The sequence below is a fragment of the Cohaesibacter marisflavi genome, assembly GCF_900115225.1.
Taxonomy (GTDB): Bacteria; Pseudomonadota; Alphaproteobacteria; order Rhizobiales; family Cohaesibacteraceae; genus Cohaesibacter; species Cohaesibacter marisflavi.
Window position 1 is genome coordinate 57,672 of the sequence record NZ_FOVR01000016.1, and the last position, 51,016, is coordinate 108,687.

47 protein-coding genes (1 of these 47 running past the window's edge) are annotated in these 51,016 nt (G+C 53.8%); 15 read left to right on the top strand and 32 right to left on the bottom strand.

The window, feature by feature from the left end; genetic code table 11:
• From BM258_RS21175 to BM258_RS21190, 4 genes are all read right to left on the bottom strand, one after another.
• Positions 1-391: the start of a diaminopropionate ammonia-lyase gene (locus BM258_RS21175; protein WP_090075233.1), read on the bottom strand. Its footprint begins 806 nt before the window's first position; 391 of the gene's 1,197 nt are visible here — the first part of the coding sequence; the start codon lies at positions 389-391; its stop codon lies beyond the left edge, outside the window.
• Between the two features lie 148 nt (positions 392-539).
• Entirely contained in the window at positions 540-1,580 is a 1,041-nt protein-coding gene (locus tag BM258_RS21180; protein WP_090075234.1) for a TRAP transporter substrate-binding protein, read from the bottom strand.
• 36 nt (positions 1,581-1,616) lie between these two features.
• On the bottom strand, positions 1,617-2,897 hold the full coding sequence (locus BM258_RS21185; protein ID WP_175528195.1) for a TRAP transporter large permease: 1,281 nt from the start codon (positions 2,895-2,897) through the stop codon (positions 1,617-1,619).
• A gap of 2 nt (positions 2,898-2,899) precedes the next feature.
• On the bottom strand, positions 2,900-3,388 hold the full coding sequence (locus BM258_RS21190) for a TRAP transporter small permease (protein WP_210186836.1): 489 nt from the start codon (positions 3,386-3,388) through the stop codon (positions 2,900-2,902).
• 150 nt (positions 3,389-3,538) lie between these two features.
• On the opposite strand from BM258_RS21190, the gene BM258_RS21195 reads away from it, so the two are divergent.
• The 7 genes from BM258_RS21195 to hydA all read left to right on the top strand — a co-directional run bounded on the left by BM258_RS21195 (position 3,539) and on the right by hydA (position 10,866).
• The gene (locus BM258_RS21195) at positions 3,539-4,387 is read left to right on the top strand and encodes a MurR/RpiR family transcriptional regulator (RefSeq protein WP_090075235.1); all 849 of its coding nucleotides are present in this window, start codon (positions 3,539-3,541) and stop codon (positions 4,385-4,387) included.
• A gap of 157 nt (positions 4,388-4,544) precedes the next feature.
• On the top strand, positions 4,545-5,435 hold the full coding sequence (locus BM258_RS21200) for a MurR/RpiR family transcriptional regulator (protein WP_090075236.1): 891 nt from the start codon (positions 4,545-4,547) through the stop codon (positions 5,433-5,435).
• 151 nt (positions 5,436-5,586) lie between these two features.
• A complete protein-coding gene (locus tag BM258_RS21205) occupies positions 5,587-6,669 on the top strand; it encodes an extracellular solute-binding protein (protein WP_210186837.1) in 1,083 nt (360 codons plus the stop codon).
• Positions 6,670-6,704: 35 nt separating this feature from the next.
• Positions 6,705-7,781: an ABC transporter ATP-binding protein gene (locus BM258_RS21210; RefSeq protein WP_090075237.1), complete on the top strand. Its 1,077-nt coding sequence runs from the start codon at positions 6,705-6,707 to the stop codon at positions 7,779-7,781.
• A gap of 2 nt (positions 7,782-7,783) precedes the next feature.
• Positions 7,784-8,653: an ABC transporter permease gene (locus BM258_RS21215; RefSeq protein ID WP_090075238.1), complete on the top strand. Its 870-nt coding sequence runs from the start codon at positions 7,784-7,786 to the stop codon at positions 8,651-8,653.
• Positions 8,650-9,432, top strand: coding sequence for an ABC transporter permease (locus tag BM258_RS21220; protein ID WP_090075239.1), 783 nt, complete (start codon positions 8,650-8,652; stop codon positions 9,430-9,432). Before BM258_RS21215 ends, BM258_RS21220 begins: the two co-directional genes overlap by 4 nt.
• A gap of 18 nt (positions 9,433-9,450) precedes the next feature.
• Complete coding sequence (gene hydA / locus BM258_RS21225; protein ID WP_090075240.1) at positions 9,451-10,866, top strand: dihydropyrimidinase; 1,416 nt, start codon at positions 9,451-9,453, stop codon at positions 10,864-10,866.
• A gap of 52 nt (positions 10,867-10,918) precedes the next feature.
• On the opposite strand, the gene BM258_RS24565 is transcribed toward hydA, so the two are convergent.
• Entirely contained in the window at positions 10,919-11,083 is a 165-nt protein-coding gene (locus BM258_RS24565) for a hypothetical protein (protein ID WP_175528197.1), read from the bottom strand.
• Between the two features lie 510 nt (positions 11,084-11,593).
• Here BM258_RS24565 and BM258_RS21230 point away from each other — a divergent pair.
• The gene (locus BM258_RS21230; protein WP_090075283.1) at positions 11,594-12,526 is read left to right on the top strand and encodes a cyclase family protein; all 933 of its coding nucleotides are present in this window, start codon (positions 11,594-11,596) and stop codon (positions 12,524-12,526) included.
• A 353-nt stretch (positions 12,527-12,879) separates the two neighbouring features.
• On the opposite strand, the gene BM258_RS21235 is transcribed toward BM258_RS21230, so the two are convergent.
• A complete protein-coding gene (locus tag BM258_RS21235; protein ID WP_175528198.1) occupies positions 12,880-13,944 on the bottom strand; it encodes an Ldh family oxidoreductase in 1,065 nt (354 codons plus the stop codon).
• Between the two features lie 713 nt (positions 13,945-14,657).
• On the opposite strand from BM258_RS21235, the gene BM258_RS21240 reads away from it, so the two are divergent.
• The 4 genes from BM258_RS21240 to BM258_RS21255 all read left to right on the top strand — a co-directional run bounded on the left by BM258_RS21240 (position 14,658) and on the right by BM258_RS21255 (position 20,021).
• A complete protein-coding gene (locus tag BM258_RS21240; RefSeq protein ID WP_090075242.1) occupies positions 14,658-15,929 on the top strand; it encodes an HAD family hydrolase in 1,272 nt (423 codons plus the stop codon).
• A 266-nt stretch (positions 15,930-16,195) separates the two neighbouring features.
• Complete coding sequence (locus BM258_RS21245; RefSeq protein ID WP_090075243.1) at positions 16,196-16,966, top strand: IclR family transcriptional regulator; 771 nt, start codon at positions 16,196-16,198, stop codon at positions 16,964-16,966.
• A 322-nt stretch (positions 16,967-17,288) separates the two neighbouring features.
• On the top strand, positions 17,289-18,464 hold the full coding sequence (locus BM258_RS21250; protein ID WP_090075244.1) for an acetyl-CoA C-acetyltransferase: 1,176 nt from the start codon (positions 17,289-17,291) through the stop codon (positions 18,462-18,464).
• Between the two features lie 159 nt (positions 18,465-18,623).
• Positions 18,624-20,021: a bifunctional enoyl-CoA hydratase/phosphate acetyltransferase gene (locus tag BM258_RS21255; RefSeq protein WP_090075245.1), complete on the top strand. Its 1,398-nt coding sequence runs from the start codon at positions 18,624-18,626 to the stop codon at positions 20,019-20,021.
• A 193-nt stretch (positions 20,022-20,214) separates the two neighbouring features.
• Here the strand turns inward: BM258_RS21255 and BM258_RS21260 are convergent, their stop codons facing one another.
• The 14 genes from BM258_RS21260 to galE all read right to left on the bottom strand — a co-directional run bounded on the left by BM258_RS21260 (position 20,215) and on the right by galE (position 34,029).
• The gene (locus tag BM258_RS21260) at positions 20,215-21,147 is read right to left on the bottom strand and encodes a 3,5-dioxohexanoate:acetyl-CoA acetone transferase (protein WP_090075246.1); all 933 of its coding nucleotides are present in this window, start codon (positions 21,145-21,147) and stop codon (positions 20,215-20,217) included.
• Positions 21,148-21,535: 388 nt separating this feature from the next.
• The gene (locus BM258_RS24980) at positions 21,536-21,667 is read right to left on the bottom strand and encodes a hypothetical protein (protein WP_280141797.1); all 132 of its coding nucleotides are present in this window, start codon (positions 21,665-21,667) and stop codon (positions 21,536-21,538) included.
• Between the two features lie 17 nt (positions 21,668-21,684).
• Positions 21,685-23,166, bottom strand: a complete 1,482-nt coding sequence (locus BM258_RS21270; RefSeq protein WP_090075248.1) for a sodium:solute symporter family protein — start codon at positions 23,164-23,166, stop codon at positions 21,685-21,687.
• A 162-nt stretch (positions 23,167-23,328) separates the two neighbouring features.
• Positions 23,329-24,261 (bottom strand): 3-hydroxyacyl-CoA dehydrogenase family protein, encoded by a 933-nt coding sequence (locus tag BM258_RS21275; protein ID WP_090075249.1) that lies wholly within the window; start codon positions 24,259-24,261, stop codon positions 23,329-23,331.
• A complete protein-coding gene (locus tag BM258_RS21280) occupies positions 24,262-25,059 on the bottom strand; it encodes an SDR family NAD(P)-dependent oxidoreductase (RefSeq protein WP_090075250.1) in 798 nt (265 codons plus the stop codon).
• A gap of 3 nt (positions 25,060-25,062) precedes the next feature.
• Positions 25,063-25,407: a cupin domain-containing protein gene (locus tag BM258_RS21285; protein WP_090075251.1), complete on the bottom strand. Its 345-nt coding sequence runs from the start codon at positions 25,405-25,407 to the stop codon at positions 25,063-25,065.
• Positions 25,408-26,079: 672 nt separating this feature from the next.
• Positions 26,080-26,730 (bottom strand): 3-oxoacid CoA-transferase subunit B, encoded by a 651-nt coding sequence (locus BM258_RS21290; protein ID WP_090075252.1) that lies wholly within the window; start codon positions 26,728-26,730, stop codon positions 26,080-26,082.
• A gap of 1 nt (position 26,731) precedes the next feature.
• Positions 26,732-27,385, bottom strand: coding sequence for a CoA transferase subunit A (locus BM258_RS21295; protein ID WP_090075253.1), 654 nt, complete (start codon positions 27,383-27,385; stop codon positions 26,732-26,734).
• Between the two features lie 450 nt (positions 27,386-27,835).
• Entirely contained in the window at positions 27,836-28,348 is a 513-nt protein-coding gene (locus BM258_RS21300) for a CYTH domain-containing protein (protein ID WP_090075254.1), read from the bottom strand.
• Positions 28,348-29,097 (bottom strand): ParA family protein, encoded by a 750-nt coding sequence (locus BM258_RS21305; protein WP_090075255.1) that lies wholly within the window; start codon positions 29,095-29,097, stop codon positions 28,348-28,350. The genes BM258_RS21300 and BM258_RS21305 overlap by 1 nt, the downstream gene beginning before the upstream one ends.
• Positions 29,094-30,623 (bottom strand): CHAD domain-containing protein, encoded by a 1,530-nt coding sequence (locus tag BM258_RS21310; RefSeq protein WP_175528199.1) that lies wholly within the window; start codon positions 30,621-30,623, stop codon positions 29,094-29,096. Before BM258_RS21310 ends, BM258_RS21305 begins: the two co-directional genes overlap by 4 nt.
• A 223-nt stretch (positions 30,624-30,846) precedes the next feature.
• Positions 30,847-31,956, bottom strand: coding sequence for a galactokinase (galK, locus tag BM258_RS21315; RefSeq protein ID WP_090075257.1), 1,110 nt, complete (start codon positions 31,954-31,956; stop codon positions 30,847-30,849).
• Between the two features lie 13 nt (positions 31,957-31,969).
• Positions 31,970-33,016, bottom strand: a complete 1,047-nt coding sequence (locus tag BM258_RS21320) for a UDP-glucose--hexose-1-phosphate uridylyltransferase (RefSeq protein ID WP_090075258.1) — start codon at positions 33,014-33,016, stop codon at positions 31,970-31,972.
• A 14-nt stretch (positions 33,017-33,030) separates the two neighbouring features.
• The gene (gene galE / locus BM258_RS21325; protein ID WP_090075259.1) at positions 33,031-34,029 is read right to left on the bottom strand and encodes a UDP-glucose 4-epimerase GalE; all 999 of its coding nucleotides are present in this window, start codon (positions 34,027-34,029) and stop codon (positions 33,031-33,033) included.
• A 256-nt stretch (positions 34,030-34,285) separates the two neighbouring features.
• Here galE and BM258_RS21330 point away from each other — a divergent pair, with 256 nt between their 5' ends.
• Positions 34,286-35,296, top strand: a complete 1,011-nt coding sequence (locus BM258_RS21330; RefSeq protein ID WP_090075260.1) for a LacI family DNA-binding transcriptional regulator — start codon at positions 34,286-34,288, stop codon at positions 35,294-35,296.
• Positions 35,297-35,384: 88 nt separating this feature from the next.
• On the opposite strand, the gene BM258_RS21335 is transcribed toward BM258_RS21330, so the two are convergent.
• From BM258_RS21335 to BM258_RS21345, 3 genes are all read right to left on the bottom strand, one after another.
• Positions 35,385-36,095: an orotate phosphoribosyltransferase gene (locus BM258_RS21335; RefSeq protein WP_090075284.1), complete on the bottom strand. Its 711-nt coding sequence runs from the start codon at positions 36,093-36,095 to the stop codon at positions 35,385-35,387.
• Between the two features lie 38 nt (positions 36,096-36,133).
• Positions 36,134-37,201, bottom strand: coding sequence for a dihydroorotase (gene pyrC, locus BM258_RS21340; protein WP_090075261.1), 1,068 nt, complete (start codon positions 37,199-37,201; stop codon positions 36,134-36,136).
• Positions 37,202-37,413: 212 nt separating this feature from the next.
• Positions 37,414-39,042: a ribulokinase gene (locus tag BM258_RS21345; RefSeq protein ID WP_090075262.1), complete on the bottom strand. Its 1,629-nt coding sequence runs from the start codon at positions 39,040-39,042 to the stop codon at positions 37,414-37,416.
• Positions 39,043-39,204: 162 nt separating this feature from the next.
• Between BM258_RS21345 and araC the strand changes: the two genes are divergently transcribed.
• A complete protein-coding gene (gene araC / locus BM258_RS21350) occupies positions 39,205-40,242 on the top strand; it encodes an arabinose operon transcriptional regulator AraC (protein ID WP_175528200.1) in 1,038 nt (345 codons plus the stop codon).
• A 123-nt stretch (positions 40,243-40,365) separates the two neighbouring features.
• On the opposite strand, the gene araA is transcribed toward araC, so the two are convergent.
• Complete coding sequence (gene araA, locus BM258_RS21355) at positions 40,366-41,877, bottom strand: L-arabinose isomerase (RefSeq protein WP_090075285.1); 1,512 nt, start codon at positions 41,875-41,877, stop codon at positions 40,366-40,368.
• A gap of 153 nt (positions 41,878-42,030) precedes the next feature.
• Positions 42,031-42,720 (bottom strand): L-ribulose-5-phosphate 4-epimerase AraD, encoded by a 690-nt coding sequence (araD, locus tag BM258_RS21360; RefSeq protein ID WP_090075264.1) that lies wholly within the window; start codon positions 42,718-42,720, stop codon positions 42,031-42,033.
• A gap of 185 nt (positions 42,721-42,905) precedes the next feature.
• On the opposite strand from araD, the gene BM258_RS24985 reads away from it, so the two are divergent.
• Entirely contained in the window at positions 42,906-43,028 is a 123-nt protein-coding gene (locus tag BM258_RS24985) for a hypothetical protein (protein WP_280141799.1), read from the top strand.
• Between the two features lie 83 nt (positions 43,029-43,111).
• On the opposite strand, the gene mmsB is transcribed toward BM258_RS24985, so the two are convergent.
• The 7 genes from mmsB to BM258_RS21395 form a co-directional block, all read right to left on the bottom strand.
• Positions 43,112-44,323, bottom strand: a complete 1,212-nt coding sequence (gene mmsB / locus BM258_RS21365; protein ID WP_090075265.1) for a multiple monosaccharide ABC transporter permease — start codon at positions 44,321-44,323, stop codon at positions 43,112-43,114.
• A 4-nt stretch (positions 44,324-44,327) separates the two neighbouring features.
• The gene (mmsA, locus tag BM258_RS21370; RefSeq protein WP_090075266.1) at positions 44,328-45,854 is read right to left on the bottom strand and encodes a multiple monosaccharide ABC transporter ATP-binding protein; all 1,527 of its coding nucleotides are present in this window, start codon (positions 45,852-45,854) and stop codon (positions 44,328-44,330) included.
• 88 nt (positions 45,855-45,942) lie between these two features.
• Entirely contained in the window at positions 45,943-46,995 is a 1,053-nt protein-coding gene (chvE, locus tag BM258_RS21375; protein WP_090075286.1) for a multiple monosaccharide ABC transporter substrate-binding protein, read from the bottom strand.
• A gap of 911 nt (positions 46,996-47,906) precedes the next feature.
• Positions 47,907-48,539: a bifunctional 4-hydroxy-2-oxoglutarate aldolase/2-dehydro-3-deoxy-phosphogluconate aldolase gene (eda, locus tag BM258_RS21380; protein ID WP_090075267.1), complete on the bottom strand. Its 633-nt coding sequence runs from the start codon at positions 48,537-48,539 to the stop codon at positions 47,907-47,909.
• Between the two features lie 10 nt (positions 48,540-48,549).
• A complete protein-coding gene (locus tag BM258_RS21385; RefSeq protein WP_280141800.1) occupies positions 48,550-49,533 on the bottom strand; it encodes a sugar kinase in 984 nt (327 codons plus the stop codon).
• Positions 49,534-49,739: 206 nt separating this feature from the next.
• Positions 49,740-50,498 carry a 2-dehydro-3-deoxy-D-gluconate 5-dehydrogenase KduD gene (kduD, locus tag BM258_RS21390; protein ID WP_280141801.1) on the bottom strand — a complete coding sequence of 253 codons (759 nt, stop codon included), beginning with the start codon at positions 50,496-50,498 and terminating at the stop codon, positions 49,740-49,742.
• Between the two features lie 24 nt (positions 50,499-50,522).
• Positions 50,523-51,016, bottom strand: a 494-nt coding sequence (locus BM258_RS21395; RefSeq protein ID WP_455423309.1) for a mannitol dehydrogenase family protein, incomplete at its 5' end; no start/stop codon positions are given.

Consider the following 51,016-nt stretch of genomic DNA (forward strand, 5'->3'; position numbering starts at 1 on the left):
CCACCGAGCGGCCGTGATTGCCATCTGTCGCGGCGGTAACCGTCAGCCCTGCAACCCGCGCCTTCATGTCTGGAGAAGTAAGATCGGGAGCCACCTCGCCCGCTTCTTCGGTCAGATGGCGGCTCAAGGCACGACTGACGGCAAAGGCACCTCCCAAAGGCTTGAAGCTGCCCAACCCGAAGCGGACGGATTCATCCTTGAAATAGATTTTGCCAACATTGAGCTCTGAGGCCAGATCGGACAGTTCGCGGATTGGCGACGGCGAATAGCCCGGCCAGCAGCCAATCGTGCGGCGTGCGATATCCATGCCATCCTTTTCGAAAGGAAGAGAAGGAAGCGTCCGGGACGCAAGAGGATTCCGCGCCGCTCGTTCAAGAGAAATCTTCATCATTGTCTTTTCTTATTCTGGTTTGATCGGCTCTTTTGATCCTCGCCGTGCCATTGATGCGCATCATCCAAGGCAAGGAACAGAAAAACCGCTCACAAGGACGGAAAGGGCGGCGAACATGAATGCCCGCCGCCAAGGTGTAATCGTGCCATTATTTATATTTGTCGATATCGGCCATCAGGGCATTGAGCATGTCCGTGCCTTCGGCACCGAATTTCTCTTCAATCAACTTGCGAACAGCTGGCTGCGCAATGGCTGCGAACTTCTCGGCTTCTGCCGGGCTAACCGCATTGATTTCCATTTTCTCAGCCAATTTCGGCAGACCCTTGTCAGATGCTTCGATGATACGGGAAATACCGCGACCGGCATTGGTGGCCACTTCAGACGCCCAATCAACAATAGCTTTATGCTCAGGCTTGAGGCCCTCATAGAACTCGCCATTCATGAACCAGACATATGGGGTGATGACATGGTTGGTGATGGAGAGATATTTTTGCACTTCGTCGAATTTGGCAAAGGCGATGATGGGGATCGGGTTCATTTCGCCATCGGCAACACCGGTCTGGAGCGCAGTGTAAACCTCGGCCCAAGGCAGAGGCGTTGCCTGTGCACCAAGCGAATTGACCATGGCTTGATGTGTCGGCAGGGTCATGGTGCGGATGCGCAAGCCATCCATGTCTTCCACGGTCTTGATCGGACGCTTGGAGTTGGTGAAGGCAAAGAAGCCACCACTATCCAGAATCGCAAGCGTATGTAGACCGGTTTTGGCATCCATATCGGCTGCGAATTTCTTGCCGAAATCGCTCTCCAGCGACATCACCTTGTCGGAAACATAGATATTGGGGAAGGCGAACGGAATATCGAACACACCAACCAGCGGATAATGCTGGGCAACACCACCAGCAGACGAAATGCTGGATTCCACGATGCCATCACGCACCTGCTGGATCACTTCGTTATCCTTGCCAAGCTGGCCATTGGGGAAGAGTTTCACTTCGATTTCGCCGTTTGACGCGGTTTCAACCAACGACTTGAAGACAGCCGTCATCGCACCAGAATGGCTTTCGGTCGGGTCTGCCGGGTTCAGATGCCCTATGCGAATCGTCACATCAGCGGCCAAGGCCGTTCCAGCCAAAACAGTTGCTGCGATGGTTCCCAACACCACAGACTTAACGGAATTCATGAGTTTCATGTTATTGCTCCATTTGAATTGTATCAGTGCTCTGGATTACAGCCCCAATAGCCTTGGCACGAACAGGGTCATGTCCTCCCAAAATGCGACCAACATCAGGATCGCAATCTCTGCCAGGAGAAAAGGCCAAAGGGATTTGGTGATATTTTCTATTTTTTCTTTGGTAACCGATGCGAGCACAAACAGGCACGCACCGACTGGAGGCGTCATGAGTGAGATATTCAGAGCCAAAATGATCATGATCCCTGCATGAACCGGGTTCATCCCGATGCTCTGAGTAAGAGGCACCAAAACCGGCGCCAGGATAATGAGTGTTGCGTTGATGTCCATGAACAGGCCGATGAACAGCAGCAACAGAAGGATCATGCCGACAATCACCTGCGGATTATCGCTGACCGAAAGGAAGAAAGTGGCGATTGCCTGCGGAATCTGGTTGAAGGTGAGCCACCACCCCAGAATGGAGGCCGACGCGATGATCAGAAAGATAATCCCTGTGATACGGGTCGTTCTGACGATCATCTCGTAAAGATCTTTAAAGGTAAGAGCCCGATAGATCACCCCGCCAACGAACAAGGCATAGGCAACCGCAATGGAGGCTGCCTCGGTCGGCGTGGCGATGCCTCCCAGAATGGAGCCAAGAATGAAAACCGGCAGCACCAGAGCCAGAATGCTCTCGCGGAAGGCGCTGAAGATCGCCAGAAGGCTGGGGCGCTTCTTCGACTTGGGCAGATTGAGCTTCTCGCCCATGGCCGCAATCACCGCCATGCAGATCAGGCAAATGAGCAGTCCCGGCAAAATGCCTGCCGCAAACAGCCCTGCGATGGAAACGCCCATTATCGAGCCATAGATCACCGCAAGCGTCGAAGGCGGAATCGTCGGGCCAATGATGGACCCTGCCGCCGTAACCGCACAGGCAAAGGGTTTGGAATAGCCCTGCTTGACCATGGCAGGCACCAGCGTATTGCCAAAGGCGGCAGCGTCAGCCGTGGCAGCGCCCGTCAAACCGGCAAACATCACCGAGGCCACCATATTGGAATGAGCCATACCGCCGCGCATCCAGCCCACCAGCGCATCAGCGAACTTGACCAGATTGTTGGTAATGCCCGAACGGTTCATGATCTCACCGGCCAGAATAAAGAAAGGCATGGCCAGAAACGGAAACAGATCCAGCCCGGCGAACATCCGGTCTGGCGCCATGGAGAGGAACTTGCCGCCCCCCATATCCATGATGCCAACCATACCGGCCACACCCAGCACAAAGCCGACCGGCATGCCAATCGCCAACAGCCCGAAGAAGGTAACAGCAACCCAAATCATGCTTAAATCTCCACTCGGTCGGCAGCGGCGACACCGTCACCGGCAAAAAAGTCATGGACAGCCACCAGAGCCAACTGGCAACAGGCAAAAACAGCAGCAATCGGCACGCCCATGAAGGGCCAGCCCTTCGGGATTTGCGCAATCATCGTGTATCGACCGAAACCACGCTCGACAAAGCCGATGCCATAAAAGAAAATCAGCGCGAAGAAAGCGAAGGCAATGACATCAAACAGCACCGCAAGCCATTTCCGCATGGAAGGCGGGAAGCGCTCGAAAAAGACCAGCACCCCGATATGCTCACGGTGCGCCACACCGCAGGAAACCGCCAAAAGCGCCATCCAGATCATCAGATAGCGCGCCAGCTCCTCGGTAAAGGTCCAATCCAGCGGAAGCACATAGCGAACAAGCACACCCAGCCACACATCGAGCACCAGCAAAACCATCAAGGCAACACAAAGGCGCTCAACAAACCAGTTAATACGCCTACTCATCAGAGATGCTCGTTTAGCGAGAAGGTCCATGCATCCACTCCAGATAGCCTGCCAACAGACCGAGACTGAAACAGATGTAACAGAAAGTCAATATTGATTGATACTCAAGTTTCAAATATTGTAGGCAGAAGCAAAAAAGCCGAGGCAAAAATGAACGACAGCAGAGCCAAATCGATCGAAGTCCGCATTCACGCGGAATATGATCAACTCCCCGAATCCGAGCGCAAACTCGCAGACGTCATCCTCGACTCTCCGGGTGACCTTAGCTCCTATACGGCAACAGAGTTGACCTCCCTTGCTGGCGTCTCGAAAGCCGCAGGAACCCGCCTGTTTCGTCGCCTCGGCTTTGCCAATTTCGAAGAAGCCAAACTGCTCGCCCGCGACCGCACCCATTGGGGGTCGCCGCTCTATCTGGAGCGCAAGAGTCGGAAGAATGTCATTCCGCTTTCCGACTACCTGAAGGAGGAGGTCAGCGTTCTGGAGAAAAGCCTCATGCGCCTCAACCCGGAAGACATTGATGCGGTCTGTGAAAAAATCCTCGCAGCGCGGCGCATTTATCTGCTCGGCTACAGAAACAGCAACATGCTCGCCAACTATCTGCGATGGCAGCTGTTGCAATTCCGTGGCGACGTGCAGCTGATGCCCACGGGCGGGGAAACGGTTGGCGAATATATCGGTGATTTCCTGCCCGATGATCTGCTCATCGTATTTGCCCTGCGACGCCGACCGGTCCGCTTGGAAGCCATCATGAAGGCCAGCAAGGAAAAGCAGATCCCCATCCTGCTGTTCATCGACCCCACCGCACGCGGCCAACCCGGATTGGCCGACTGGACATTCACAACCCATGTGGAAACCAGCACCACATTCGACAGCCTGTCAGCGGCCCTCTCGGTTGCCCGTTACATTGCAATATCTTCGCTCAACCGGGCAGGAACGCGCGGACGGGCTCATCTGGAGCGCATCGAACGCGAGCATGAAGCATTGGGAGAATTCGAATAGCCAAACCATAACCAGTGCTTCCTCGCCAGCCTGCCCTTTTCAGTCCCTCCGATATTCCCGAAATTGGCGCTTTCATTACCAACCCAAAAAGTGGTAGAAATGAAGCGTTAAAATGAAATTTTGAAAATTAATTTTCATTATCGGGTGATGATGCCATATGAGCGAGCAAGATAAGCCAAAAGCAATTGACGTCAGAATTTCGGAAATCTACGACCAGCTAACCAGCTCGGAGCGTCGATTGGCTGACGTTGTAATCGAGTCGCAAAGCAATCTGGCAAGCTTCACCGCCGGCGAATTGGCCGATCGGGCACGCATATCCAAGGCCACCGCAGCGCGATTCTTCAAACGCCTTGGCTACGCCAATTACAACGAAGCCCGCGTTATGAATCGCCAAGCGGAGGACTGGGGTTCCCCTCTCTATGAGCTCACGGGCATCGGCACCAAACGCCTCTCTCAGGGCGACTTCGGCCTGCATATTGCGCAGGATTTGCAAAACCTTACCCGAACTGCCGAGATGCTTGACACAGACGCCCTGGCACAAGCCATCAGCATGCTGACCAACGCCAAACGCATCTGGTCTCTTGGCTTCCGCAACTCCATGGCTTTGGCCACTTATGCCCGGGCTTTGCTTATCAACATCAAACCCGACGTGCGCCTCATTCCCAGTGCGGGCATGTCCTTTGGTGAAGAACTGGCTGGCATGAACAAGGCGGAGGACACCTTCCTCATTTTCGGTTTTCGCCGCCGTCCGGCGCAACTGCGCGACGTGATGGAAGCGATTCATGATGCAGGAGCACCAAGCATTCTGATCACCGACATGACCGCCGGTCGCACCTCGCAACTGGCCACCCTCACCTTGCGCTGTCACTGCCGCGGGCACACCATGTTTGACAGCTACGCCACCCCCATGAGCCTGATCAATTATATCTGCTCAGGTGTCAGCCAATCCCTTGGTGAAGAGTCTGTTGAGCGCCTCACTGAAATTGAAGCCCTGCATAGCAAATTGGATCAGCTAGGCGCGCCGCTGATCGGAAAAGACAGTGCATAAAAGTTAGTCAATTGCTCAAAAATGAAACAATATTTTCATATTGATCTTTTTATGAAAAAGTATTTTAATCAGAGCGATCGCAAACAACGACGATCGACCTCACCAGAGCAAGCAACGCTCCCTCATGGAGCGACTTGAAAGGGAACATTTTATGGCTTTTCACATCAATCGCCGCGATCTGTTGAAGACCGTGGCAGCGGGCGCTGCATTGGGTGCGCTGTCTCCAATCAATCGCGCCATGGCTGCAACCGAAGTTTCATGGATGACCTGGGAAAATCTGGCCAAGCCGGAATATCTCCAGGCCTTCCTCGACGCCAACGCAGGCATCGACATTGCAAAAACCTTCATTGGCACCGACGATGAACAATTCGCCAAGCTGCGCGCTGGCGGTGCAGATTCCGTTGACCTGATCACTCCAGGCCTCGACAAGGTCGAATATTACGTTGAATCCGACCTGCTGCAGCCGATCGATTTCGACAAGGTCACCAACGGCAAGCTTCTTTATGACGCCTTCAAATCTTCTCCGCTGGGCAAGAAAGATGGCAAAACCTACGGCATTCCATTCTACTGGGGCATCAACCCGGTGGTTTACCGCGCCGACCTGATGGATGAAGAACCCGATTGGTCCGTCTTCTTTGAAGGCGACAAATACAAAGGCAAGCTGGCCATGCGCGACTATGCGCTGGAAGGCATCATGATTGCCGCCATGTATCTAGGCATTCCGCGCGAAGAAATGTTCGTCATGGACGACAAGCAGCTGGCTGAAATCAAGAAAGCTCTGATGGCGCAGAAGAAACTGCTTCGCACCTACTGGAATTCCATTTCCGATCTGACCAACCTGTTTGCTTCCGGCGAAGTCGTCTGCGCTTTCTCCTGGGTACCGCCTTACTATGACCTGAAGGCCCGTGGCCTCGACATGGGCATGGCTAAGCCGAAACAGGGTGTCATTGGCTGGTGCGATACGCTGGCAGTTCCTGCTGGTGTTGAGGGCGAAAAACTTGACGCTGTCTTCAAGCTGGTCAACTATCTGCTCGGCCCGGATTATGGTAAGGAATTGGCCGTTGGCGGTCCTTACGCACAGAGCACATCCTCTGCCCGTGACCTGATCTCTGATGAGCAGAAAGACAAGATCTTCATCAGCGATCTCAGCATCATGGACTCTTTCGTCTGGAAGCAGAATCCACCTCGTTACAATGAGTGGGTTGCCCTTTGGAACGAAGTCAAAGCCAGCTAAAACTCTCTCTGTCCGCATCCTGCAAGGCATCTGAAATGAATAAGAAAACCCCTCCTCTTTTAACGGGGATCGCGGTTCACAAGGAATATGGTTCCGTAAACGCTGTTCGCGGCGTAGATTTCACTATTGAATCAAACACCTACGTGACACTTCTAGGGCCTTCGGGATGCGGAAAGACATCCCTTCTGCGCATGATCGGAGGATTTGAAGACATCTCCTCCGGCGTCATCGAACTGGATGGGCAATCGCTGGCCGGAACCCCGGCCAACCAACGGCCCATCAACACCGTTTTTCAAAGTTACGCTCTCTTCCCGCACCTTTCGGTCAAGGAAAATGTCGCCTTCGGCCTTGCCTATCGCGCCATGCCAAAGAGCGAGATGAATGAGAAAGCTGAAGCGGCGCTCGCCATGGTCCAGATGGGCGAAATGGCAGACCGTCGCCCGCGCCAGCTCTCCGGCGGTCAGCAGCAACGCGTGGCACTGGCACGCGCGATCGCCAATGAACCGCGTATCCTGTTGTTGGACGAACCTCTCTCGGCCCTTGACCGGCGTATGCGCAAGGACATGCAGATCGAACTGAAGGACCTGCAGCGGCGACTGGGCACCACCTTCCTGCATGTAACACACGATCAGGAAGAAGCCTTTGCGCTCTCCGATCATATCATCGTCATGAATGATGGCGCCATTGAGCAGCAGGGCACGCCAACGGAAATCTATCGTCATCCTGCAAGCGCCTATGTGGCTGACTTCATCGGCGGCGCCAATCTGATCGAAGGCAAGATCACCGCCATCAAGCCGGGCCAGACAGCAACCATAGAAACCGCCGTCGGCTCCTTTATCGCTCCGGCCGCCCCGCATTTGAAGGCGGGCGACAAAGCCGCCCTCGTGTTGCGTCCCGAGCTCATGACGCTTTCCTCTGGCGACGGCATTCCGGCAAAGGTGACCCACACCGTATTCCGTGGCGCTGAATGGCTGGTGGAAACCCGCCTTGCCGATGGCACAGCGTTGGACATGATGCTTCAGGATATCACTCCGCCGGAAACCGGCAGTGATGTTGCCCTCGCCTTTGATCTCGACCGCGCATGGATCACCGCTTCAAAAGGAACGGAATAGCCATGAAACGCATCACTATCGGCAACGCGCTCTCGGTTCCGGTATTTGCCGCAGTTGCAGCGCTATGCATCGCACCGTTGGCGATCCTCTTTGCCTATTCCTTCTTTTCTGTCAGCTTTGTGGCCATCATAAAGGATCCGACCTTCAAGAATTACGCCCGCATCGCTGGCAGCAGCACCTATCGCTGGCTGATCTTCAAGGCATTCCTCTCCGGCGCTGGCATTGCCGCCATCACCGCCATCATCGGATATCCGGTGGCATGGTTCATCGCCAAGCGCGTCACCATCTACAAGTCCGCCCTGCTGACGCTGTTGCTGGTTCCGCTTTATACCGGAGATCTGGTGCGCATCTTTGCCTGGCGCGTTCTGCTCGGGGCAGAAGGCGTGCTCAACAGCCTCCTGATGTGGATTGGGCTGGTCGACAAACCGATTGACGCCCTGCTCTTCTCGCCACTCGCCACCCATATTGTCTTGGCCTACAATTATCTGCCCTTCATGGTCATCGGCCTCTGGCTTGCCTTTGAAGCGCTGGATGACCGCCTGCTGGAGGCGGCTCAGGATCTGGGTGCCGGATCGCGCAGCGCCTTTGTACGGGTCACCTTGCCGCTCACCATGCCCGGCCTCATCGCTGGCGCGCTCATGGTTTTTGTCATGGTGGTGGGCGATTATCTGACGCCTCAGCTGGTTGGCGGCGCCTCCGGCATTACCATCATCAGCGCCATCAACGATCTGTTCGGCACCGCCTTTGACTGGCCGCTTGGCTCGGCCATCGCATGGACCATGCTGGCGATTCTGGCTCTCTTCTTTGCACTCGCCGCCATCGTGATCAGCCGCTCCACCCTGGGCAAGGCAATGGCAGGAGGAGAAGCATGATCTCTCGACAACAAAATATTCTCGCCTATAGCTGGATCTGGATTGTCTATATCCTGATGTATCTGCCCATCGCCGTAATCGCGATTTTCTCTTTCAACTCATCGGAGATCATCGCCTTTCCGCTGCAAGGCTTCACCACCGATTGGTATGCACAGGCCCTCACAGACGGACGCCTGCTCGGCGGCTTGAAACTGACATTCCTCGTAGCCATCCCTACGGCCCTCTTTTCCACTATCCTTGGTGCCATGGCAGCCCTTGCGCTGACCCGCTACCCGATGCGCTATCGCTTCTTGCTGCTCGTCTTCGTGTTGATGCCCTTCCTCATCCCGAAGGTCATTCTTGCGGTCGCGCAATTGATCCTGCTGGCAGACCTTGGCATCGGGCGCAGCCTCTGGACGATCATCGCAGGCCAGACCATCGTTATCCTGCCCTTTACCACGCTGGTCAATGCGTCGGTTCTGATGCGCATCGACAACCGACTGGAAGAAGCCGCTTTTGACCTTGGTGCGAGCCATTTCTCGGCCTTCAAGCGGGTAACCCTGCCGCTGATGAAAAACGGCCTAATGGCCTCATGGTTCATCGCCTTCGTGCTATCGTCGGCGGAATATGTGCTCACCTCCTTCCTCAGCGGACGCGAGCAGCCGCTGTCCATTCTGGTGGCATCGGATTTTCGCTTCAATGTCTCTCCAGCGCTGGATTCCATCGCGCTGATGCTGGTGCTTGCCAACATCGCACTCATCGGGTTTGGCGAATTCATCCGCCGGAGATCTCAGAAATAACCTGGAAAGGACACGCTCATGGCTGATTTTGACCTGCTGATCCGTGGCGGCACATGCGTTACGGCGGCAGACACCTTTTCCTCCGATATCGCCATCAAGGATGGTGTGATCGTTGCAACCGGCAAGGATCTTGGCTCCGCCGACAAGGAAATCGACGCCTCCGGTCTGCTGGTCATGCCCGGCGGCATCGACAGCCATGTTCACCTCGCCCAGCCCTCTGCGCCCGGCACCCCGCAAATGGTGGATGGTTTTGAAACCGGCACCCGCTCTGCCATCGCTGGCGGCACCACCACCGTCATTCCGTTTGCCCAACAGCCACGCGGTGCGGGCCTGAGAGAAACCGTAGAGGACTATCATTCCCGCGCCCGAGGGCAGGCCTATTGCGATTACGGCTTCCACCTGATCATCACCGATCCGACCGCGCAAGTTCTGGGTCAGGAACTGCCCGCCCTCGTGGCTGACGGTTACACCTCCTTCAAGGTCTTCATGACCTATGATGACATGGTGCTCAATGACCGCGAATTGCTGGAAGTCTTCGACTGCGCCAAGGATTGCAAGGCGCTGGTCATGGTCCATGCCGAAGGCTACGACGCCATCCGCTACATGACCGAAAAGCTGGAACGCGAAGGCAAGACAGCACCCTACTATCACGGAGTCTCCCGCCCGCAGATCGTTGAGCGGGAAGCGGCCCATCGGGCCATCAGCCACGCCCAGCTTCTCGATGTTCCCATCATGATCGTGCATGTTTCCGGTCGCGAAGCCATGGAACAAATCAGATGGGCGCAGCAAAAGGGCATCAAGATCTATGGTGAAACCTGCACCCAATATATCGCTCTCACGCAAGACGATATGAAGGGTTTCAACATGGATGACAGCGGCAGCAAATATGTTTGCTCGCCACCACCGCGTGATCACGACAGCTGGGACGCCATCTGGGAAGGCATCCGCGGCGGCGTCTTCCAGACTTTCTCGTCCGATCACTGCCCCTTCTTCTATGAAGGACCGCAAGGCAAGATGACCGGCAAGGCCAAGACATCCTTCCGCTGGGTGCCAAACGGTTTGCCGGGCGTGGAAAACCGCATGCAGATCTTCTATTCCGAAGGCGTTGGCAAGGGCCGTATCACGCTCAATGAGTTCGTCGCCCTCACCTCGACCAACCACGCCAAGATGTATGGCCTCTACCCCAAGAAGGGCTCCATCGCTCCGGGCTTTGATGCTGACATCATTTTGTGGGACCCGAACCGTGAGGAAACCATTACGCAAGCTGGCATGCACCACGCCGCCGACTATACCCCCTACGAGGGCCACAAGGTCAAGGGCTGGCCGGTCATGACACTGGTGCGCGGCAAAGTCGCTTGTGAAGAGGGCAAGATCACCGGCTCGGTCGGTGATGGCCAGTTCCTCAAGCGCGACTACTCCGCCTTTGTTGATTGACAAATCTTGAGAGGCGACATCCAATCCGGTTGTCGCCTCTTCCCATTTGCATTCATCGATAGACATCGCCGTTGAGCCCGAAGGCTCCGGCCATGCCGTCCCGGCTCCCTGCGGTACAACTGACCCCTTTTGCGTCCCCGAATTCCTGCCGTACATGCCTTTCTGCGCCTGTCTCAGCTAGTTCCAGCGCAATTTTCAACACCTGTTTCAGCGCCATTCCTTGCGACTAGCTCGCTTTATAAGCCGCAGAAACGCGGCATTCATGCCCCCTCAAGGCAAATATTCGCGCGCAGGGTAAATCCGCCAATCAGAAGAAAATACGCACAATTACAAGAAGTGTATCGCCATGCGAGTAGGGTAAGGGGTTTCACTATTGCAAGTTAAACCACGATACGATACGACTATCTCACAAAGCGGGATAGGTCGGTTTTGTCAACCAGCCGAAGTGGAGGAACCCAAGGTGACTGAAGTCGTTCGCGACGCGATTTTCCAATCAGATTCAGCTTCTATCCGGACGATCACTGTCACCTGTCACAAACGTAATCCTGTGTCTTCATATCGACACATGGTGCGGACTGTTGATGAGGCATCTTGCAGTGTCTCTTTGGCTTTTGCTTGCGTCCCCAAAACTTGTGCCCGCGCTTCTTCGAGCAATCAGAGGCAGATCTGAGAGCGCGGTAACGTCAAGAATGCTCTTAGGAAAAGAGCGATAATGATGGAGTTAAAAATGGGAAAAAAAGTCTTCGTAGATCTGAGCCATCCGTTTTTTGGTGATATGCCCCTGTGGCCATATTTCTCCAAACCGGAAATTGCCCCCATGCACAGCATGGCTAAAGCTGGCGTTCTGACCCAGTCGATCAAATGCACCATGCACACCGGCACCCACTGCGATGCACCGCGCCACGTCATGGAACGCATGTTCGACGGCAGTCGCGCTCTATACACCCACGAACTGCCGGTTGATGCCTATTGCGGCGATGCTGTTTGCCTTGACGTGCGCGTTGATCGCTGGAAACTGATCATGCCGGAAGACCTTGAAGCCGCTGTTGAGCGCGCTGGCATGAAGCCGGAAGATTTGGAAGGCATGGTTGTCTGCCTCAACACCGGCATGCATCGCAAATTCGACGATTCCAAAGACTATTATCACTATTCTCTGGGCACCGGCATCGACGCTGGCAAATGGTTCGTCAAGCACAAGGTCAAAGTGGTCGCTCTTGACCAGCAGGCCCTAGACCATCCACTGCACACCTCAATGGGCAACAACGGCACCTGCATGAACCTGCCGGGCTATTCCGGACGCACCATCGTGGAAGAATTCATCGACGAGTTTGGCGAAGAAGCCTATGCAGAGTTCGACCGTGAAACCTACATCAAGGTACATGGCAAGGAAAAATACGACGAAAAATTCGGTGAGCTGGAAGCAACCGGCAACTGCGGCACCTGGGAACCTTGCCACAAATATCTGTTAGGTAACGGCATTGTAGGCGTTGAAAACCTGGGCGGCGACCTAGACAAGGTGAAGGGTAAGAAATTCCGCTTCTTCGCCCTGCCAATCCGCTGGCATATGGGCGACGGCTCCATGGTACGCTGCGTTGCTGAAATCGACGAAGATGAAGTCCTGGAAGCAGAACCACGCGTCTACAAATATGGTGCCATGTAAGCCATAAACAGAATGCAAGGACGCTCTTGCATTCAGCAAAGCAATCTGATGGCCACGGGCGTGGTCATCAGTCTCCTGATCAGGCCCTGAGCCGCCCAACGGGCTCCCCTGATCATGAAGCACCAATGGGGCAGGCTCACGCTATTCCCTTTTCATGCCCAGTCCCAAAGGCAACGCCATCCTCAACGTCCAGATCGTTGAAGGATGACACATCACCCAATTCATGGTGATCACTATTTCGGTCCAATAGAATAAACGACTTTCATGCAGCAATTCGCCTCCCTGCGATTGCTGCATTTCTTTTTTAAACGCCCACGATCAATCAAGAAAGTCGAGCCTGTTTGGGCATATGGTCAACTATTCTGGGGCATTTGAAGGCCGAGCGTCTCGGCCCATTCGGCAAGCCCGGCAAGAATGCCTTCCGAGAGCGGAATCCCCTGCAAGAGGCGATCTGCCCTTAAGGCCTGAGCACGCTCACCGGCAACCCTTGGTGCGGGGCCATTGGCCGTAGCGGCCTTGCTGTGCCGAATAGCATCTCCCAGAAACCCGGCCTCCATGGCAAAGCTGTCGCCGCCGCCAAAGGCAGCCGGATCGATCACCTGAATGAAGACATTATTTTGCCAGCCTTGCGGATTGCGGTGGCGCCCGTTGCCCGAGAGGCCGTGCGTTAGCGCTTCCACCGTCATACCAAGCCCCGTACCCTTGTGCCCCGCATCAAAGCCGCCAAGCGGCATAATGGCACCGGGTATCCTTGCATAGCGAATGGCCGGATCGCGGCTCGGATTTCCCTCCGCGTCAATCAGCCAGTCATGCGCAAACTGGGCTTTCTCATTATGAAGACGTTTGACCATGCCATTGGTTGTCACCGAAGTGCTCATATCCAGCATCACCGCGCCCCCGCGCGCAGGATAGCCAATGGCAAAAGGATTGGTGGAAAGCACCGGCTGGCAAGATCCAAACGGCGCAACGCATTGCTCGGTGGGGTCAGATGCCATCACAAGCCCAATCAGACCTCGATCAGTAACAGGCTTGAGGTAAGAGACCAGGCCTGCAGTATGATGGCTATTCCTGATGGACAAGGTGAAGGTGCCGAAATACTCGGCTTTCTCCATGGCAATTTGCAGACCTTGGGTGATCAACCACGGCCCGGGCAGCTTGCGTCCGTCCCAGAGCGCTGCGACTGGCCGCTCATTCAGAATGTCCGGCGCCCCATCAAGGGCCATCCCGCCATCGCGCGCCGACGCCAGATAACCCGGCAAAAGCGCCAAGCCGTGCGTATCATGGCCCAGCAAATCACCCTCAACCAAAACCGACGCCACAGTCTTGCTCATGCTTGCGCAAAGCCCTACGGCCTCCAACGCCTCAGCAGCGAATGTGACAAGGGATTCAACCCCATAGACACGTGTTATATCGAACATGTTTCTCCTCCCATCCCCAGTCCTCTTTATGGCACCAGCCCCATTCCCCCAATGGCCTGAACCGGTGCCCTTTTTCATATTCCAGCGGCCCACGGCCCCCGTGCCAGCATGGAAATCCATAGCTGGACTGAGCGGCGACCAAGCCTCTCTTCGGGCAGAAGGCAAACGGATAAACCATGCATAATAATCGGATCATTCGCGAATAACAAATGCACGAAACCGTCAGGCGGCAAACCCGTTGTAGCTTTCCCTCCATCAGACACTCAACGCTGCCCGGCTGCATCACAGCACAGCGTGCTTATTGAAAGGGAAAAAAGAAAACAAATTCTGGACAAGAATCCACAAAATGAAACAATCCTGACAAAAAAAGAAAACTATGCGCTTTCAAAGTCCTTTACTTGGGCGTTTAATAGGGGGCTGGAAACCCAGCCGGGCAATTGCGGCCAATGCCTTGTGAAGGAGCATTCCACGCATGTGATCCAATAAGCACCGTGCGTCACCGATGCTGCGCCAGAAAGCCAGATCAGTCAGATACCCTTTTCCCTCTTTTGCCATGGCGCACAAGGGAGGCCCATCGCTATCGATAAATTAGATCGGATCAGACGCAGTAGATCGCACCAAGCACACAATAACGAATGCGGGCCGCAGCAAGCGTTCTTCGCCGTCGCAAAGAGCGCTCGAAAAACCAGAACGAACCATAATAGAAAGACAGTATGATGCATCAGGACAGCACCGCAGATAAAGAAAGATCCTTTAGGCCCGCTCAGCTTCCTGAAAGGATCGACGCCGCCACCGCACTGTTGGCGCGTCAGTTGGCGCCCATCTTGCTATGTGACAAGCTTGAGCCTTTCGAACCCGCAGTCGTCGGCATCTCTCACCTCAAGCGCGGGGAGACCTCGCCGAGCTTTAAACACATGAACCCGTTTACGCGGGCGCCCAACCGAACCTTCAGCATTTTGGAATATGCCATCTGGTGGAATGGCGACATTCAGCATTTGTATGAGCTGGACCATGTTTGGATCTATCTCAATGAGAACAACACACCGATCCATATCACCGCCAGCGCCCATGGCGAGATGATCGACATCAGCCAGAGCAACTGGCAGGATCGCCAAATCCGGCTTTTCTGCGAGCCGGGCAAGCATGCATTGGCGCCCACTTCGGCAGAAATCATTGAAAAGCGGGACTGGCTGAATGATGTCTGCACCAATCCCGACAAGATCATCGGCTTCGAAATTCCGACCGAATTCGCCGATCATATGAGTTTCCTCTCCCCTTATGACGACTTTCTGGCCCATGACTATTTGCGCAAGAAATGCTTCACACCAAGCTACAGCTTCGAAAAGAGCTTTGATCTTTCAAAAGTTCCCTTTGTGAGCTGGGGGGAACTGGAGATTCTCATTCCGCGCCTGTTGCGCGATCAAACCGAGCAGTTGCGCAAGAACAAGAAAGGCATCAAGGCGGTTCTGCTTGATAGTGGCGACACGCTGATCGATGAAGGCACCCGGATCTACAGCGAAGACAGGGAAAATCTGGTCCTCTCGGCCAAGTCCATCGAAACCAGTCGCCAGCTGCTTGAGGGCCTCAAGGAGAGAGGCTATCTGATCGCTCTGGTCGCCGACGGGCTGGAGCAGAGTTTTCACAATGTGCTCAAGAAAAACGGCTTCTGGGAAAAGTTTGACGCAATTTCCATTTCCGAGAATTGTGGCATCACCAAGCCAAGCCCACGCATCTTCATCGAAGCCCTGATGCAATTGGGCCTAAGGCGCGAGGACACCGAGCATATCGTCATGCTGGGTGACAATCTATCCCGCGACATTCGCGGCGCCAAAGCGCTGGGCATCAAGACTGTCTGGTTGGATGGGGCACCGCGCCATGACAAGACGCCCAAGGACGATCTGGAAACACCGGATTACAGGATTACCCGCCCGATCGAACTGCTGGATATAATTGATCAGCTGGAAGGCGAGGAAACGGTAGACTGATATTGCATTCATCCTTTAGAATGTCTTTGGTGAAAAAGAGTCGTTTCCCGGAACCGTTATCAACCTGATTTGTCTGGTTTCGGGATGCGCAATATCCCTTCAGAAACGCCGAAAATATCCGTACATTTTCGTACCACCGCGAAAATCTTGCCCCAATACCCCCAGAATTCCGCCAAATGATACAGCTTGTATCGTATTATGGGTTGCTATTTTCTGCATCTTAATATTCACTTATAATCGAACGCAACGAGTCTAACGGAAACGTCATGTCCACCAATGAAAAAGAAAAGAATTCACGTGGCGGAATTCAGGTCATAGCAAGAGCGGCAGACATTCTGCGCGCCCTTAAAACAAGTCAGTCGGGCATGAGCCTCGGGCAGATTGCCCAGCGCGTCGACCTGCCTCGCTCTACTGTGCAGCGCATTGTGAACGCTTTACAGCAAGAGAATTTCATCATCACAGATTCTCAAGGAGGCGGTTTGCGCCTTGGGCCGGAGCTCAACGCTCTGGCAGAAGCGACCCGCTACAATATCGTGGAATATTGTCGCCTGCTGCTCACGGAGCTGACCCAGTCTACCGGCGAGACATCCGACCTGTCGGTCTTCCGACGTGACGCGATGATCTTTCTTGATCAGGTGCCCGGCACCCATCGTTTGCGTACAGTATCAGCGGTTGGCGAAGCCTTTCCGCTCTCAAGCACAGCCAATGGCCGAGCCTGCCTGAGCCTGATGGAAGAATACAAGGCCCAACAGCTGGTTCAGAGTGAATGGGAACGGTGGGGCGTCAAGGGCGACATGGATGCCGTGCTGGCCGACCTGCGCAAGATCCGGGCTGTTGGCATGGCATTTGATGAAGACCACCATACGCCAGGCATCTCGGCGATCGGCTTTGCCTTCAGAGACTGGTTCGGTGATCTGCACGCCATTTCTGTTCCGGTACCCTCTAGCCGCTATGCGGACAAGAAAACAGAGATAGAAGAGGCGCTTAAAAAGACGGCAGCCCATGTCAAGAAGCGCATGACACGCCGCAGCAACTAATCAGCCGAGCGCATTCCAAAAGCACGAAATGACCTGAAAGCCCTCCCCTGCGAGGGCTTTTTTAATGCCTAAGTCTATGCCAACGAATCCATAATACCAAAAGGCCTAATATCAGAATTCCTAATACAAACACTTTCGAAGTCCCACTACACTCCCCGCTTAACGTGCAAACACGTATGTAAGAAGACAATTTGGCCGTGGAATTGAGCCAATTCACGTTGACCGCATAGCGGTTCTCATGTACCGTTATTTGGTGCAAATATCATACGCTGCGACAGGTCCTGTGACGCCGCAGTCGTAATAAGTCGGAGGAGCTTCCATCATGACCAATGTCGTAATTGCGTCTGCAGCGCGTACCGCTGTGGGCAGTTTTCTAGGATCTTTTGCCAAGGTTCCAGCCCATGAGCTGGGCGCTGCTGTATTGCAAGCCGTTGTCGAGCGCGCTGGCGTTGATCCCTCAGAAGTGTCTGAAACCATTTTGGGTCAGGTGCTCAATGCAGGCCAGGGACAGAACCCGGCCCGTCAGGCCCATCTCAATGCTGGCTTCCCGATTGAAAGCGCCGCCTGGGGCATCAACCAGGTTTGTGGATCAGGTTTGCGCGCCGTAGCCCTTGCTGCACAGCATGTGATGCTCGGCGATGCCAAGATTGTCGTTGCTGGCGGTCAGGAGAGCATGTCTCAGGCTCCTCATGTTGCCTATATCCGTCAGGGCCAGAAAATGGGCGATCTGAAAATGATCGACACCATGATCAAGGACGGCCTGTGGGAGGCATTCAACGGCTATCACATGGGGCAGACCGCCGAGAATGTGGCTGATCAGTGGGAAATTTCCCGCGAGATGCAGGATGCAATGGCGCTGCGCTCGCAGAATAACGCGGAAGCCGCTCAGAAAGCCGGTCGCTTTGATGACGAGATCGTTCCTTTCACAGTCAAGAACCGCAAAGGCGACATCATTGTCGACAAGGATGAATTCATTCGTCCCGGCACCACAATCGAAAACCTGCAAAAACTGCGCCCAGCCTTCATCAAGGAAGGCACCGTTACCGCAGGCAACGCGTCAGGCATCAATGACGGTGCGGCCGTCACCCTTTGCATGACCGCTGAAGACGCCGAAAGGCGCGGCATCGAACCACTGGCACGCATTGTTTCCTACGCAACTGCTGGCCTTGATCCGAAAATCATGGGCATGGGGCCGGTCTATGCCTCTCGTCTGGCTCTGGAAAAAGCGGGCTGGAAGGCAGAAGATCTTGATCTGGTGGAAGCCAATGAAGCCTTCGCAGCGCAGGCTTGCGCCGTTAACAAGGAAATGGGCTGGGATCCGGAGATCGTCAATGTCAATGGCGGTGCAATTGCCATCGGCCACCCAATCGGCGCATCCGGCTGCCGTATCCTCAACACCCTGCTGTTTGAAATGAAACGCCGCAACGCCAAGAAGGGTCTTGCAACCCTTTGCATCGGCGGCGGCATGGGCGTTGCCCTTTGCGTGGAACGTCCATAAGCGGATAATCCTGCAGGGTCGCTTCTTTTAAGGTATAAAGAGCAAAAAGGCGGATTTGAATTCACGTTCAAAGCCGCCTTTTTTCAGATATCAGGATACCTTTGCCTTGCTATCATAGACCTGAAGACAAAAACATTTCAGCCCCAGACGGAGCCGCCGATGTCCGATCGCTTCATATCCGAGAACAAGACCTACGACGAAATTGAAATAGGCGACAGCGCCAGCCTGACCCGCCTCGCCAGGGAACAGGATTTTCTGATATTTGCCAATGTCTCCGGCAATCTGAACCATTATCATCTCGCCGCTTACGCCCAGGAACAGGAAGGATTGCCGGAAACCTTTGCTCCCGGTCTCTGGATCGGCTCCCTGATCTCTGCCGTGATGGGCAACCAGATCCCGGGCCCCGGCTCGGTCTATAAAAAGCAGACGCTGGATTTCCATGAAGTCTGCTACGCCGGTGACGAACTCCTTGTCGAGGTCAAGGTCATCGCGAAACTGCCTGATAATGTCATCCGCTTTGAAAACAGGGTAACGCGAACTGCAGACAACAGACTTTTGGTCTCTGGTGAAGCCGATCTCTATGCACCGAAAACGAAAATGCGCTTCAATGCCCTGCCCGCACCGGAATTGATCCTCGATCACCACCCCCATTTTGAAGCCATTATTGAACGGACACAGGCGCTTGATCCGTTGACAACGGCAGTTGTTGCCCCAGAGGAAGAGCGGTCTCTTGGTGGCGCCCTGCTTGCCCGCAAAAAGGGCATCATCGAACCGATCCTGTTTGGCAGCAAGGAGCGCATTCATGCTGTGGCCAAAGAGCTGGACCAATCTCTTGAGGGCATCGAAATTATCGACGAGATAGACCATGCCCGAGCTGCCAGCAAAGCTGTCGATTATATCGCCGATGGCACCGCCGGTGCCCTTATGAAGGGACATCTGCATACCGACGACTTGTTGCGAGCAGCCTTGCGTAAGGAACGGGGTCTCAGAGCCGGCCGCCGCTTCACCCATGTCTTTGTGTTGGATGTCCCCGGCCTTTCCCACCCTTTGCTGGTCACAGACGCCGCCATCAACATCCAGCCAGACTTGAAAACCAAGGCCGATATTGTCCGCAACGCCATAGAGGTCGCCATTTCCATCGGCATCGAGGTGCCAAAAGCTGGCGTACTCTCTGCCGTTGAAACGGTCAATCCGGATATCCCTTCCTCGATGGATGCAGCCCTTCTTTCCAAGATGGCGGAGAGAGGACAGATCACCGGTGGCATCGTTGATGGACCGCTGGCCATGGACAATGCCATCGATCTGGCTGCAGCGCGCACCAAGGGCATTACCTCCGAGGTTGCCGGACAAGCGGATATTCTTGTCGTTCCCAATCTTGATGCAGGCAATATGCTCGCCAAGCAGTTGGCCTATATTTCCCATGCGGAGCCAGCAGGGCTCGTTCTGGGCGCCAAGGTACCCATCGTGCTCAATTCCCGCTCCGATGGCGATCTGGCCCGCCTGGCGTCCTGTGCCATCGCATCCCTGCATCACGCCCGCATCGGCAAGATTTCATAAGCGACCAGCCACAACTGCTCCCCCAGAGACGGGGATAGGGATAGACGCATGCAAAAACCCTCCCGCCAACCATGGCGGGAGGGTTTTCAATTGGCGCGTGGTAAACGTCCCGTCGTGGGGAGACCGATCAAATGCACAATCGGTCTCCCCTACATCCCCTTCCGCTCACCACGCAGAAATCGGAGATCGGCTCCTAAAAGCCGACCTGATCGCCACCTTTGAGATCCAGCATTTCGCGCGCTTCATCCGGTGTCGCCACTTCGCAGCCCAGATCCTCGATGATGCGGCGGATCTTGGCGACCTGCTGGGCGTTGTTTTCTGCCAGCTTGCCGCGGGAAATAAACAGGCTGTCTTCCAGACCGACACGGACGTTGCCACCCATCTGCGTTGCAGTCGTGCCAAGAGACATCTGCGCGTTACCTGCCCCAAGCACAGACCAGCGATAATCATCGCCAAACAGGCGATCAGCCGTGCGCTTCATGAAGATCAGATTGTCGACATCAGAGCCGATGCCACCCAGAATGCCGAAGATAAACTGGATAAAAATCGGGGCTTTGAACAGACCGATATCCATGCAGAATTTCAGGTTGTAAAGATGGCCGACATCATAACATTCATGCTCGAACTTGATCTTATGCGGCGCCAGCTGGGTAGCGGCATTCTCGATATCGGCAAAAGTATTGCGGAAGATATAGCCGTCTGAATTCTTGATATAGTCTTTTTCCCAGTCGAACTTGAACTCGTCATAACGCTTGGCCAACGGATGGAAAGAGAAGTTCATGGAGCCCATATTCATGGAGCACATTTCGGGGGAATGAGCCAGAGCAGGAGCAATGCGCTCGTCAATCGTATTGAGAACACTACCGCCAGTGGAAATGTTGATCACAGCGTCCGTGGCCTGCTTGATGCGAGGCAGATAGGTCGAAAAATCTTTTGGATCGATAGAGATAAAGCCATTTTCAGCCTTGCGAGCGTGGCAGTGCAGAATAGCGGCACCAGCTTCTGAGGCTGCAATCGCTTGGGTAGCCAGATCATCTGGCGTATACGGCAAAGCATCGGACATGGTTGGCGTGTGAATGCCGCCGGTGATCGCACAGGTAATCACGGTTTTCTTTTGACGTGCCATTATCGGGCTCCCTTACTTTCAGTTTCCGGCTTCTGTCTTATGCAATGCGGAAACGGTTCGGATTTTCATTTCGTTGACAGGACCGGCGCCGCGAAGCATTGCGCTCAGATTGCCGTGTCGGCCCTGTATTTTGTGATCCCCCGAAGCCTAAGCTCCGGGGGAAAGAGACTTTACAGCCGCTTAAGAGGTAGGAGGGGGGCTGCAAAGCCGGGGAAGACGAAAACGTCCGTTACGCTGCTTAACCGCACTCTGTTCGAGTTTGCAGCGCTTTTCAGCTAGCGCTTCGCTGCATTCCGCTGCGCTTTGAAGATCAGCCCGACGATCATGGCGACGCCATATACGCCCATTACACCCATGACCATATACATCCATCCAGCTTCAACACCCATCAGACTTCTCCCTCGTTTGCCATGCCTTGATCTTTCTTGTTTCTGCGAGCCAGCCAGGACAGGCCGACACCGATAAACATGATCGCGTAAACAATAACGGCCGCTTGGATAAACAAATTCCAGAACAACATGATGATCTCTCCCTCAATTATGCCGTTGCAGCTTCTGCCGTGGCCAAGTCCGCAATGTCATTTCCTCCGCGGAACAGACCGGGTTTACCTGGCAGGATTGCATGAAGACCGATACCAAGGACGAGACCAACGATCAGGCTCGGGTAAACGTTTGGCATGCCAGCAAAGCCGACCATCTCGGGAAGCGCAGTGAAGCTCCAAAGAGAGTTGACGACCCATGTTGCAGCCATCGTAATCATCGCGGCAGCGGAGTTCCGTTTCCAGAACAGGCCGATAATGACCAACCAGAACACTGGCGTCAGCCAAGCAAACACCCAGTTGATAGCCGAGACGATCGCAGGCAGATAGCCGGCAACCAGGAAGGCCGCAACACCCAAAATCACAATCAGGATTCGGGTTACCTTCCGCATTTGCTCTTCGGTCGCATCAGGGTTGAAGAAGTTTTTGTATACATCGTTGGCAAAGATGGTTGCGGGAGCCATCGACGACATTGCAAAGGTCGACAGCATTGCAGCCAGCAACGAAGCAACAAGCCACGCGACGAGCCAGCCTGGGAGAATATTCACCAGCATGGCAGGAGCAGCCATTTTCGGACCAAGTTCAAAAAATTCCGGATTGGCTTTTGCAGCAAGGCCAATGGCGGCCATGAAGACGCAAAACAAGCCGTTCAAAGGAACTGCAATCCAGATGGTGCGGCGAATGGTTTTCTCATTCTTGGCAGCCATGGCTGGTTGCAGAAGCTGCTGGTTGATTGACTGGCAGAATGTGGTCGAGAGAACTGTTGCCAGACCGAAAGTGATCAGCAGATCGGGCGTGCCGAAAATCGAGAGCATTTCGGCCTGATCCTGATTGACATAATAGTCGGCGACAGTCTGCCATCCACCCTCAGGCATGCCTGCAGTGATGTAGAACATCGTAACGACCAGTCCGACATACATGATGATGCAGTTGACCAGATTGACCCAGCCAATTTCCTTCATGCCGGCAAAAACCACATAGAGGATGCCAAGAATACCACCAACAACAGCCCCTTCCTGAATGGAAAGATCCGTCATGGTAGCAAACACAATGCCCATGCCCTGACCTTCAAGGGTAAGCAGACCCCAGATCAGTCCGGCCATAATTGCAGCGACCATGAGGCGAGGCCCTTCGCCAAAAATGAGAGCGACAAACTCAGGCATGGACGTCACGTTCGTGCGACGCGCCCAAAGAGCCGTTGTCGTGATGGTCACAACAAGCAGCACAGCGTGAGCAAGACCGAACCAGATGCTGGTGGCACCGATGAACCAACTCATCTCGAAGATGCCAAAAATATGAGGCGTCCCGAGCACGGTCAAAGCCATCGTTACAGCCACAACAGCGACCGGCAAATCGCGGTTGGACAGAAGGAAACTCCCCTCTCCTTCCTTGCGCTTCATCTGCATATTAAAATAGAGACCCAGGCCAAAGATCAATATGATCTCATAGGCCAAAACGGCAACAATGATTCCCCAGTTCACTTTACATCCTCCTGTTCCCTGAAGTCTTGCCTGTAGACATACCGCACGAGACACACCCGCTCAGCATCGGCATTTGACGTGAAGCGAGGTGGTGCAAGCCATCTCACCTCAGTTTGTGTGGCAGGAGACAGCATCTCCTGCCCGAGGTCTTGTCTGGACCCCTTATTCCTCCAAAATTCCCTCAAGTTTGCGCAAATGGGTCGCTACCCTATTGCGTACAGCGTCCGCTTCCTCCGGCGTCCACTTGCGGAATCCCTCTCCCGACTTCATGCCCAGCTTGCCCTCGGCAACGAGCTTTTCGAGATAAGGTGACGGCCCTTTGCGATCCTCCAGATCGGCCAGAACTGTATTGTGAATATCAAGCGTCAGATCCGTGCCGACCAGATCGGCATTTTCCAGTGGTCCCAGAACGGACAGCCGTCGCCCAAAACAGGACTTGATGACTGTATCCACGCCTTCCGCGTCGCAAATACCCTTCTCCACGAGACTGATTGCCTCGCGCCAGAGCGCATGTTGCAAGCGGTTACCGATAAAGCCCGGCACATCCTTTTCGACGAGAACCGGCGTCTTCCTGGCATTTTGCAGGATATCCATCATGTCCTGAGCTTTTTCATGCTCGGTCCATTCGGTTTTGATCACTTCGACCAAAGGAATCATGTGCGGCGGGTTCCACCAGTGGGTGCCCAGCGCACGCCCCTTCAGCTTGAGATCCTTCATGATTTCGGTGATGGGAATGACCGACGTGTTCGAGGCCAGAATGCAATGCTCGGGCGCATTGGCTTCCACTTCAGCAAAAATCGATTGCTTGAGTGGGAGCTTTTCCGGCGCCGCTTCAAACACGGCATCGGCATTGCCCACAGCCTCGGCCATGGTATCTGCGACCGATACACGCGCAGCAGCAGCATCGATTTCACCATCAGCAACGCCCATGGCCTTCATGCTCTGTCTGATCCGCTCGATGACTGAAGCACGCGCTTCAGCCACCGGATCCGTGATCGTCACATCATAGCCGGCACGCGCCATGGTGAGGGCAATGCCATGCCCCATCAGGCCAGCACCAATAACGGCGATAGTACGGATATTGCTGCTCATCATTTAGCCCGCCGTATAGCCACCGTCAGCATACAAGATGTGACCGGTGTAGAAGTCGCAGGCCTTCGAGGCCAGGAACAGCAAAGGACCGGCCAGATCTTCCGGCTCGCCCAGACGCCCGATTGGCACGCGAGACAGAAAACCTGCACGCACGGCATTGGCATTGTCGTTGTCTTCAAACATCCACGCCGTCAGCGGAGACCGGAATACGGTCGGCGCAATCGCATTGACTGTGATGCCATCCTTGCCAAGCTCGCAGCCAAGCGCCTTGACGATGCCATCAACCGCAGACTTGGAAGCGCAATAAGCAGAGTAACCAGCCGGATGACCAAGGAGACCACGAGCCGAAGACATGAGTACGATCTTGCCTCCGTCGCCCTGCTTTTTCATCTGCCGAGCAGCTGCACGCGAGAGCAGCCAGCTCTGGTTGACGTTGGCATCCATCACGGCTTCAAAGGTAGCTGGTTCCATTTCGGTAATCGGAGCAACCTTGTTCATGCCGGACGCGACAACGAGAATGTCCAGACGGCCATAGGCATCTACCGCTTTTGCGACCAAATCACTGCAGATCTCTTCCGTCGCCGGACGCGCATTGATGCAGGTGACATCAGCTCCCATATCGGTGCATTCCTTGGAAATTTCATCCAACGCGGTCTGGTTGCCAGCAACCAGCACCAGCTTGCAGCCTGCACCAGCCAGAATACGCGCAGCCACCATACCAAAGGCACCGGACGCACCGGTAATCAAAGCAACATTGTCCTTCACATCAAACATGGAAAGGGGGTTAGCCATTACATTCATAATTCAAGCCTCCGGAGGATAAGGAATGACGACCATCATCTTAGCGGTCATGTTGGTACGGTTTTCGAGCACACGAACCTCCCCGGGCTGAATGACGCACGAGTCCAGAGGTTTTAGAACCGATTCCTCACCATCAATGATCAGGGTCATTTCCCCTTCGATCATGATGTAGACTTTCTCAAACGGCGTAGAGTCAGGCCCGGCGCCACCACCTGGGAAAAACTGGCTAAAGCCAATCCATTGATTTTTGGGACCGTTTTCCTCAAAGCCCTGAAGCCGTAAGCCATAACAACCGAAATGGTTGGGCGCTTCATAGGCAGGAGCATCTGCAAAACGTTTTAGATGCATTACCTTCCTCCATTCGTTTCATTCTGCGGGTCAAACTCATTTCCTGGCTCGCCCGATTGCCTTGCGAAGCCCCCCCCCTCTGCACCAGGACGAAAGCTTCCGATATTTCGGTCGCAGCAATCAATTCGATGCAGCACGCAGCGACCCAAACCTGGCGAAAAGAAACCATCAAATATGGGGGTGAAAAGCGAGAAATCTATTTTCTTCAATGCGCTAATGAGATCCAACTTCCTCCTTCACGAAACCGGATCAAACGCACAAACTCCTCCCGTCATCAGCACTGCCGATGTGTCAACTCCCTCAATTTCATCAGGATAGTTCCTCCTCCTGTTCCATATTACGGTACAAACGCCCATCCAAAAACACAAGCAAATGTCCCGTATATCGATACACTAATACTGCATTACAGGAGAAAAATTCACTAGAATTATTTTGTCCGCAGACATATGCTCACAAACCAATACAAGATAACTGTTTTTACTTATGTTATTACATGTATAATCGATGTACCACAATGCGATACCGCTAAACGCGAACTCATACCACTTTGCAACCTTTTGGTTTACATGCAAAAAACCCGGACCTCTTAAGATCCGGGATGTCTGATTCACGCCTGTTTGTGTAAATGGAACGGAGCGACAAAGCGTTCAATCCCGCGCAGCAACCGCTGACCTAAAGCGCCATTCGCGGCACCGTTTCCGGTATGATCAGTTTGGCCGTTGTTGCTTGAACAACCTGTTCAACCGTTGCCTCCGGACCAAGCTCGCGCAGAACCAGTCCTTCATCGGTCGGCTCGATAACAGCCATCTCTGTAACAATCAGCGAAACACGGCGTTCGGCAGTGAGAGGCAACGTGCATTCTGGCACAATCTTGGGGCTTCCCTTGGCGGTGTGCACCATGGAAACGATAACCTGTTTAGCACCAGCGACCAGATCCATCGCGCCGCCCATCCCCGGCACCATCTTGCCCGGAACCATCCAGTTGGCCAGATAGCCACGTTCATCCACCTGCAGACCACCCAACACTGTCATGTCCAGATGACCGCCCCGGATGAGGCCGAAGGAAACGGCAGAATCAATCGAAGCAGCGCCCGGCACTGCCATCACCAATCCGCCACCAGCATCGGTCAGATCCTTGTTTTCAAAGCCCGGCATAGCACTGCCACCAAGGCCGACAACACCATTCTCGGCCTGAAACATCACATCCACATCATCAGGCAGATAGTTGGTTACCATGCTGGGCAGTCCGATACCCAGATTAACCAGCATCCCGTCTTTCACTTCCATAGCAACGCGGCGGGCAATGATCTCTTTGGCGTTCATATCAAAGCTCCCCTTCCAGAATGTGATCGACCAGAATACCCGGCGTCTTCACCGCATCAGGGTGAATAGCACCAATCGGCACAATCACTTCGGCTTCTGCAATCACTGTTTCGGCAGCCATGGCCATGACCGGATTGAAGTTATGCGCCGTCAGGGCATAATCAAGATTGCCCTTATAGTCAGCCTGCTTGGCCTTGATCAGCGCAAAGTCTCCCCGAATCGGCTCTTCCAGCAGATATCTTTCGCCCTGCACTTCAACAATCTGTTTGCCCTCTTCCACGGGCGTGCCCAGACCGGTCTGGGTCAGCACACCTCCAAGGCCGACACCACCCGCGCGAATGCGCTCGATCAGCGTCCCCTGAGGTACAAGTTCCACCTCGATTTCTCCTGCAATCATCTTCTGTTGGGTTTCCGGATTGAGACCGATATGGCTGGCGATCACCTTCTTGACCAAACCGGCGGTTACCAATTTCCCGATCCCTTTTCCGACCAGGGCCGTATCATTTGCCACGACGGTAAAGCCGCCTACCCCCCGCTCAACCAATGCATCAATCATGCGCTCGGGCGTTCCAACCGCCATGAATCCACCGATGAGCAAAACCGCTCCTTCGGGGATCAGCGCAGCAGCATCTTCCAGTTTTGTTGCTGTCTTCATCGGCTACTCCTGTTTCCTCCGCTGTAGCACCTCAGGCCCCATAAAGTCCTATTCCAAAAGGATATCGGACTGGCCATCATTCTGACTGCATACAGTCGACCTATTCTTTTCAATGTGCCGGCAATCAAAATCCACATTACGGTACAAACGAACCACCATTCGGTCAACCAGTAATAATGGCAACCCACATAACAAATTGCCCAAAAATGCAGCCAATTCACCGATTTTTACTAAGACACCCAGAAAAAATCTCAAAGTTAGAAATAAGAAAATCCCTTCAATCGGCATTTACTAGCCGGCCAACAAGAATATATAACAACTTAAACTTACGCACTTTTACATAACTTCTGCGCAAAACAAAAACCGCCCAATGCGTCTTGCGCATCAGGCGGTTTCTAACCCGTTTATCAATCGGCATCAGAGAGGAGAGCCTCCTCCCTCAGGGAGGCGTCATGGCTGCGGCATACCCTTCACAGCCAGCGCCTTGTTCTTGTATCCCTTGTTGCTGGTCACATCTGCACCGAACCAGTCAGGAGCCACAAAGTCGTTGGCCGCCTCAACGGACGGGAATTCCACTTCCACCAGCAGAAGCCCTTTCAGGCCACCATGGAAGACATCCAGCTCATAGTGAAGGCCATCCCCCAGCGCGCCAACATAGCGCGTTTTCTCGACTTGACGCCCCATCGTTGCCAGCCAGAAGCTTTCAAACTGCTCCGCACTCACTGCCACTTCGATTTCCTTGCGCTCCAGAGCACCATCAGATTTCAGCGTCATGAAATAGTTCGCAGTTGCACCGGCTGCCTTCTTGCGCAGCCTGATTTCAACGGAATCGTCCGAATGGGTCAGATATCCTTGCGCAACATCCACACTCTCAAGACCAGCCAGATCGGGCAGCTCGGCCACCAGAAACTTACGCTCGATCTCCACAGCCGTAGGGGCCTCTTCAGCGACAGCCTTGCTCATTACAAATCCACCTTCTTTTTCACATCGCGATAGAGAGCCTTATAGGCCTTGGATGCAGAACTCTTGGGCGCGCTCGCCAGAACCGGAGCCCGATGAATACCCATACGCTCGATATCCGAAGCAAAGGGCACCTGAGCCGATAGAAACTGCTTCTTATACTGACCGGACAATTCGTCCATCAGCTCTCCATGCAGCGACTTGACTGACTGCACCATGGAAAAGAAGGCAGAGAGCTTCTTGAGCGGAATCTTGTTGACATGGAAGAAGTCGACCAACTGCTCAAAGGTGCGTTGAGACAAGGTCGTAGGAATGACCGGCACCAGAATGACATCGGAAGCCTTGAATACGCTTTCCGAAAGCGTCGAGATATTGGGCGGGCAATCAAGCAAAATGACGTCATAGTCTTTTTTCACCGTCTTTAGCGCCTTCTTCAATCGCGACCGGCTGTTTCTCATACGCGCCAAAAACACATCGAAATTCCGAAAGGTCATATTCGCCGGCAAAATATCGAGATTGTCGTAGTTGCTGCCCCGAATTGACTTGGTGAACCGCTCCACATCCTGAAAGAAGCGCTCATCGGTCAGCTTCTTGGATGGTTTGACGCGAAAATAAAAGCTTGAGGCTCCCTGAGGGTCCAGATCACAAAGCAGCACTTTTTTGCCTGCATCAGCCAAAGCGTAAGCCAGATTGACCGATGTTGCCGTTTTGCCAACCCCACCCTTGTTTGAATAGCAGGCAATGATCTTCATTCTTCCCCCTCCCGCATTTTGAACAGCGCCCTGAAGGTTTGCTGAGTCACTTCGCTGTCAAATCGCGCAAAATTCTCAACCACATGCGCTCTTTCTTCGGCCTGCCGATGATGCAGAATGGCAATCAGAGCCCCCACGCTCTTGGCCACTTTCATCTGCGTTGCCTTATTGCGGAACTTGTGGCTTTCAAGAAATCCGGATAAGGACTCGATCTGCACAGAACAGTCGTTAAACGCCCCCAGATTGTCCTGCAAGCGTTTCATCGGCTTGATCAACTGCTTGATATCCTTGCGCGGAAACAAGGGAGCGAAAAACTCCATCAGATAACGCAACTTCTTACAATGAATGCGCAGCTCATGCACATCTTCATCGTCACTTTGGGCAGTTATGCCCTTGGCAATCTTGCAAATCTTGCGATAACGCTTCCAGATGAGCTGACGGGCATACTCATGTGCCCCCAAATCGCTTTTTGGCCCTCGTTCCAATCGCGCAGGCGCAGCAAGCAAATCCGAAAGCGCCTGCATTTCCGCCTGATAGGCGTCGCTGATCAGGTGATCGGCCAGCTCGACAGCGGCCTCTTCCCGATCCCGCAGAAACAGCGCAAACATCTCCTTGAGACCACCATGCAAGGCTTCAGGGATGAGCGCAAAAAAATCCTGCTTTTCCAGCAGATAGACATCCAGATCCCTCAGTGTACCGGTCTTTGCCATAAGAGCGGAAAAACGCCTTTTCAGATCTCGCGTCTGCTCTTGGGAATAGACACCTTTGAACAGACTGAGCACGGAGCGGATCTTGCGCAGGGCAATGCGGTAATCATGCAGGAATTCGGTGTCGATATCGTTGACGATACCCTTCTCGTTCACCCGTGCAGCAGGCAGGTAAGCGGCCATGATGTCGGTCGCCACGTCAAAAGCGGGTTCATCCTCTCTGATCGTGATCTCGGGCTTGAGTACACCGGAGGGAAAGCCCATACAGAGGCCCGAGAGGAACGTTTCCAGTCCCTCTTCACCGCCCCCCAGATCAATGAGCTTTTCACGCAGCCGCACAAGGGCCTTTTCATAGCCTCGCACCGGACGCAAAAAGGCGATCAGTCCATTGGCGCCACCGACCATGCGCGTCTCGATAAACTGCACCTTGATGTGGATCTTGCCTTCGTCATCCACCAGCGCCATTTGCGAGAAACAGCATTGCAGACGACAGATGGGCATGAGCGCACGCAGATGCGGCAACCCCTTCAGGGCCGTACGTACCGGCCCCTTGCGCAGATCGCTTATAAAGCCCCCGTCAGCCGAGCCCTTTTGCGTTATCAGGGCTCCATCCCTGTCGAGCAATTGCAAGCGCCCTTCACTCGCAAGCAGCAAGCGCCCCGAGCGCGTCAGCGGCAGGGGAAACATATCAAGCAGGGTGGCATCCACCGGATCCGTCTGCTCTGACAAGACCGGGCGCAATTTGCCAAAATCTTCGTCAATCAGACAATCCAGGGAATGGTTTGGAATAAGGAGTAAATGTTCATCTGTCTCAGCCATGGCATATATAGTTTCACGGAACAACAACTGGCGCAAGGCGACAGACAAGCGCACAATGTGCATTTCCTCAGAAACCTACACGTGCACACAAAATAGTGCACCCACCCGTCGACCTTAGTCGACAGATAAAAAAACACCCGACAAAACCGCCGGGTGTCATCACTATTCGGATGGTGAACCGTTGCCCACCAGAATCACCGGTTCGACGAAAAATCCACCCCGTTCAGGTCACGGCAAGAATGGACGTCTTTTCAAAGCGATCCAGAATGCGCTGACTGAAGGCATCAACCTGATCCTTCTCCACCAGAGCCACCACAGAGCCACCCCAGCCACCACCGGTCTGCCGCGCACCAAGCGCGCCGAAGGAGAGCGCCGCCTCAACAATCGCATCGGTCTCATCAACCGTGATCTGGTAATCATCTTTCTGGGAGAGATGACTTGCCACCATAAGCTTGCCAAAGAAAGCCATATCGTGATTGCGCAGCGCCACAACGCCATCCAGCACATGCTTGTTATCATTGACAATATGCCGCGCCCTGCGGTTCAGCGGCTCGGAAATCCCGTTGATGCGGTCCAGATCGCCAACGCCCAGATCGCTGAGCATTTCCACATTGAGCGCCTTGCACGCCGCCTGACATTCTGCCACACGAGTTGCATAGCCGTCTTCTCCGCCATCAACCAGCTGGTGGCTGACACCGGATGCAATGATGACGAAAGCAAAGTCCGGCGATGTCTCCACCAGCTCATAATCAAGTGTACGGGTATTGAGAAACATCGCCACACCCGGATCACCGACGGAAGAGGCGAACTGGTCCATGATGCCACATGGCATGCCGACAAATTCATTCTCCACCGCCCGCGCCTTGACAGCCACATCGACCGAACTCATCGTGCGCCCGAAGAGTGCCAACGCTGCCTTGATCGACGCCACCTCAAGTGCGGCCGAGCTGGAAAGTCCTGCCCCCATGGGAAGGGTGGTTTCAAGTGCCACACGCAGTCCCGTCACAGCCACATCCTCATAGGCCACAGCCTTCAGACACCCCAACAGATAGTCAGACCAGCGCCCTTCGCGGCCATCCTCTATGGTCCGCAGCTCGGTCTGATCGAACGTATCCGAATAGGCCTCGATCACACCGGGCTTATCGCCCTTGCCAAGTGCGATGGACACGCCCAGGCCACGCAAGGCCATGGGCAAGACAAAACCGCCATTATAATCGGTATGTTCCCCAAGCAGATTGACCCGACCTGGCGAATAGGCCACCACGCCAGGTGTCTGTCCGAAGTGTTTTTCAAACGCCGCCTTGACTGATGCCGTCTCTTTTTCTTGCGTCATACATCCCCCCCCCTTACTTTACTGACTTGTAATGAATATCGGACAAGGACCGCAAACGCTCCGCCGCACTTTCAGCGGTCAAATCACGTTGGGCTTCCGAGAGCATTTCATAGCCAACCATGAATTTGCGTACTGTGGCAGAGCGCAGCAGCGGCGGATAGAAATGCGCATGCAATTGCCAGTGATCGAACTTACCCTGTCGCGTCGGCGCCCCATGCCACCCCATCGTATAGGGGAATTCGGTCTCGAACAGATTGTCATATCTGGTGCATAGACCCTTGAGCGCATCGGCCAAGCTGTTCCGTTCCGTGTCTGTCAGATCCGGCAGGCGCAATATGTGGCGCTTTGGCATGAGCAACGTCTCGAAAGGCCATGTCGCCCACCAGGGCACCACTGCAATCCAGTCCTCATTCTCGACAACCACCCGCTCGCCTTTGCGCGCCTCATCCGCCGCATAGCGAACCAGAAGAACCTCACCATTCTCGGCCAGAAATCGCGCTTGATTGCTGTCCTCGACGGCAACTTCGTTAGGCAGGAAATCCGAAGCCCAGATCTGGCCATGAGGATGGGGCTGCGAACAGCCCATAACGGCACCCTTATTTTCAAAAACGGCAACCCAGTCATACTGCGCCCCCAGATCAACGATCTGGTCAGCCCATGTATCCACCACCTTGCGGATGTCGGTAACTTCAAGCTCGGGCAAGGTAAGATCATGCCGCTCGGAAAAGCACATCACGCGCGCAGTGCCACGCACCGTATCGGCGCGAAACAGCGGATCGCCTGAGGTTCCTCCCGCTGGCGTATCTTCCAGCAAAGCGGGAAAGTCGTTTGGAAAAACGAACGGCCCCTTATAATCGGGATTCACCGCACCCGAGTTCCGCTCATTGCCCGCGCAGAGATAGCAATTGGGGTCGTGACGGGGTTTTTCCACGATCACGACCTCTTCCTGCTGCCCCTGCCAGGGCCGTTTGTTGCGATGAGGTGAAACAAGCACCCACTCTCCCTTGAGCGGGTTAAATCGACGATGCGGAGCATCTGTGGGCACAGTTTCTTCAGCCATCGAGGGCCTCCTCACTATTTGCCGGCAAAGGGACCATATTTGGGCTCATGGTGCCAACGCCAGGCGGTTTCAATGATTGTTTCAAGCGCATCAAATTTGGGCTTCCAGCCCAGTTCCGTTTTGGCACGCGTGCTGTCAGCTACCAATGTTGCCGAATCCCCGGCTCTACGCGGAGCCATGTCATAAGGAATGGGGCGATTGGTCAGCCGCTTGGCGGTCTGGATGACCTCAAGGTTGGTAAAGCCGTTGCCATTGCCAAGATTGAAGCGATGGGCACCCTCGTGAGTATCCATATAATCGAGCGCCAACAGATGGGCCGAGGCAAGATCAAGCACATGGATATAGTCGCGGATGCAGGTTCCGTCCCGCGTTTCATAGTCACTGCCAAAGACAGAAAGCTTCTCACGGATACCAAGCGCTGTCAGCAGAACCAGCGGCACTAGATGCGTTTCCGGACTATGCGCTTCTCCGATCAGGCCATTGGGATGCGCACCAGCAGCATTGAAATAACGCAAAGCCACAGAGCGCAAGCCGTAGGCGGTTGCCATATCGGAGAGCACCTGCTCAACCATGCGCTTGGACCAGCCATAAGGGTTGATCGGCCCCAGCGGGTGGGTTTCGTCAATCAAATCACGTTGCGGATTGCCAAACACGGCGGCCGTAGAAGAGAAGACAATGCGATCAACACCCGCCTTGCGCATGGCGTCGAGCAGATTGAGCGTACCAGTAACGTTGTTGCGGTAGTAAAGATCAGGCTTTTCGACCGATTCCCCCACGGCAATCAGCGCTGCAAAATGGATAACAGCATCCACCTTATGCTTCTTGAAAACAGCATCGAGATCCTGAGGGTTCAGAAGATCACCGCGCTCCAAAGGAACGCCAAGAATAGCCTCAACATGGCCTGAGGACAAATTATCAAAAACAACGACATCATGTCCGGCTTCCAGCAAAAGCTGAACCATATGGGAGCCAATATAGCCAGCCCCACCGCACACCAAAATATTTCGCTTCATATTTCCACTCCCAGTAGCAAACTCGCCCAAGGGCTGCATCGCAATTCAATGGTTATAACACCGAGCGTTAAAACACATTTTCGGCAGTTACTGAAGTGTAGCCCACAAATTGACACAAGTAAATATTTACTAGATAATTATCTCACACAAAAATTGAAGTGGATTTCAATCGAAACGGATTGATCGATCACCCCTTCCCTTGCAGGGCATAGTGTGGTTCAAAACAGCTAAGGGCAAGACAACAAGGAGCGACGGCATGGCAACCATCAAGGACATCGCAGACCGCGTGGGCGTATCGCCAACGACGGTTTCCCGCGTCCTCAATTATGACGCCAGCCTTTCGGTCTCAGAAGAAAAGCGCCGACAGATCATCGAGACGGCGCAAGACCTCGACTATGCCACTCCGCGCATGCGGGCAAAGAAGAAGCAGATGAGCAGTGTCACCAACAGCGCACGGATATCATTGCTCCATACCCTTGATGCCACCGAAGAGCTGGCAGATCCTTATTTCATCACCATCCGCCACAGCATCGAAAAGCATCTCTCACAAGCTGATCTCAAAATTGATCACCGCAGCAACCAGCTTGACGATCTGCCCAAAGGCTTCCCCAAGAAAAGCGATGCCATTCTGGTGGTCGGTCCCCACGGACACAAGACAATCGATCATCTGGCGGAAACGGGCGTTCCACTTGTCTGCGTCGATTTTCCGCCAGACAGGACAGATGTTGATTGCGTATTCCCGGATCTGGAACAGGCCACCGCCAATCTGCTCGACGCGCTTTGGCAAAAGGGCTTTCGCAAATATGGCTTCATTGGGGCCCTCTCTGGCGCAGAAAACCCGCGCCGCCCCTATCCGGACTTGCGCAGCCGCACCTTCATGCAGTGGTTCAAGGCGCGCGGGCTGGAAGCTCCGGCCAATGTGCGCTTTGAACGCCTCACCCCGATGAGCGGTTTCGAACTCGCGCGCCAATTGCTCGATACTGAAGATCGCCCGGAAATCATCATCGCAGCCAACGATACCATGGCCATTGGCGCTCTTCAGGCCGCCAGCAGCCTTAACCTGCATGTGCCCAAAGATGTGCGCATCGTCGGCTTCAACGATATCCCCGCCGCCGGACTGATCTCTCCGGGCCTGACGACCGTTGCCATTCCCGCAGAAGACATCGGTCAGGCAGCGGTTGACCTTTTGCTTGAGCGCCTTTCAGGCCGCAGCTTTTCCAAGAAGATCATTCTGGGCACAAAGATCCGCTGGCGCGAAAGCTGCTGATCCGGCACAGCCTGTCTCTTGCGCATAAAAAAAGCAGGAGCAAACCGAAGCCTGCCCCTGCCTTGAAATCGAAATATATCAGCGCGACTTAGCTTTTTTCAGGCACAGCCGTAATCTCGGTAGCGCCACCATGTTCACCAGACCATTTCAGAGGCTCATTCAGGAAGCTCTCAACACTGTCCAGTGTCTTGGTGTCGAAATAATTCTGCTTCTTGGCGACCGCCAAAACGTCGTGCCATGTGGCCAGATAATGCAGATTGAGATCGATTTTCTTCATATTTTCCAGCGCTTCAGGGAAGATATCGTAATAGAAGAGAACGATCGTGTCATGCACCTCGGCCTCAGCTTTGCGCATGGCTTCCACGAAGTTGATCTTGCTGCCGCCATCCGTGGTCAGATCTTCCACCAGAAGAGCGCGCTTGCCTGCGATTGGAGCGCCTTCGATCTGTGCATCCCGACCATAGCCCTTTGGTTTCTTGCGCACATAGTTCATTGGCAGAGCCAGCTTATCCGCAATCCATGCGGCGAAAGGAATGCCAGCTGTTTCACCACCAACAACAGCATCAATCTTCTCAAAGCCGATATCACGCATGATCGTCGCGGCACAAAATTCCATCAGAGAATTGCGAATGCGCGGGTAGGAGATAAGCTTGCGGCAATCGATATAGGTGGCGCTCGCCAAACCGGACGCCAGCATGAAGGGCTCTTCGGGACGGAAGTGCACCGCATTGACCTCAAGCAGCATTTGTGCGGTCAACTCGGCCATTAGCGCGCGATCGGGGAAAGAAGAAGTAATCATCAGGGCATCCTTTGGAAGGTGCGAGCCGAACAAACGGCTCAAGCGTTAGCGGTTTCGTATCGCCAAAACAACGGGAAACCGGGATCAAAAACAACGACTTCATCACCATCAACGGTGATCTTGTCTTCCAGAACCAGCGGCGCATCGGTCTTGAACAGACGAATGCGCTCTTCGTTGGCCGGAAGACCGTAGAAGGCAGGGCCATTAAGAGACATGAAGGCTTCAAGCTTGTCTAGCGCGCCATCTTCCTCAAACACATGGGCCAGACAGTTGACCGTATTGGGGGCATTGAACACGCCGGCACAGCCGCAGGCACATTCCTTGGCAGACTTGGAATGCGGTGCCGAGTCCGTTCCAAGGAAGAAGCGGCCATCGCCGGATGAGGCAGCTGCGCGCAGGGCAAGACGATGCTTCTCGCGCTTGGCAACCGGCAGACAGTAATAATGCGGCTTGATGCCACCAACCAGAATGGCATTGCGGTTGATAATCAGATGATGAGTCGTGATGGTCGCAGCGGTTTTATCCCCCGCTCCCTTGACGAAATTCACCCCGTCTTCCGTGGTTACATGTTCCATCACAATGCGCAAAGAAGGGAAACGCTCACGTATCGGGGTCAACACGCGATCAATGAAAACAGCCTCACGATCGAAGATATCGATATCGGCGTCGGTCACTTCACCATGCACCAGAAGCGGCACATCAATCTCGGCCATCTTCTCAAGCACCGGATAAACGGCCTCGATGTTGCGCACACCGCTGTCCGAGTTGGTGGTTGCACCCGCGGGATATAGCTTCAATGCCTTGATGAGCCCTGATTTAACGCCCAATTCGACATCCGCCGGCTCGGTGCGCTCTGTCAGATACAAGGTCATCAGCGGCTCGAAGTGATGGCCTTCCGGAAGAGCCGTCTGAATACGCCCCAGATAAGCCTCAGCATCAGAGGTCTTTACAACAGGAGGCACCAGATTGGGCATAATGATGGCCCGGCCGAAATGCGCGCTGCTGTGCGGCAACACCGCCTTGAGCATTTCACCATCACGTAAATGCAAATGCCAGTCATCAGGACGGCGAACAATAAAATCGGTTTGATTGTCGGGTAGGCTCATGGGGCATCTCCTGAGAGCATCTCGCGGGGGGCATCGCCACGCAAATGCAAATTGCGCTATCTTTAACAGCATTTTGCCGGAAATGCCTAGCCCTTCGTTTGATCTGTGGAAGCCTGATCTGCTTTCCCCTGCCAATACCCACCCAGAATAGAAAAAGCCCGAACAGCAAGCTGCCCGGGCCAGGTCTAGTCCACTTTGCGTGGAGGTGCACTTCAGCTCTTGGCCAGATCTCCGGCAAAGGCGCCGACGCGCTTATAATCTTCATAGATTGCGTTATAGAGCTTATGCATTTCGGGATTCGGCTCGAAGCTTTTCTCGATCGGGCTCAGCATCGCATCCTTGGCTTTATAGATATCCTCATAGGCCCCGGCGGCGGTCGCAGCAAAAATGGCAGCCCCACGCGCACAGGCCTGATCGGACAAAGCCACATCCACCTTACGGTTCATCACATCGGCGCAAACCTGAGAGATAAAGTCAGACTTGCGGGCAATACCGCCAATGGCAACAATGCTGTTGACCTTGACACCCTGCTCTTCAAAGCGCTCCACGATTGCGCGCGAGCCATAAGCCGTTGCTTCAATCAGGGCACGATAGATAGACGGCGCCGTCGATCCTAGATGCAATCCGGCAATGATAGACTTCACTGTTTGGTCAGCATCAGGCGTACGACGTCCATTGAGCCAATCCAGGGCGCGTTCACCATAACCACCCGGCGGCAACTCGGCAGCTTCCTTTTCAAGCTCTGGCAACAGGGAACCAGCCTTGCCACGACCATTCCGGCCCCACTGCAGCAAACGTTCAAACCATGCGAACACATCGCCGAAAGAAGACTGACCGGCTTCAAAGCCAACCAGATCAGGCAGAACGCTACCTGGAACCTGACCGCAAATACCGCTAACCAACGTGTCGCTCACCTCTTCAGGCGGCGCAACAAGGATGTCGCAGGTGGAGGTGCCCATGGCACGAACCAGAGAATAAGGCTCGATACCGGCCCCAACGGCGCCCATATGACAATCGAAAGCACCAACAGCAATCGGGATCCCGGCCTTGAGGCCAAAGCGCCCCGCCCAGTCTGAAGACAGATTGCCAGCAACCTGATCACTGGTCTTGGTTTCCCCGAACAGCGGCGTGGTCAGATTGCCCAGCAGAGGATCAAGCGCCTGCAGCCATTCCCGGCTCGGCAAGCCGCCGAATTCAGGATGCCACAAAGCCTTGTGACCGGCGGCGCAACGAGACCGCACGATCTTTGACGCATCGGTCACACCTGCCAGCACAGCAGGGATCCAGTCGCACAGCTCAACCCAGTTGGCCGCTGCGCGGAAAACGGTCGGATTGCGACGACCGACATTCAGGATCTTGGCCCAGTACCATTCCGAGGAATAAATGCCGCCGACATATTTGGTATAATCAGGAAACTGGCCCGAATGGCACAGATCATTGATCTCCTGCGCTTCGGCAACAGAAGTGTGGTCTTTCCAGAGAATGCACATGGCATCCGGATCAGACGAGAAACCGTCCTTCAGCGCCAGCGCAGTGCCGTCGGCCGTGACTGGCATGGGAGACGACCCGGTGGTGTCTACGCCAATACCGATAATGTCTGGATGCGCTTCGAGCCCGGCGATCGCTTCGCGCACGGCTGAGCCCATCGCTTCGAGATAGTCTGACGGATGCTGGCGAAACTGCTGACGCGCCGCATCACAGAATTTCCCCTCGGCCCAGCGGGGATAGTTCGCAACTGCCGAGGAAAGCTCCTCCCCGTCTGCTACCCGGACAACAACGGCCCGCACACTATCCGATCCAAAGTCGAGACCGAGAGCACAGCTGTCATTGGTTGAACTCATTCGATATTCCTCCCTACCGTTGAAACGCCAACAGGTTTTCTTTTGCCGCTTCTATGGATAATTCTCCTCAAACTCATCCATAACACGGCTTTCAATTTCGATAGACTTAGTTTACAATATGGACGATCCTGATATTCCACAATGCAGCATCAGGCTAGAGACATGGACGATCATTCTTATTTCGACCCTGCCCAAGATCCGCAGGTACAGAGAATCTTTAACAAGCTTTCCTTTCGCAGTTCTCCCAAGAACTACGACAAGGAAGTGGCTGCTCTTTTTCCGGGTTTCGAGTTTGGAATCCGGCTTGTCGCCGGCATCACACCCATCGAAAAAGGCGGACCGCTCGACTTCCACATTGATCGTCCCAACGGCATGCATGGATGGATCATCAACCTGACCGTGGATGGACAGGGAAAGCTCTTCGATGGCAAGAACACAACGATTGTGAAGCCCGGAGACCTCGTTCTCTTTCCCCCTGACGCACAACATTTCTATGGCCGAGACCCGGATGCAGACAAATGGTGGCATCGCTGGATCTATTTCCAGCCTCGCGCTTTCTGGAAGCCATGGCTGCAATGGGACGAAGAGGTCAACGGTGTCTATATCATGCGCCATAGAGAGGAAAGCCGCTTCAGCGAATTGTTCCGCCTGTTTGTGGAAGTGGAAAAATGGGCAGGACTTTCCGACAGCCTTTCTGCTGACCTTGCATTCAACAGACTGGAACATATCCTGCTATTTTGCGCAAGAATGAACAGAGCGGAGAAGAAGTCCAACATCGAAATTGACGAGCGCGTTCTGGCCGCCTGCACGCTTATATCCAACAATCTGGACAAGCCCCTGACGGTCAACGAGATCGCCAGCCATGTCTGCCTGTCTCCGTCACGCCTCTCTCACCTGTTCCGCAAATATATCGGCACCGGCATCGTGCAATGGCGCGATGGTCAGCGCATTCAATATGCCATGCAGGTCCTGCGCGTTTCCAACGTTCCCATCAAAGCCCTCTCGCAGATGGTCGGCTATGAGGATCCGCTTTATTTCTCACGTGTTTTCCGTCGTCACACCAACATGAGCCCGCGCACATTCCGAGAGCGCAGCCTTTCCATGATTGTCCGCTCCGAAGGAGAGCAGATCGATAACGCTTTGGACAAGGCAACCGCTGTTTTCGCCGCCGAAGTGCCACTACCCAAACATAGCAGCTAACGTTCGCGAGCCAAAGCAAGCCGCCCTCTTATTCCAGACAACAAAGGGCGATAGAAATTGAGAAACGAAAAGCCCGACCAATCACTTGGCCGGGCTTTTCTGATTGCATTGAGCCTTCAGCGATTATACGCGAATGCCCTTGGCCAGATGCCAATAGATTTCATTATTGCGCAGCGTCTGCTTGAAATCGGAGATTTTGGTATCGTCGTCAATCAAGGCCAGTTCGATTCCGGCGATGGTCGCAAAGTCTTCCAACATTTCCGCTGTCACATCATAGCTGTAAGCGGTGTGATGGGCACCACCGGCCAAAATCCAGGCCTCACAGGCGGTTTTGAAGTCTGGCTTACATTGCCACACTGCGCGTGCCACAGGAAGCTTTGGCAGGTCCGGATGCTCAACAGAGGTCACCTCGTTGGCAATCAGGCGGAATCGGTTACCCATGTCAATGAGGCAGGCATTGATTGCGCCGCCCTTAACAGAGTCAAAGACCATACGCACAGGGTCTGGCTTGCCACCAATACCCAGTTCATGGATCTCGAGGCGCGGCTTGCTTTCTGCGATGGTCGGGCAGACCTCAAGCATATGCGCCCCAAGAACCAGTTCTTCACCCGGCTTGGAAACATCATAGGTGTAATCTTCCATAAAGGAGCAAGCACCGCTCTTGCCATGCCCCATGACCTTCATGGCACGCACCAGCGCAGGCGTCTTCCAGTCGCCTTCACCTGCAAAGCCGAAGCCCTGCTCCATCATGCGCTGAGGCGCAAGACCGGGCAGCTGATTGAGGCCATGCAAATCTTCAAATGTATGGGTAAAGCCCTTGTAATTCCCCTCTTTCAGGAAGTAGGAAATGGCCAGTTCCTGCCGCGCTGCATCAAGCAGGGAAGACCGCTTGGCACCACCAGCCTGAAGCTCGGGAACCAGCTCATAGGTCTTGTCATATTCGGCAACAAGCGCTTCCACATCGGCATCGGAGAAGTCAGCCATTTTGGCGACCAGATCACCAACCGGCCAGTAATCCACCTTGAAGCCGAAGGCCATTTCGGCAGACACCTTGTCGCCATCGGTCACGGCAACATTGCGCATATTGTCGCCAAAGCGGCAAACGCCAGAGCCCTGCCAATCGTCCCAGGCGCGCGCAGCGCGCATCCAGCTGTCAATCCGATCCTGAACCGCAGGATCGCTCCAGTGACCAACAACCACCTTGCGGCCAATGCGCATGCGCGTATGCAGGAAGCCCGCTTCCCGGTCTCCATGGGCAGACTGATGCAGGTTCATATAGTCCATATCAATGGAATCCCAAGGCAACGCTGCATTGAGCTGCGTATGCAGATGCAGCATCGGCTTAGTCAGCGCGTTAAGGCCGCGTATCCACATTTTGGAAGGCGAAAAAGTATGCATCCACAAGATGATACCGCCACATTCAGGGTCAGCCGACGCCCGACGGCAAACATCCGCAATTTCCTCCCCGGTCGTCGCCACTGTCGCAAATTCGAGCGGCAACACCAGACGCCCGTCTTTGGACAGCCCCTCAACAACCTTACGGGCACCATCAGCCACCTCGGCCAATGTTTCCGGACCATAAAGGTGCTGCGAGCCGCACACAAACCAGAATTTCAAAGGTTTCAAACCAAACATTTCCATGCCCTTTCAATTTTCGACCGGCGTTAGTTGCGCGATGGTCTGGATATGTTTGCGCGAAGGATGCAAAGCCTAAATCCCTCCCCTTTGCGCAAAAAAGCGGTTCCGAGATGCTTAGGCATTTCCCCCCTCGGAACCGCAAGACGGTACCTATTTCTGCCCATACCAGGCATTTTTTCCATGTTTGCGCTCATAGTGATAATCGAGCACATACTGCTCCAATGGCGGTATGGGATTGGTAATCGTTGCGGTGATAGTTGCCATGTGGGCAACCTCTTCGAGCACAACTGCATTGTGCACGGCGTCATCAGCATCCTTGCCCCAGGCAAAAGGCCCATGGCCGGCCACTAGAACCATCGGAACAGCTGCGGGATCAAGCCCTTCAAAGCGTTCAACAATGGCCTCGCCGGTCGTCGTTTCATAATCTCGATTGACCTGTTCTTCAGTGAGAGGCTTGGTGCAGGGCACCGGACCGGCGCAATAATCCGCTTGCGTGGTACCGAGGCACGGGATCTCCCGACGCGCCTGAGCCCAGGCGACAGCATGGCGGGAATGGGTATGCACCACACCACCAATCTGCGGAAAGGCCTTGTAAAGCGTGGTATGGGTTTTCGTGTCAGAAGACGGCTTCTTGCTGCCCCAGACAACATTATTGTCGAGGTCAACAACCACCATATCGTCAGCAGTCATCGTTTCGTAAGGGACGCCCGACGGCTTGATGACAACCAGCCCCTTCTCACGATCGATCGCACTGACATTACCCCATGTGTAGATCACGACACCGCGGTCATTCAGTTCGATATTCGCGCGAAAAACCTCTTCCCTCAGTTCTTTCAGCATTTGAATGTCCTCCTCAAACCGCCCTATTCGTCACGTGGCTTCATGCGAGCCAGGGCTTATTTTCGAAATGTTACAGCAACCGGAGCACCATTCTGGCCATTCATCTGACCACACCCCTCGACCAGTCCACCTTGAAAATATGGACAGATCCCCGCCAGGCGGTTAGAGGCTATAAGGTTATACTTATGGATTATCTTGCTATCCGCACCAATGAGGCGATTGCTATAAAACAAGCATTTTTCGACTGCACGCCGGATATGGCAAAAATGCTTGCGAAAAGGGCCGAACCAGAAATGTCCTATAGATGATCCGATCAGCGATCCCGAATGTCCCGACATTCTGGAAAAGAGGTGGGCTGCAGGCCAGCCCACCCATTGGTTCACTTGAAGACTTAGCCAGCCTTCTTCTTGTTGTAGACGTCGAAGATAACGGCCGCGAGAAGAACAACACCCTTAATGACCTGCTGCCAATCGATACCGATGGACAGAATGGACATGCCGTTGTTCATCACCCCCATCAGGAAGGCACCGATGATTGCGCCGGTAACCGTACCAACACCACCCGTCGTGGATGCTCCACCAATAAAGACAGCCGCGATAACGTCAAGCTCGTAGCCGTAACCGGCTTTCGGGGTTGCCGTGTTGAGGCGGGCGGCAAACACCATGCCAGCGAAGGCAGCCAGAAGCCCCATATTGGCAAAGGTCAGGAAGGTCAACCGTTCAGTATTCACACCGGAGAGCTTGGCAGCTTTCACGTTACCACCCAGAGCATAGATCCGACGACCAACCGTAGAGGATGAGGTCAGGAAGCCATAAGCAGCAACCAGCACAGCGATAACGATCAGAACGTTTGGATAGCCTCTGTAGCCAGCCATGACGTAGGAGAGATAGTTGATGGCGAAGACGATAAGAAGATTCTTCAGCACAAAGAAGGCAAATGGCTCTTCCAGATTACCGAACTTGGCACGCTCCTTACGATCTTTCCAAGCAGAATAAATCAGGAAGACACTCAGGACGATCCCGAGAACAACCGTCAGCATGTGCGGACGACCAACACCGAACAGGTCAGGAATGAAACCCGAGCTCAGTTTCTGAAAGCCGGTCGGGAACGGGCCGATGGACTGACCATTGAGCAGCGCCAGCGTAAGACCGCGGAAACTGAGCATACCAGCCAGCGTCACGATGAAGGCTGGGATCTTGTAATAAGCCACCCAGAAGCCCTGCAGAGCCCCAATCGCGGTACCGACAATCAGGCACACGATGATCGTGACCACATAGTTGATCTCGTAATTGACGATCATCACGGCAGCGAGAGCGCCGATAAAGCCCATGACCGATCCGACCGAGAGGTCAATATGACCAGCAACAATAATGAGCAGCATACCAATCGCCATGATGACGATGTAGCTGTTCTGGAGAATGAGGTTGGTCAGGTTGAGCGGCTTCATGAGAATACCGTTGGTAACAACCTGGAAGAAGATCATAACAGCGATCAGGGCAATCAAAAGGCCGTATTCGCGTACGTTTGACTTCAGATAACTGGCGACGCTGACAGTTTCACCTGCGTCAGAGTTTGCCGGAGACGGGTTTTCCACCTGTGACATTGTTTCAGCCTTTGTCCTTGATGATCATCCGCATGATTTTTTCTTGCGAAGCTTCCTTCGTAGGCATTTCGCCAACCATTCTGCCCTCGTTCATGACGTAGATCCTGTCTGTCATGCCCAGCAGTTCTGGCAATTCCGAAGAAATGAAAATGATACCCTTGCCCTCTTGAGCGAGCTGGTTGATGATCGCGTAAATTTCGTATTTGGCATTCACGTCGATACCGCGCGTGGGCTCATCCAGAATGAGCACATCCGGGTTCGCAAACAGCCATTTACTCAAAACGACCTTCTGCTGGTTCCCACCAGACAAGTTGACCACCTGCTGCATCAAACTGGAGCATTTGGTGTTCAGCTTCTTCTTATATTCAAGACCAACACGGGTTTCCGCATTGTCATCGATGACGATGCCCTTGGAAACACCTTCCAGATTGGAGAGCGTTGTGTTGATTTTGATGCTGTTCTCAAGAACCAGACCATATTCCTTGCGGTCCTCGGTCACATAAGCCAAACCATTTGCAACAGCCTTGTTGATCGTACTGACGTCGATCGGTTCGCCACGCAATTCAACTTGTCCTGAAATTTTCTGGCCATAGGCACGACCAAAAAGACTCATCGCAAGTTCTGTTCGACCTGCACCCATCAAGCCGGAAATCCCGACGATCTCGCCTGCACGAACATTGAAATTGACATCGCGGATCAAGTGACGGTCAGCATGCACCTGGTGGTAGACATTCCAGCCCTTCACCTCGAGCAGCATGTTGCCGATTTCAGGAGTCCGCTGGGGGAAGCGGTTGGTCAGTTCACGCCCGACCATGTCCTTGATAATTTTATTTTCCATTTCCTCGGTTTTGTCACAGTCCAGCGTACTGACGGTCTGACCGTCGCGCAACACTGTGATCTTGTCCGCAACCTTCACAACCTCATTGAGCTTGTGCGAGATCAGGATTGAGGAAATGCCTTTGCTTTTGAATTCGAGCAGAAGCTGCAGCAGCGCTTCACTATCCCGCTCGTTCAGAGAAGACGTTGGCTCGTCGAGAATAAGTAGCTTCACTTCCTTGGAGAGAGCCTTGGCAATCTCAACCAACTGCTGCTGACCCGTCCCCAGGTTCGTAACCAGCGTGCCTGTTGGTTTGTCCAGCCCGACAATCTTGAGCAGCATCTCTGCTTCAGAGTGCGCTACAGGCCAATTGATGACCCCTTTGGTAGCCCGCTCGTTGCCCAGGAAGATATTCTCGGCGATTGACAGAAGAGGAACCAGAGCCAGTTCCTGGTGAATGATGATGATGCCCTTTTCTTCACTGTCGGAGATGGTGGCGAATTTCTGGGTTTCTCCGTTATAGACGATATCCCCTTCATATGTGCCATAGGGATAAACGCCAGAGAGAACCTTCATCAGGGTTGACTTGCCTGCGCCATTCTCACCGACCAAGGCATGAATTTCACCTTCGCCGACCGTCAGGTTCACATCACTCAAGGCCTTTACACCCGGAAAGGTCTTGGTGATTCCTCGCATTTCTAAGATGGTGTTCATGTCAGCCTCAAGCAAACAGTCTCTTTATTGTTCTTGAAGAACGGATGGAGGGGGTGAGACTTTCCACCTCCCTCCCCCGGGAGGACCCTTACTTGATCTGATCCATGGTGTAGTAACCGCTGTCGATCACGATTTTTTCCCAGTTGGAAGCATCGACAGGAACTGGTTTCAGAAGGTAGGAAGGAACCACTTTGACGCCGTTATCATAGGTTTCGGTGTCATTGATTTCTGGTTCGCCACCTTCGAGCAGAGCATTCACCATGCCGACAGTCACGCGAGCCAGCTCACGGGTGTCTTTAAAGATGGTGGAATACTGTTCGCCAGCCAAAATGGATTTGATTGACTGAACTTCTGCGTCCTGACCGGATACGATTGGCATTTTCATGTCGCCAGAACCGTAACCAACGCCCTTGAGCGAGGACAGGATACCAATGGACAGACCATCATACGGAGCCAATACGCCGTGTACGGTTTTGTCAGTGTAGAAGGCGGAAAGCAGGTTATCCATGCGAGCCTGCGCAACAGCACCGTCCCAACGCAGGGTACCAACCTTGTCCATGCCGAACTGTTCGGAAGGAACAGCAATGCTGCCATCGTCGATCAGTGGCTGCAGCACAGACATTGCGCCGTCATAGAAGAAGTAAGCGTTGTTGTCGTCCGGAGACCCACCAAAGAGCTCTACATTCCAAGGTTTTGCATCCGGGAAGCGTTCTTTAAGACCTTTCACCAAGCTGGAAGCCTGCTGTACGCCAACCTGGAAGTTATCGAAGGTTGCGTAATAGTCAACGTTGCCAGAGTCACGGATCAGGCGATCATAAGCGATCACTTTGATGCCGGAGTCTGCTGCCAACTCAAGAGCGCCGGACAGGGTCGTACCATCGATAGAAGCGATAACGAGAACGTTGACGCCCTTCAGGATCATGGTTTCGATCTGACGCAGCTGGTTAGCGATGTCGTCTTCTGCATATTGCAGGTCAGTCTCATAGCCAGCATCTTCAAATTGCTGTTTCATGCTGTTGCCGTCAGTAATCCAGCGTGCGGATGACTGAGTAGGCATTGCGATACCAACATATCCCTTATCTGCAGCTACAGATGGGGAAGAGGCGAATGAAGCGCCCAGAGCCAACGCCATGGCCCCCATCGTCACTGTGTTGAAGAGTTTTCCAAGTCCAAGCATGTTGTCCTCCCTTGCTTGAAAACACGTAAGGTGCAAATCCGCGCCACACGGAGCGAGGCGCAAATCGAGCGGATCGAGGGAAGCAAAGCGTATACGGATAGTACTGGGAAAAGCAGCCTAGAGTTGCTTAAGCAAATTTCGGGCATAAAAACCCGCATCCAGCACAAGCGCGCCAGATCACCTCCCAATTCAGGCACCATTCCGGCAACCTAAAATCCTTCAATCCTCCGAGACCTATATTTCAATGAAAAGCCAACTTTGGAAAGGAGGCATTTGGTCAAAAACATGGATGATTTAGCTTTTTTGATCGATTACCAGCCCGCAGCATCATTTTACAATGTTACAGGTCTCACCTCATCACAAAGTCAAGCAGCCAATAGTATGATGGTAGAGAGCATGTTTAAGAGGGCGCAATGCAAAGATAATCGCAAATTCTGCGATAAATCGCGGATTTGAGAAAATAATTCAAATATAAGAACAGGATCCAAGCGCCCAATAGATACTATAAGCATCGTCATGATTTTACATAAAGGCGACAATACCAACGTCAGACGCCCTTATGACCAATACAATCACAACAGAACATCATAATACTCGCAGCAAAAATATCGCTTTTCGCACCAACAAGACATGCAATATGCCGCTTAGCGACAAGAAAGCCTGCCTGATATATGCACAAAAAGGGCGCACATAGCAGACATGCACAATAGATAGCCCTGACAAACAGGCTCAGAGAATATATTTTTTTCGTAACATGAATTAAATATCAAGACAAGTTGCAGCCCCGACGATGTTACAAAATGCAACAAAAAAAGCCACTCGGAATAATTGTATCCGAGTGGCTAAAATAGAAAGAGCTTAAATTTAAAAGGCTTTTAGGCCTGACCAAGCTTGCTCGCCGCTTTAGCGCGTTCAGCAATGGCATCCCAGTTCTTGGCATTCACATCGGCCAGAGGGGCAATCCAGGTGCCACCCACAGCGAAGCAGTTCTTCTGGGAGAGATATTCTTCAGCATTCTCAGGCTTCACACCTCCGGTCGGGCAGAAGCTGATATCGCCAACCGGGCCGGAAACTGCCTTGAGCATGCCAACGCCACCAACGATGCTGGCCGGGAACATTTTCAGTTCCTGAAAGCCTGCTTCGCGCAGGGTCATCATTTCGCTCACGGTGCCAGACCCTGGCAGGAATGGCCAGTCAGTTGCCTTGAGAGCGTTGAGCAGGGTTTCTGACGTGCCCGGAGACACACCGAAATGTGCGCCGGCATCGATGGAAGCCTTGAGCTGCTCTTCAGACAGGATGGAGCCAACACCAACGATGCAATCCTTCACTTCGTTGACGATTGCCTTGATGGCATCAAGAGCTGCCGGCGTGCGCAGGGTCACTTCAACGGCAGGCAGGCCATTGTCGACAAGGCAGCGAGCCAGAGGAACAGCATCCTCGACATTCTCGATGACAACAACAGGGATGACTTTGGCACCTTTACAGATGCTGGAAACCAGATCACGCATGATCGATCCTTTACTTAACGCGGGTCCAAACTGATTTATCGATGATGGCGCCCGGGTGCATGATGACCTGCCCCGCAACACCGTGAGCCGTTTTTGCGGCTTCTTCTTGCGATCCCCCCAGAGCACGCTGGCCCAGATACCCCGCAGCAAAGGAATCCCCTGCGCCCGTTGTATCCTTCGGCTTCAGCTTAGCAGCTGGCGGAACATTCTTAACCTCTTCACCGGTGAACAGAAGGCAGCTTGAAGCGCCTTCCTTGACCACCACTTCACCAGCGCCGTAGTCCTTCCACTGCTTGGCAATATCCAGACCGTCAGCCTCGCCCCAAAGCGCCACATGATCGTCCGCAGTTACCAGAGCAAAATCGCTCACCGAGGCAGCGCGCTCGAAAGCGGCGCAGCAAACAGCCGAATCCGGCCACAATTTTGGGCGATAGTTGGGGTCGAAGCCCACTTTGACCTTGTCCTTGACCTTGCTGATCGCATCGAACAGAGCTGCCCGCTGCGCTTCATCAAGAATAGCCAGAGTGATGCCAGAGAAATAGATGACATCAAACTGTTCCAGCAGTGCCGCAATCTTGTCGACAGACCAACCGGCAAACATCTTCTTGGCAGCAGCGTCATTGCGCCAATAGGTAAAAAAGCGTTCGCCCGTATCATCATTCTCGATCATGTAGAGACCGGGATTCTTGTCTTCCACCACGGAGACCGAATCCGTCAGGATGCTCTCTGCTTCCAGCGCCTTGCGGATGCCTTCGCTCATTGGATCGACACCAAGCCCGGTAATATAGGAAACCTCGATCTCGGGTGCGAATTGCCGGGTCAGGTAGGCGGCGGTATTGAAGGTGTCACCAGCAAAACCCTGTTTGAACAGACCATCACCGGCGGGAGCCAATTCAATCATACATTCGCCGATACAGGCGATTCTGACAGCTTTCGTCATATACAAGCGCCGGAGGAACTCCGGGCCTCCTCGAGCGTGTCCTTCGCCTCTCATCAAGCAGGCGGGCACGCCTTGTTTCAGTGATTATACCATCTTGTGCAACGCAAGCATCCCACAAAATGCCCAAGCCAAACAAGGCCGCGCTGAACGCGCGGCCTCCAAGACCAAGTCCAGTTCTTGCAAAAGAAGAACTAGACTAAAGTTTACTCAATCGCGACTCTTTTCTTCAGAAAAGTCGATAACTTTTCATCAAAAAAGCCCTAGCGCGCTAGCCAGCCGCCATCAACTGCAATGGTATAGCCATTGATATAGGAAGAAGCAGGCGACGACAGGAACACGACCGGACCGGCCAGATCGGATGGCAGGCCCCAGCGGCCAGCAGGGATACGATCAAGAATTTCCTTGCTGCGAGCAGCATCTTCGCGCAGAGCCTGCGTGTTGTTGGTGGCCATGTAGCCCGGAGCGATGGCATTCACATTGATGTCGTGCTTTGCCCATTCGTTGGCCAGCAGACGGGTGACGCCCATGACACCGGACTTGGATGCCGTATAGGAAGGCACGCGGATACCACCCTGGAAGGACAGCATGGAAGCGACATTGACGATGTTGCCGCCTTCACCCTGAGCCACAAACTGCTTGGCAACAGCCTGCGACAGGAAGAATACTGATTTGATGTTGATATTCATCACATCATCCCAGTCCTTCTCGGTGAACTCGATGGCGTCTTCACGACGAATGATGCCTGCATTATTGACCAGAATGTCGATACGACCATATTCGGCAACCGTTTTGGCAACAATATCAGGGATATCATCCATTTTCATGAGGTTGGCGCGGATATCGAGGAATTTGCGACCAAGACCTTTGATCATGTCCTTGGTATCGGATGGCTCAACGATATTGACACCAGCAATGTCGCAGCCCGCTTTGGCAAGACCAACAGCCATACCCTGACCCAGGCCGGTATCACAGCCGGTTACAATGGCAATTTTACCAGAGAGATCAAATTGTTCTTTCATCATATTGACTCCATTTACTATTCGTTATGCGTCAATCCACTGCACCAGACGATCCAGAGTAAATGGCTCGTTGGTCAGGAATGCATAAGCTTCTGAGACGGCAGCGACGAGGGTGTCACTTGCCAGAGATTTCCCCCAGATACTTTCTTCGCCGAGGTAAGCCTTGACCATTGCCTCAACACCTTGCGCCTCTTTCAGCGCACCGATTTCAGCCATCTTGGCGATCACGTCTTCTGCATCGCGTGGTGGCAATTCGGCACTGCCTTCAAAGGCACCGGTATAGAAAGCAAGCCAGGCTGCCAGCGACAGGCTCATGCAACGCGGCGCCTTGCCGGTTGCTGCCATGGCGCTTTCAAAGCGTGGCAAGTTGCGGGTATGGAACTTGGCCAGACCATTCAGCGAGATATCGTACCAGCGATGCACGATGAACGGGTTGGCAAAACGACGCAGGACCTCGGCACTGAACTCGTTCAGTTCTTCGCGCGGCAGCGACAGATATGGGATGATTTCCTGCTCAA

What these genes read in the sequence shown, in the direction of transcription:
- BM258_RS21185 (WP_175528195.1), bottom strand. Translation starts at nt 2,897, where the DNA reads ATGATTTGGGTTGCTGTTACCTTCTTCGGGCTGTTGGCGATTGGCATG.
- araA (WP_090075285.1), bottom strand. Translation starts at nt 41,877, where the DNA reads ATGTTTGGTTTGAAACCTTTGAAATTCTGGTTTGTGTGCGGCTCGCAG.
- BM258_RS21190 (WP_210186836.1), bottom strand. Translation starts at nt 3,388, where the DNA reads ATGAGTAGGCGTATTAACTGGTTTGTTGAGCGCCTTTGTGTTGCCTTG.
- BM258_RS21275 (WP_090075249.1), bottom strand. Translation starts at nt 24,261, where the DNA reads ATGATGAGCAGCAATATCCGTACTATCGCCGTTATTGGTGCTGGCCTG.
- BM258_RS21345 (WP_090075262.1), bottom strand. Translation starts at nt 39,042, where the DNA reads ATGAGTTCAACCAATGACAGCTGTGCTCTCGGTCTCGACTTTGGATCG.
- araD (WP_090075264.1), bottom strand. Translation starts at nt 42,720, where the DNA reads ATGCTGAAAGAACTGAGGGAAGAGGTTTTTCGCGCGAATATCGAACTG.
- BM258_RS21250 (WP_090075244.1), top strand. Translation starts at nt 17,289, where the DNA reads ATGACCAATGTCGTAATTGCGTCTGCAGCGCGTACCGCTGTGGGCAGT.
- BM258_RS21240 (WP_090075242.1), top strand. Translation starts at nt 14,658, where the DNA reads ATGATGCATCAGGACAGCACCGCAGATAAAGAAAGATCCTTTAGGCCC.
- BM258_RS21290 (WP_090075252.1), bottom strand. Translation starts at nt 26,730, where the DNA reads ATGAACGCCAAAGAGATCATTGCCCGCCGCGTTGCTATGGAAGTGAAA.
- BM258_RS21255 (WP_090075245.1), top strand. Translation starts at nt 18,624, where the DNA reads ATGTCCGATCGCTTCATATCCGAGAACAAGACCTACGACGAAATTGAA.
- BM258_RS21280 (WP_090075250.1), bottom strand. Translation starts at nt 25,059, where the DNA reads ATGAATGTAATGGCTAACCCCCTTTCCATGTTTGATGTGAAGGACAAT.
- BM258_RS21200 (WP_090075236.1), top strand. Translation starts at nt 4,545, where the DNA reads ATGAGCGAGCAAGATAAGCCAAAAGCAATTGACGTCAGAATTTCGGAA.
- BM258_RS24565 (WP_175528197.1), bottom strand. Translation starts at nt 11,083, where the DNA reads ATGGCGCTGAAACAGGTGTTGAAAATTGCGCTGGAACTAGCTGAGACA.
- BM258_RS21245 (WP_090075243.1), top strand. Translation starts at nt 16,196, where the DNA reads ATGTCCACCAATGAAAAAGAAAAGAATTCACGTGGCGGAATTCAGGTC.
- BM258_RS21300 (WP_090075254.1), bottom strand. Translation starts at nt 28,348, where the DNA reads ATGAGCAAGGCTGTCGCTGAAGAGGCCCCTACGGCTGTGGAGATCGAG.
- BM258_RS24980 (WP_280141797.1), bottom strand. Translation starts at nt 21,667, where the DNA reads ATGTTGTTCTGGAATTTGTTTATCCAAGCGGCCGTTATTGTTTACGCG.
- kduD (WP_280141801.1), bottom strand. Translation starts at nt 50,498, where the DNA reads ATGAAAGAACAATTTGATCTCTCTGGTAAAATTGCCATTGTAACCGGC.
- BM258_RS21285 (WP_090075251.1), bottom strand. Translation starts at nt 25,407, where the DNA reads ATGCATCTAAAACGTTTTGCAGATGCTCCTGCCTATGAAGCGCCCAAC.
- BM258_RS21330 (WP_090075260.1), top strand. Translation starts at nt 34,286, where the DNA reads ATGGCAACCATCAAGGACATCGCAGACCGCGTGGGCGTATCGCCAACG.
- BM258_RS21335 (WP_090075284.1), bottom strand. Translation starts at nt 36,095, where the DNA reads ATGATTACTTCTTCTTTCCCCGATCGCGCGCTAATGGCCGAGTTGACC.
- galE (WP_090075259.1), bottom strand. Translation starts at nt 34,029, where the DNA reads ATGAAGCGAAATATTTTGGTGTGCGGTGGGGCTGGCTATATTGGCTCC.
- BM258_RS21310 (WP_175528199.1), bottom strand. Translation starts at nt 30,623, where the DNA reads ATGGCTGAGACAGATGAACATTTACTCCTTATTCCAAACCATTCCCTG.
- BM258_RS21385 (WP_280141800.1), bottom strand. Translation starts at nt 49,533, where the DNA reads ATGAGAGGCGAAGGACACGCTCGAGGAGGCCCGGAGTTCCTCCGGCGC.
- BM258_RS21295 (WP_090075253.1), bottom strand. Translation starts at nt 27,385, where the DNA reads ATGAAGACAGCAACAAAACTGGAAGATGCTGCTGCGCTGATCCCCGAA.
- BM258_RS21230 (WP_090075283.1), top strand. Translation starts at nt 11,594, where the DNA reads ATGGGAAAAAAAGTCTTCGTAGATCTGAGCCATCCGTTTTTTGGTGAT.
- BM258_RS21220 (WP_090075239.1), top strand. Translation starts at nt 8,650, where the DNA reads ATGATCTCTCGACAACAAAATATTCTCGCCTATAGCTGGATCTGGATT.
- BM258_RS21195 (WP_090075235.1), top strand. Translation starts at nt 3,539, where the DNA reads ATGAACGACAGCAGAGCCAAATCGATCGAAGTCCGCATTCACGCGGAA.
- BM258_RS21320 (WP_090075258.1), bottom strand. Translation starts at nt 33,016, where the DNA reads ATGGCTGAAGAAACTGTGCCCACAGATGCTCCGCATCGTCGATTTAAC.
- BM258_RS21180 (WP_090075234.1), bottom strand. Translation starts at nt 1,580, where the DNA reads ATGAAACTCATGAATTCCGTTAAGTCTGTGGTGTTGGGAACCATCGCA.
- chvE (WP_090075286.1), bottom strand. Translation starts at nt 46,995, where the DNA reads ATGGGGGCCATGGCGTTGGCTCTGGGCGCTTCATTCGCCTCTTCCCCA.
- galK (WP_090075257.1), bottom strand. Translation starts at nt 31,956, where the DNA reads ATGACGCAAGAAAAAGAGACGGCATCAGTCAAGGCGGCGTTTGAAAAA.
- pyrC (WP_090075261.1), bottom strand. Translation starts at nt 37,201, where the DNA reads ATGAGCCTACCCGACAATCAAACCGATTTTATTGTTCGCCGTCCTGAT.
- BM258_RS21235 (WP_175528198.1), bottom strand. Translation starts at nt 13,944, where the DNA reads ATGTTCGATATAACACGTGTCTATGGGGTTGAATCCCTTGTCACATTC.
- BM258_RS24985 (WP_280141799.1), top strand. Translation starts at nt 42,906, where the DNA reads ATGGATTATCTTGCTATCCGCACCAATGAGGCGATTGCTATAAAACAA.
- BM258_RS21210 (WP_090075237.1), top strand. Translation starts at nt 6,705, where the DNA reads ATGAATAAGAAAACCCCTCCTCTTTTAACGGGGATCGCGGTTCACAAG.
- BM258_RS21205 (WP_210186837.1), top strand. Translation starts at nt 5,587, where the DNA reads ATGGCTTTTCACATCAATCGCCGCGATCTGTTGAAGACCGTGGCAGCG.
- BM258_RS21305 (WP_090075255.1), bottom strand. Translation starts at nt 29,097, where the DNA reads ATGAAGATCATTGCCTGCTATTCAAACAAGGGTGGGGTTGGCAAAACG.
- BM258_RS21215 (WP_090075238.1), top strand. Translation starts at nt 7,784, where the DNA reads ATGAAACGCATCACTATCGGCAACGCGCTCTCGGTTCCGGTATTTGCC.
- mmsB (WP_090075265.1), bottom strand. Translation starts at nt 44,323, where the DNA reads ATGTCACAGGTGGAAAACCCGTCTCCGGCAAACTCTGACGCAGGTGAA.
- eda (WP_090075267.1), bottom strand. Translation starts at nt 48,539, where the DNA reads ATGCGTGATCTGGTTTCCAGCATCTGTAAAGGTGCCAAAGTCATCCCT.
- mmsA (WP_090075266.1), bottom strand. Translation starts at nt 45,854, where the DNA reads ATGAACACCATCTTAGAAATGCGAGGAATCACCAAGACCTTTCCGGGT.
- BM258_RS21260 (WP_090075246.1), bottom strand. Translation starts at nt 21,147, where the DNA reads ATGGCACGTCAAAAGAAAACCGTGATTACCTGTGCGATCACCGGCGGC.
- araC (WP_175528200.1), top strand. Translation starts at nt 39,205, where the DNA reads ATGGACGATCATTCTTATTTCGACCCTGCCCAAGATCCGCAGGTACAG.
- hydA (WP_090075240.1), top strand. Translation starts at nt 9,451, where the DNA reads ATGGCTGATTTTGACCTGCTGATCCGTGGCGGCACATGCGTTACGGCG.